This is a genomic window from Kribbella ginsengisoli (assembly GCF_039537185.1).
In the GTDB taxonomy this organism is placed as follows: domain Bacteria; phylum Actinomycetota; class Actinomycetes; order Propionibacteriales; family Kribbellaceae; genus Kribbella; species Kribbella koreensis.
The window spans coordinates 167,264-221,360 of the sequence record NZ_BAABAA010000020.1; the positions used below are offsets into that span (position 1 = coordinate 167,264).

Here is a 54,097-nt window from a genome sequence, read left to right on the forward strand (position 1 = left end):
ACAACCCGTCAGCCGAGCTGGCCGGCTCGCCGCCGAGGCCGGTTCCGCCGAGCCGTCGCCGCGCGACGCCGAACTCCACTGGCAGACCTGTCCGGCTGAGATGAAGCGCCAGGCCCGGGCCGCCATGGAGGTAAGCGGTTGCCCCACCGAGTTAGGCGTGCACCCCGCTCCGGCCGTTGCCGCCGGCAACCTCCGCGGAACCCGCGCGCCCCGGGACCTGGTCGGCGGGATCAGCCGGTACGCGATAGGCATCGCCAAACCGATCACCGGCAGGTTGACGAGGAACACCGCCCGCCAACCCAGCGCATGGACCAGCGCACCCCCGAGCAGCGGCCCAGACGGAAGCGCCAGCGCTCCAGCCCCGGCCCAGAGCCCCATTGCCCGCGCACGCGCGGCAGCATCGGCGTACAGGCTGGTGATGAGTGCCAGGGTGCCCGGGAGCAGCAGGGCAGCGCCTACTCCTTGGACCGCGCGCCAAGCGATCAGTAGCTCGATAGAGGGCGCTGTGCCGCACGCCAGCGAGGCCAGGCCGAACACACTCAAGCCGGCCAGTACGACCCTGCGATGGCCGATACGATCGCCCAGCATCCCGCAGAGCAACAGCAAGCCTGCCAGCGCGAGCATGTAGCCGTCCACGACCCACTGCTGCCCGGCAAGCCCGGTGTGCAGGTCCATCCGTACAGCAGGCAAGGCGACGTTGACGACCGTCACGTCGAGCTGGATCAGGAAGATCCCGACACAGAGCACTGCGAGCACCATGGCTCCACCTTGGTCGCGAAACACTACGACCCGGCCCGAAGTATCGCGGTGCCACCATGGATCCATGGAGCACACCGGAGACGCAGACGTGGCCAGCGCAGCCGCCCTGCTGGCCGAGCCAGCTCGTGCGAAGGTACTGATGGCGCTGGCCGACGGGCGCGCCCTGCCGGCCTCCCTGCTCGCCACCGAGGCAGGCGTAGCTCCCCAGACGATCAGCTCCCACCTACGCAAGCTCCTCGACGGCGGGCTGCTCCAAGTCGAGCAGTCAGGCCGCCACCGGTACTACCGGCTGGCTGGACCAGAAGTAGCGGCCGCCGTGGAAGCAGTAGCCAGGATCTCCAAGCCGCAGCCGGTCAAGTCCCTTCGCCAGAGCACCCGCGCCGCTGCCCTCCGCGAAGCCCGCACCTGCTACGACCACCTCGCCGGTCGACTCGGTGTCGACCTGCTAGAAGCCCTGGTACGCCGTAACGCCCTGGTCCGCACAGACGGTGGCTCCGGCGCCGAGCGACGTCCCGACGACCCACTGGCCCAGCAACTTCCCGACTGCCCCTACGCCCTCGGCCCGGCCGCCGCCGACATATTCGGTGCCCTAGGCATCGATCTCACCGACACCACCTCAACCCGCCGGCTCCTGCGCTGCTGCGTCGACTGGAGCGAGCAGAAGCACCACCTGGCCGGCCGCCTAGGCGCCGCCGTCACCAACAGCCTCCTGGCCCGAGCCTGGCTCGAACGCCGCCCCTACCCACGCGCAGTCACCCTCACCCCCACAGGCGAACAGCACCTGTCCCAACTCCTCCCACTCAGCTGAGCTGCCGCCGGGTGGGCAGCCGTCAGTTGAGCTGCCGCCGACTGCGTGGCCGTCAGTTGAGCGGTTCGTCCGAACGCGTCGCCGACTCGGAGGCGTGGTCGAGGATGTCGGCCAGGGCTGACTTGTCCTGGGGGAGGCCGGTGACAGCGATCTCCAGCATGCACAGGCCTTCGTCGTCGGCGACCCAGCGGATCATCCCGAGCTTGAGGGTGTTGTTCTCCGGGTCGGCGTAGTTGTAGGTCAGCGTCGCGTTCTTCGTCGCGGGATCGACCTCGTGGGTCAGAACCGTGACCATCTTGTCCGCCGCGAGCGCCTTGAACTGGGCGATCCGGGCCTTCATCGAGTCCTCGGGCGGCCGGGTGATCTTGAAGCCGCCCTGGATCCGGACCGCGCGCCGGCGTTCCGGCTCGTTGAACTTCATGTCCTTGGGCGGGTCCAGCAGGGTCATCTCCCAGTTGCTGGGCACCCGCACGCTGACCTGTGACCTGACCACGCTGGTCACGTAGAAGACCCGCGTCCGATAGCGGATCTCGTCCGCCTGCAACGGATCGCTGTTGTCCTGCTTGAGCTTTCGCGGCGGCGTGGACGGCGTCGTCGAGGGGGTGGTGCTGACGGAAGCGCCGGCCAGCGGCGCGGCCGCAGTACCGGCTGATGCCTGCTGTCCGGTTGTCACCAGGCCGAGCCCGTAGCCCCCTGCTCCCCCGAGCAGGGTGACTGCGAGCAGGCCGGAACCGAGCAGCGCGCGTCCGACACCCCTTCCGGCCACGCCCACCCCTCCTAACGGTCCGCCCCCGATACGTCTATGACACCGTAGACGGTCAAAAGGTTGCCGATGAATTCCTGGTGCCCGATCGGGCGCTCGAATCAGCCCGGAGCAGGCGCTGGTCAGTCCCGGACGCGGACCGACGCGGTGGCCTCGGCGAGGATCTTCTCCAGCACCTTCTGCTCCTTCGGCAGGCCGGTGACGCTCATCGAGATGGTCGCCACGTCGCCGTCGCCGGTCGCGACGAACCGGACGATCACGTACCGCGTGGTCGCCCCCGGGATGTAGGTGTAGACCAGCGTCGCCACCGGCCGCAGCTTGCCGTCGTCGTCCTTGACCTGGCCGACGCCCTGGTACAGGGGCTGGAGGTCGTTCTGGTACGGCTGGCTGGACTGGAGTTGCGTCATCAGGACCTCGAGCGAGTCCTTCACCGACTGCTCGGGCGACAGCGCCGACTGCACCCGGACCGCGCGTTCGCCCGACGGGTCGACGAACCTGACCTCGGACGGCTTGTCCTTGGTCGGGTTGAGCACCCAGCCGGCCGGCACCCGGATCGACAACCGCACCTGACCGGCCACGTCCCCGGTGACGGTGAAGTTCCGGGTCTTGAACTCCAGGTCGTCGAGGTTCAGCGCCTCGAGCGGATTCGGCTGCGGCGTCTTGCGGATCAACGGGACCGACGGCGTCGACGACGGGGTCGGTCCGGGAGTCGGCGAGGTCGCCACATCGGCCGGCAGCGGTCCGGCGTACCCAGGAGCGGTCACTTGTCCGTCCAGCCGTTGGCCGCCGAGGTATCCGCCGCCCGCGCCGATGAGCGCGAGCAGCACGATGCCGCTCACCAGGACCGGAGCCTTCATCCGTGCACCAGGTCCCAGAAGGCCAGTTCGAAGCGCAGTACCCGGTCGAAGGCCAGCGTCATGGCCGGCGTCAGCGGCTCGCGGTCGACCAGATCGGCCAGCTGGTCGACGTACGCCGCGAACTCCGGCGACGACCAGTTCGCGATGAATCCGGCGTACTGCGTATCGGGCCCGGTCGTATCGCGGACCGACGCCCAGGCGTCGTAGTACGCCTTCTCGACCGCGTAGAGCACGGTGATCCCGACCGGCCAGCCCTCGTCGACCGAGGTGAACAGGTACGCCGAGTAGCCCAGATTCACCAACGACGGCTCGACGGAAAGGTCGACCCCGCGCTCGGCCGCAGCCGCCTCGAACAGCGCGAGCTCCGGCACGAGCGCGGCCAGCCCATCCGCGAGTACCTTCCTGGCCTCGTCGTCAGGTGCCACCGCGGACAGCGCTTCGAGGTACCGCTGGAACGACCGGACGAAGAAGTAGTCCTCGGCGATCCACCGGTCGAAGGTGGCCTTGGGCAACGAACCGGCGGAGGTCCGGGAGACGAACGGGTGGTCCAGGATCCGCTGCCAGGCGGCTGCCTGCGCGGTCAGCAGGGCACGGGTGGTCTCGGGCACCTCGCCATCTTCTCAGGCAACTACCAACGCGACCCTACTGAAACCTTTCAAGAGTAGATCTCGATCCGGTCGAGGCTGATCACGGTGTTGCTGGAGGACCCGTTCCTGGTCCCGGTCACCCGCACCTTCAGCGTGTGCGGACCGTTGGGCAGCGTCGGGCTGACGTACACGAGCTGCTCGCCGACCCGGATGGAGCTGTAGTAGTCGATGCGCTGTTCGGCGCCGCCGTCGATGGAGATGCCGGCGATGCCGTTGCCGGTGTCCATCACGCTGAGGAGGGCGACCTTGGTGCCGGTGAAGCGGATCGTGGCCGATGCGTTGAGCTGGTTGCTCCAGTGGTCGTTGCCCCAGAAGCACTGGTTGCCGCAGCCCGAGCCGGACGACCAGCTGCCGGCGTATTGGACCTGGTTCTGGCCAGTGCCGACGTCGGTGTCGTTGATGACCGAAGTGGCGGCTCCGGGGTCGCCCGACGGAAGGTTCTGGGTCGCGCCGGCCGCGAGTGGGCTGCCGAGGTTCGGCGTACCGTCCGCGTTCCAGCTGATCTTCTGCACCCGGGCGGTCCGGAAGGCATACGTGTAGGTGCTGGTGTTCTTGCCGTGGTGGGCGATCCAGTCCTCGGTACCGTCCGGCGACTGGAAGAACGAGTGGTGCCCTGGTCCCCAGACGCCGGTGGAGTCGTTGCGCGAGAAGATCGGCCCCGGGTGCTGGACCCAGTTCGCCGCGACCATCGGGTCGGCGCCGTTCGCGATGCTCTTCATCCACAACTGGTAATCCGGCTTGCCGGTGTCGCAGGTCGAGTACGTGAGGAACGTCCGCCCGTTGCGATACAGCGGCGTCGGACCTTCCCGTACTTCGCTACAGCCGCCGTCCGCGGGGATCGCGACGCGGGCGCCGGTCGCCGTCCATGGGTTGCTCATCCGGACGATGTAGAGCTGCGCCGGCCCACCCTGACCGCGACCCGGGCCGGTCCAGACGAAGTACTGCTGACCGTTGTGGGTGATCGGCTCGCCATCGATCGCGTACTCGCCGAAGTCCGCGATCTTCGCCTTGAAGCTGTACGGCCCGGTCGGGTCGTCGCCGGCCGACTCCAGCACGTACATCCTGTGGTTCGCGTCGACGCCGTCGGAGGCGGTGTAGTAGATGTACCAACGGCTGCCGACATGGCGGAACGCCGGCGCCCACATCTGGGTGTTCCGGCTCGGATCGGTGTCGCGCCAGACCACCTTCTCCGGCGCGACCAGCAGTGTGGCGAGGCTCGGTGACGACCAGATGCCGATGTGGTCGCCGGTCGTGGTCGCCACGTGGTACTTGCCGCCGTAGTAGAACAGCGACGGATCGGCACCTGGGTTGACGGGGTTGCGGAAGGTTTGGGTTTGGACCGTCTTCACGGGTTTCTCCAGTACCGGCGCGGAGGTGGCCGGTAGTGCGGTCAGCAGGACGGCGGCGGCGAGCGCGGCCGAGAGCACAGCGGGGCGGATGTACCTCATGGTTGGTTTTACAACGATGGAAGTGGGTTTGTGAACCATTCACACCAGGACAAAATGGTTGGCCAGGATCCGCCGCGAGTGGAACCGTGGAGATCATGGGGACGTCCTAGACCGCATGAAGCTCAAGGTTCGCGTGGTGCACTACCACCGCGGCGACGTTGACTGCTGGTACGCCGACATCGACGACGCCGACGACCGCCAGCCCGACGACCCGTACTGGTACGTCGACGGCTGCCGCACGCAGGCCGAGGCGCTGTCCGCCGCCTGCTCCCAGCTCGCCGCCTTCGACCAGGCCGTCGCGGCCGGCGCCTACCCGGTCCGGCTGAGCGACCGCGGCCTCGCCGCCTGAGTCAGCCGCCTGGCTGCGGTCCTGCCTAGACCTCCGATGTCCTGGGCGGCGGCCGGTCGCAATGGTTGCCAACACCCCCCATCGTCTCGCTGAGTAATTGGTTGCTCACTACACGCATCACTGGCCAAGACTGGGTCGGAGCCAATAATCTTTACCAAGATTTAGGCGTGACGTCCGCGCGAGCCGTTCGTTGATCTGTCAGACAACGTGCCGATCAAGATCGGATCTCCTGGGGACTTGTCACCGAATCGACTGGGGAAAGGCTCGCCCGTGCACAGATTCAACCCACCGCCCAGCTGGCCCGAGCCGCCGACGGCTGCGTGGCGTCCGCCGGTCGGCTGGGAGCCCGACCCGGAGTGGCCGGACGCTCCCGCGGGCTGGGGATTCTGGCTCAACCGGCACGGCCGCAAAGCCAGTGGACCGATCGGCGCGTACGGCGCCGTCGACGCCGGCCGCCTCGAGCTGGCCACCGCGGACCGCTCGCTCCTACTGATGCACGGCTGAGCCGACACTGCGCGTTCCTGATCACCGCACCGTCTTGATGTGCGGAATTGTTCTTACTTGATCGGCCGATGTGTGATTGCCTTGATTCATGAGCATCAGCATCGGTGTGGTCGGAGCCGGCCAGTTCGCCCCCTCGTTCCTGCGACTGTGGTCGGCGCATCCTGACGTCAAGGACGTCCGGCTGACCGACGTGGTGCCCGAGCGGACGGCCGAGCTGGCCGCCAAGCAGGGCGTCTCGCTCACGTACCAGTCGTTCGAGGAGATGCTCGCCTCCGACGTCGACGCGGTGGCGATCTTCACCCAGCGCTGGCTGCACGGCGAGATGGCGATCCAGGCGCTGGAGGCCGGCAAGCACGTCTACTCGACGGTGCCGATGGCGATCCAGGCCGACCAGATCGCGCGGATCATCGAGCTGGTCAAGGAGACCGGCCTGACCTACATGATGGGCGAGACGAGCTTCTACTACCCGTCGTCGGTGTACTGCCGTCAGCGGCTCGCGGCCGGTGACTTCGGCCGGGTCTTCTACGCCGAGGGCGACTACGTCCACGACATGGACCTCGGGTTCTATGCGGCGTACCAGTACAGCGGTGGCGAGGACTGGAAGAAGACCGCGTCCTTCCCGCCCATGCTCTACCCGACGCATGCCGTCGGCAACGTGTTGTCGGTGACCGGCCAGCACGCTACGCATGTCTCCTGTATCGGCGTCCAGGACGACCGTGGTGATGGGGTGTTCGACAAGGAGATCAGCGACTTCGACAACGACTTCAGCAACGCGACGGCGCTGTTCAAGCTCGCCGACGGCGGCATCATGCGGACCAACGAGATGCGCCGGGTCGGGTACCCGTCGCACATCCGGGAGTCGCGGCTGCGCGTCTTCGGCACCGAGGGCAGCTTCGAGCAGCTGGCGACGACGACGCTGTGGCAGAACAAGCAGGGCGTCGAGGACATCTCGGAGCTGATGGAGACCAAGCCCAGCGGCTCCCTCGACGACGCCGATCTCGCCAACGTCGACCCGGCGCTGCGCGATGCCTTCCGCTCCGGCCTCTCGCCGGTCCACGACCGCGACCGGCTGCCGGCCGAGTTCGCCGGTCTGCACAACGGCCACGAGGGCTCGCATCACTTCCTCGCCGACGACTTCGTCCGCGCGGTCGCCGACAAGACGCTCCCGCCGGTCAACGCCTGGGTCGCCGCTCGGTACACGCTGCCCGGCATCTACGCCCACCAGTCGGCCCTTCAGGGCGGCGTACAGCTGGAGATCCCGGACCACGGTGACGCTCCGGCCTGAGGCCTACTGTTCGTAGACCTTGCGGAGGCGGACGGACATCGAGTTGTCGAGGTGCTTGGTCATCGCGGCTTCGGCGGCGGTCGGGTTGCCGTCGATGATGGCCTCGACGATCTGGCGGTGTTCGACCAGGACCTCGGGGCCGGTGTCGCGGTCGTAGTGCAGGCGGAAGATGTGCAGGTGGCAGTGGGTCCGCTGGAAGGCGAGGCGGACCTGCTCGCTACCTGACAGTCCGGTGATGAGGGTGTGGAACCGGTTGTCGTGCGCTGTAAGCGACTTGTACCCGGCGTAGTCGACTGCGGTTGGTTCGACCGCGGTCGCGAGCTCGGCCGTCAGCTGCTCGCGTCCGGCGTCGTCGATGAGCTCGGCGGCGCGGCGTGCTGCCCATGGCTCGAGGAGTAGGCGGAAGCGGTACAGGTCGTCGAACTCCGCCAGGGAGAGCAGGGGAGTGGCGCGGTAGCCCTTGAGCGGCTCTTTGTCGGCCAGGCCCTCCGACTCGAGTCGCGCGAGTGCCTCGCGGACCGGCGTGGACGAGACCTGGAAGTCGCGCGCGAGACCGTCGATCGAGATCCGCGCCCCCGGCCGGATCGCGTGGTCCATCAGCATCGTCTTGATCGCCTCGTAGACGTCGTCCGCCAGCATCTGCCGCCGGAGCAGTCGCCGATCCGGCGCCTCCGCGACGGGCTCCCTCGTCTGGGCAAGCGGCGCCGCCGTCGGTCGCACTGTCGGGTCCATCGGGCCCCCTTCTCCAGGGAGTGGTCGTGCCCTTGACCCAGGCCGCGCAGTTCGGCAGGGTGGCACTGGTAATCATGCATCATGCACGATTCCAGCCCGACCAGCCAGCCGGAGGCGGAAACGATGCTCAGGTTCGACGAGATCGGCGTACTGCCCGAGCCGGGCGACAACGTCGCCATCTCCTCGCGCCGCCTCGAGGCCGGCACCGTCATCGACTTCGCCGGTACGCCGGTGACGCTGCCGCACACCGTCCTCGAAGGCCACCGCTTCGTCGCCCGCCCGGTCGCCACCGGCGAGCCGTTGCTCTCGTGGAACACCCCGTTCGCCCGAGCCCTCCGCGACCTGGCGATCGGCGACTACGTCTGTACGCCGACCAGCCTCGCCGCCGTATCGGCCCGAGGAGTCGAAGGCCTCCCCGCCGAGCCCAGCGCCGAGAACGAGCCGCTCGATCCGTACGAACTCGACGAGTCGGCGCTCAACCTCGGCCGCCAGGTGACGTCGGTCGAGCAACCCGGCACGTTTCTCGGCTATCCCCGGGAGCAGGGGCCGGCGGGGACGCGCAATCACGTCGTACTGATGGCGACGAGTTCCCGCAGCAGCGGGTTCGTGACTGAGCTGGCTCGACGGTTCGGCGACGGATTCGTCGTACCGGTGGCTCATACCGAAGGCGGCGAGGACGGTACGCCGAACAACCTGTCCTTCCTGCTGGCCACGTTGGCCGGCTTTGCGCTGAACCCCAATGTCGGCGCGGTGCTGATCGTCGACACCGAGGGCGAACTCGTCTCCGGGCAGGCGATCAAGGACTTCATGGCCGAGCACGGGTATCCGGAGATCCGGGTGCCGCACGCCTACTTCACCAGGCGCGCCGGCTTCGAGGCGGATCTCACCGCCGCGGGTCGGTTGGTCGAGCCCTGGTTGCCGATCGTCGCCGCGCAGTCGAGGCAAGAGGTACCGCTGGCGGATCTGTGGATCGGTCTGCAGTGTGGTGGGTCCGACGCGTTCTCCGGGGTCAGCGCGAACCCGTTGTCGGGCGCGGTCGCGCGCGAGGTGATCCGGCATGGCGGCATCGCCGTACTGGCCGAGACCGACGAACTGATCGGCGCCGAAGGCTACGTCCTCAAGAACGTCAGAGACCTGCCGACGGCCAGAAGATTCCTCGAAACCGTTCAATCATTCAAGGAACGCGTCGGCTGGCACGGCCACACCGCCGAAGGCAACCCGTCCGGCGGCAACGTCTACCGCGGCCTCTACAACATCGTCCTCAAGTCCGTCGGCGCCGCCCGCAAACTCGACCGCGACGTCCGCCTCGACCACGTCATCGACTACGCCGAACGGATGCCCGGCCACGGCTTCGTCTTCATGGACAGCCCCGGCAACGACCTCGAATCCGTCGCCGGCCAGGTCGCCAGCGGCTGCAACCTGATCTTCTTCACCACCGGCAACGGCTCGATCACCAACTTCCCCTTCGTCCCCACCATCAAGTTCGTCACCACCACCACCCGGTACGACCTGCTGCACGCCGAAATGGACGTAGACGCCGGCCGCTACCTGACTGGCACGCCTATGGACGAACTGACCGACGAAACCTTCGCTCTAACCGTCCAAGTAGCCTCCGGCCAACCCTCCGCCGGCGAACGCGCAGGCCACAGCCAAGTCTCCATCTGGCGCAACTGGCGCCAAACCGCCCCCCGCCCCGGCATCTCCATCACCCCAGACGGCCGCACCACCCGACCCCTGACCGACCTCCCACCCGAAGACCGCGACGCCCCCCTCCCCGGAACTCCGCTAATGCTTGCCGCCTCCGCCGGCTCGCTCGGAGATGGGGTGGAGGCGGCGCCCGCCCCCGAAGCGCCAGCCTCCGGCGCCGCCCAGCTCGCCTCCGGCGGTTCTGCGCCGCCGGGCGCGGTTCGGTTGTTGCGGATTGATGAGCGCGTTGTGCCTGAGGCTGTTGGGTTGATTCTCCCGACCAGCTTGTGTTCGGGGCAGATTGCTTTGCGGCTTGCTGCTCAAGGGGAAGTGGAGCGGTGGGCGGGGGATGCGGTGACCCGGATGGTTGCGCTGCCGCATACGGAAGGGTGTGGGTCCAGCGGCGGGGCGTCGGAGGAGACGTTTGCGCGGACGATGCTCGGCTACCTCTTGCACCCCAACACCAGGATGGCGTTGTTGCTTGAGCATGGGTGCGAGAAGACGCATAACGACTACTTCCGGTCGCGGCTGGTGGAGGCCGGTGCGGATCCGTCGCGGTTCGGGTGGGCGAGCATCCAAGCCGATGGCGGGCTCGACGCCGTCACCGAGCGGGTGCGCGACTGGTTCGGCAGCTTCGATCTGCCCAAGCCAGAGGAAGTTCAGAGCACCCTCGGCGAACTGACCATCGCCCTCGAAGCCCGCGGCCCGCTGACCACCGAAACGGCAGAAGCACTTGCCCTCACAGGCCGCGAGATCGTCGGTGCAGGAGGCTCAGTGGTGCTGTCCTCGCGAGGCGCACTCCTCAACGACGAGCGATTCCGGTACGCCGCCTTCGGCTCCATCACCCCGATCGGTCCGACCATCGCCCACGGCCAGCGCTTCACCGCGAAGGGCTGGCACGTGATGCGGATGCCCGGCACCGACTGGATGGAGACCGTCACCGGCTTCGGCGCCGGCGGCGTACAGCAAGTACTGGCCCACGTAGCCAGCGGCACCCTGTCGGCCCAGCGCTTCGTCCCCGTCATCGAATTCAGCAGCGACCCCGAAACAGTCGCCCAGTACGGCGACGACCTCGACGCAGTCGCCTCAGGCAACGCGAGCGAACAGGCAGCCGTAGCACTCGAAACCCTGGCCGCCGTAGCCAGCAGACAGCAAGTACCGAAGGCGGTTGCCTCAGGCAACGTCGGCTTCCAGATCACCCGCGGCCTCCTCGGCACCTCGATGTGACCCACGAAAGGTGGAACCAAATGCATTTGGTCCGGTACCTGCTCCCGGGACAGCGGCCACAAGCCGGCGTCCGAACCGATGACACGGTGGCACCGGTTCAAGGGATCGCCACGATGGCGGAGCTCCTGCGCCTGAGCGCGGACGAGCTCCGCTCAGCGACGGATCACCGCGCGGACGGCGTACCGGTAGCCGATGTAACCCTGCTGCCGCCCCTCGACGGCCGCGGCGAGGTCTGGTGCGCCGGCGTCACCTACGAGCGATCCCGTGGCGCGCGGATGGAGGAGAGCACCGAGCAGTCCGTGTACGACCGCGTGTACTCCGCAGAACGCCCCGAGCTCTTCCCCAAGTCACCCGCCTGGCGCCTCGTCACCGACGGCGAGCAGATCGGCATCCGGGCCGACTCCGGTCACGACGTACCGGAGCCCGAACTCGCCGTCGTCGCGAACAGCCGCGGCGAGATCGTCGGCTTCACCATCTGCAACGACGTCTCCTCCCGCTCGATCGAGGGCGAGAACCCGCTCTACATCCCGCAGGCGAAGGTGTTCGCCGGCGGCTGCGCCCTGGCGACCGGGATCCGCCCGGCCTGGGAGGTCGTGGACCCGAAGAACCTGACCATCGACCTCGCGATCCGCCGCGACGGCGCTGACGTCTTCACCGGTACGACGTCCACGAAACAGCTGGTCCGTGAGCTGGCGGACCTGATCGGCGTACTGTTCGCCGGCAACGAGTTCCCCGACGGCGTGATCCTGGCGACCGGTACCGGGATCGTTCCGGAACTCGACTTCGCGCTGCGGGCCGGCGACGAGGTGGCCATCTCGATCAGCGAGGTCGGCACGCTGACGAATACGGTGGCAGTCGGCCGGGAACCATTCGCCTTCCTGGCGGCGCAGACTCTGGAGGAGACCCGATGACCCCCGACACCACTCCCGCTGAACTCGAGCAGGCACTCAGCGACGCGGCCGCTGCCGCCGGACCGCTGGCCGCGGCGGAGCCCGGAGTACGAGCCGGGTGGATCCGCGCGGTCGCCGACGCGCTCGACGCCGCCGCGGACGAGCTGGTACCGATCGCCATGCGCGAGTCGTCGCTGCCTGAGGCGCGGTTGCGGGGTGAGGTCGCGCGCAGTAGCGGCCAGCTGCGGATGTTCGCCGACGCGCTGGCCGAGGGGTCGCTGCTCGAGATCATCATCGATACGGCCGACCCGCAGGCCAAGCCGGTACCGCGACCTGACCTGCGGCGTGTGCTGGTACCGCTCGGGCCGGTGCTGGTGTTCGCCGCCAGCAACTTCCCCTTCGCGTTCAGTGTTTGTGGCGGCGACACCGCGTCGGCGCTTGCGGCCGGCTGCCCGGTTGTCGTCAAGGCGCACCCTGGTCATCCGGAGTTGTCGGTGCGTACGGCCTCGGTGATGATCGACGCGCTGGATGCCGCTGGTGCGCCGGCTGGGACGCTGGGGTTGATCCAGGGGTACGACGTGGGTGTGACCGCGTTGAAGGATCCGCGGATCACCGCGGCCGGGTTCACCGGGTCGGTGCCGGCGGGTAAGGCGCTGCACAAGATCGCGGTGACGCGGCCCGAGCCGATCCCGTTCTACGGAGAGCTCGGCAGCCTCAACCCGGTCTTCGTCACCCAGGCGGCAGTCGATGCCCGAGGCAACGAAATCGCCACCGGCTATGTCGGCTCGTTCACTCTTGGTGTCGGGCAGTTCTGTACGAAGCCAGGCCTGCTCTTCCTGCCGGCCGGCCACGGTCTGTCGGACAAGCTGATCGAGGCAACCGGCGGTGTCGCCGAAGCCCCCATGCTCAACGACCGCATCGCCTCCGGCTTCTCCTCCGGCCTCGACCGCCTCCGCAAGGTCGACGGCCTCCGGGTGTTGAGCGACGGCCCCGCAACCCTCCTGGGTACAACGGTCAGCGAACTGCTCGACCGCCGCGAAGAAATCCTCGAAGAATGCTTCGGTCCCGTCTCCATCGTCGTCGAGTACTCCTCCGTCGACGAGCTGACCGCCGCGGTGGAAGCCTTCGAAGGCAACCTCACCGCCACCCTCCACGCCGAAGATGCGGACACCGACCTGGCCCGCGCCCTCCTCCCACTCCTCACCGCCCGAGCGGGCCGAGTCCTCTGGAACGGCTGGCCCACCGGCGTAGCCGTCTCCTGGGCCCAACACCACGGCGGCCCCTTCCCGTCCACAGTGGGCTCCATCCACACCAGCGTCGGCGTCACCGCAGCCCGCCGCTTCCAACGCCCAGTCACCTACCAAGACACCCCCAACGCAGTCCTCCCCGAGGTACTACGCAACGCCAATCCCACTGCCATCCCCCGCCGAATCAACGGCGTCATCACCACCGCCGAAGTACCCAGCTGACCCACCTGCCGCCAACCCCTGCGCTGCAACCACCACGGAGGTTCCCGTGAGCGACCACCCGAGCGACCCCACCAACTCGACCACGCCCGGTGACGGCAACCCCACCCCGGAGAAGACCGGCCGCCCGGACGGAGCCACCCCTAGCACCACCGGGGCCTCGGCCCCGACAACCTCCGCGGGTGCCTCGCCTTCCCCCACCTCCGCCGCCGCAGGCGGTGGAACCGGACGCCGGAGCTTCGATCACTGGTTTGGGGAGAAGGATCGCAACGGGTTCATCCATCGGTCGTGGATGCGGGCGCAGGGGTTCTCCGACGAAGTGTTCGACGGGCGGCCGGTCATCGGCATCTGTAATACGTGGTCGGAGTTGACGCCGTGCAACGCGCATCTGCGGAGGCTGGCGGAGTCGGTGAAGCGGGGTGTGTGGCAGGCGGGCGGGTTCCCGCTGGAGTTTCCGGTGATGTCGTTGGGCGAGACGATGTTGCGGCCGACCGCGATGCTGTTCCGCAACCTGCTCAGCATGGACGTCGAGGAATCCCTGCGTGGCAACCCGATCGACGGCGCCGTCCTGCTGACCGGCTGCGACAAGACCACCCCCGGCTCGATCATGGGCGCGGCGTCAGTCGACCTGCCGACGCTCGTGGTGACCGGCGGCCCGATGCTGAACGGCAAGTTCCGCGGCTGCGACATCGGCTCCGGTACGGCGGTCTGGCGGTTCACCCAGGACGTCAACGCCGGCCGGATGACCCAAGAGGACTACGCCGCCGCCGAATCCGGAATGTCTCGCAGCAACGGCCACTGCATGACGATGGGCACCGCCTCGACGATGGCCTGTATGGCCGAAGCGCTCGGCCTCCAGCTCACCGGCTCGGCCGCCATCCCCGCCGTCGACTCCCGCCGGTACGCGATCGCCCAGCAGGCCGGCCAGCGGATCGTGCAGATGGTCGAGGAAGACCTCAAGCCGAGCGACATCCTCACCCGCGACGCGTTCGCGAACGCAGTACGGGCCAACGCCGCGATCGGCGGTTCGACCAACGCGGTGATCCACCTGCTCGCGATCGCCGGCCGCGTCGGCGTCGACCTGACCCTCGACGACATGGACGAGTGGGCTCGCGGCGTACCGTGGCTGGTCGATCTGCAGCCGTCCGGCAAGTACCTGATGGAGGACTTCTACTACGCCGGCGGGCTGCCCGCCGTCATGCGCGAGATCCTCCCGCTCCTGAAGGCCGACGCGATCACCGTCACCGGCAAATCCATCGGCGACAACGTCGCCAACACCGAGCGCACCGTCGACACCGAGGTCATCCGCGCCGTCGGCAACCCGCTCGGCAGTGGCGCCGGAACCGCCGTCCTCAAAGGCAATCTCGCCCCCGACGGCGCCGTCATCAAACAGTCCGCAGCCTCCGAGCGTCTGCTGCAACACCGCGGCAAGGCGCTCGTCTTCAGCAGCATCGAAGAGTACGACCTGGCCGTCGACGACCCTGACCTGGACGTCGACGCCGACACCGTCCTGGTCCTGCAAAACTCCGGTCCCCGCGGCTACCCCGGCATGCCCGAGGTAGGCAACATGACCATCCCCCGCAAACTGGCCGAGCAAGGCGTAGAAGACATGGTCCGTATCTCCGACGCCCGCATGAGCGGTACGGCGTACGGAACGGTAGTCCTCCACGTAGCCCCCGAAGCAGCAGTAGGCGGCCCGCTGGCCCTGGTCCAGACCGGCGACTGGATCGAGTTGGACGTTCCCGCCCGAACCCTCCACCTAGACGTCCCCGACGAAGAACTGGCCAAACGCCGAGCTGCCTGGCAATCCGCCCCACCGCCCACCCAACCAGCAGACCGAGGCTGGGCCCGCCTCTACGTAAACCACGTAACCCAGGCAAACCAAGGCTGCGACCTAGACTTCCTGATCGGCCGAACCGGCTCCGCCGTAGCCCGCCAGAGCCACTAATGCCAACCGATTGGGGTCCGTTCGAAGCTGTCCGGGGGTTGCGGCCTACTGGGACCTTGCCGCAGGTGACTCCTATCAGGCGGTTGTTGCATGACGTGCCGACGGAGGAGGATCCGTACGCCGCGGCGCAGCGGGCGCTTGAGCCGTTGGGGGCTGCGGTCCGGCCGGGGGACCGGGTCGCGGTGACGGCGGGGAGTCGGGGGATTCATGACCTGGTGACCGTGGTGCGGGCGGCTGTTGATTGGTTGCGGGCGAAGGGGGCGGAGCCTTTCGTAGTACCGGCTATGGGGTCGCATGGTGGTGCTACAGCTGATGGCCAGCGGGAGATGCTCGAAGGCTTGGGCGTCACCCCGGAGTCGATCGGCTGCCCGATCGAGGCGACCATGGAGACGGTTGTCCTGGGCAACTTGCCGGACGGTACGCCGGTACACCACGACGCCCTGGCCGCCAAGGCCGACGGCGTCCTGCTCGTCAACCGGGTCAAACCGCATACCGACTTCCACGGCCCGGTCGAGAGCGGCCTCGGCAAGATCCTCGCGATCGGACTCGGCAACCACCAAGGCGCCGCCGCCCTGCACGCCGGCGGCATCCCGAAACTCGGGGAATCCATCGAGCAAGCCGCCCACCTGGTCATCGCCAACGGCAAGATCCTGGGCGGTCTCGCGATCATCGAGAACGCCTACGAAAAGACTGCCTCCGTCGACCTGGTCACCCCCGACGGCATCGCCGCGGCAGCAGAGAACGCACTCCTGCAACGAGCCGGCAGCCTGATGGCAAGACTCCCCTTCGACGAACTCGACGTCCTGGTGGTCGACGAGATGGGCAAGGACAAATCAGGCACCGGCATGGACACCAACGTCCTGGGCCGTTGCTGGGTCTACGGCATCCCCGAGTTCGAGTCCCCGTCGATCGCCGCAGTCAGCGTTCACCGCCTATCGGCGGCCTCCCACGGGAACGCCTCCGGACTCGGCCTCGCCGACGTCATCCCCGCCAGGATGCTCGAACAGATCGACCTCCGAGCCAGCTACGTCAACGCACTCACCTCCGGCGCCGGCGGAGCAAGAAGATCCCGCCTCCCGATGGTGCTGGAGGACGACGCGGCCGCAATCCTCGGTGCCGTGACGATGAGCGGTCGCCGCGACTGGTCCGAGCTGCGGCTGGCGCGGATCGCCGACACCTTGAGACCGAACGAGCTGATGGTCACACCGGCCCTCCTCGCCGAGGTCGGCGAACGATTCGACCTCGAGATCACCGGCACCGCCCGGGACCTCACCGACCCGACGGGCGAGCTGACCAGCTGGGGAGAGACATGAACCTGCGCGAGGCCCGCCAGTTGCTCGCCGAGCGCGGGCTGATCACCCCTGCCCAGGACTTCACCTCCAAGGGCCGGTTCGCCGACGGAGCGCAGTACAAGATCGAGATCCCCAGCTGCGAGGGACCGGCCGTCATGCGGACCGTCCTGGACGAAGCGTCGGCGCGTGGCGTCACGGTGCATCGCGTCTCGCAAGGTAGTGGCGTCATGATGCTCACCGACGGCGAGATCGACGAAATGCTCGCCCTGGGAGCCGATCACGACGTCGAGGTCTGCCTCTTCCTCGGCCCACGCGGCGCCTGGGACACCGGCGGTCAGGCCAAGGTCTCGGCGGCAGTCGGCGGCGTTGCTAGAGGCAACGAAATGGTCGCCGCCTCGCTCTGCGACGCCTACCGCGCAGTTGAGCTAGGCGTACGAAGCCTGCTGGTCGGCGACATCGGCGTACTGGAACTCCTCGGCCTCCTCAAGAAGGAAGGCGAGCTCCCAGCGGACCTGGTCCTGAAGACCTCCGTCCTGATGCCGTTGCCCAACGCCCCAACCGCCGCCCTCTACGAACGCCTCGGCGCAACCAGCCTGAATGTCTCCACCGACCTGCCGATCACCGTGCTCGCCGAGATCCGGGCGGCCACGACCGTACCGATCGACATGTACATCGAGGTCCCCGACGACCAAGGCGGCCACGTCCGTTTCTATGACGTACCGGACGTGGTGCGCGTGGCTGCGCCCGTCTACCTGAAGATGGGCCTCCGGAACGCGCCAAACATCTACCCAGCCGGCGCCCACCTGGCCGCGACGGCCGAGGCGCTCGGCCGCGAACGGGTCCGCCGGGCCGAATTGATCCTGCGACTGCTGGCTGAACAGGATGAGGAATGAGCACTGACTTGCTGATCGGCCGACTGCGCGCCGGGCTGGGGGACAAGGGAGTCGTCACCGACCCCGACATCCTGGACAGCCATCGCAACGACCACGCGACCTTCTGCGAGGCCGGGGTTCCCGCCGTCCTGGTGCGGCCGTCGTCGACCGCCGAGGTGCAGGAGGTACTTCGGGCAGCGACCGAGTACGGCGTACCGGTGGTACCGCAAGGCGCGCGGACCGGTCTATCAGGCGCAGCCAATGCGCTCGACGGCTGCATCCTGCTGTCGACCTCCCGCCTGAACCGGATCCTGGAGATCTCGGCCGAGGACCAGATCGCCGTCGTCCAGCCGGGCGTCGTGAACGCCGAGCTCTCGCGGGCCGTACTGGCCCAGGGGCTGTTCTATCCACCCGACCCGTCGTCGTGGGAAATGTCCACGATCGGCGGCAACATCGCCACCAATGCGGGCGGGTTGTGCTGCGTGAAGTACGGCGTGACCGGTGACTTCGTGCGCGGCCTTGAGGTGGTGCTCGCGTCCGGCGAGGTGGTGCGTACCGGGCGGCGGACGGCGAAGGGCGTCGCCGGCTACGACCTGACCTCCTTGATCGTCGGCTCGGAGGGCACACTCGGCGTGGTCACCGAAGCGACGCTGGCACTCCGCCCGGAGCCAGAGGCGGCGCTGACGGCGGCCGCCACCTTCATGTCGATCGAGGCGGGTATCGCCGCGGCCGCTGCCGTGATGGCGTCGGGGTTGCGGCCCTCTCTGCTTGAATTCTTGGACGGTCCGACGGCGCGGGCGATCCAGAACTACCGTGACATGGGGTTGCCGGATGACGTCGGTTCGCTGCTGATCGCGCAGTCGGATCGGGGTCCGCGGGCGGCGGAGGACGTGGCGGCGATCGCACGGATCTGCACGGAGTACGGGGCTGTCGAGGTGGCGGAGGCCTCCGATGCGGAGGAGTCCAAGATGTTGCTGGAGGCCCGCAGATTGGTGAACCCCGCGCTGGAGCCGCTCGGTGCGACGCTGATCGACGACGTCGCCGTACCCCGCAGCAAGCTGGTCGCGCTGCTGCAGGGGATCGCGGAGATCGGCACGAAGTACGACGTACTGATTTGTTGCCCTGGGCATGTAGGCGACGGCAACATGCACCCCACCGTCGTCTTCGACCGCAACGACCCGGCCGCCGAGGCGCGCGCCCTGGAGGCCTTCGGTGCCGTCATGAACCTTGGCCTCGCCCTAGGCGGCACCATCACCGGCGAACACGGCATCGGCAAACTCAAGTCCCGCTGGCTGGCCCAAGAACTGGGCCCGGTAGGCCTCGCCCTGCAACGCCAGGTGAAGGCCGTCTTCGACCCGGCCAACCTGCTCAACCCCGACAAACTCTTCCTCTAAATGGTTGTACGCCGGTCGCTGCCGACCGGCGTACAAAGACTTACTCCTCGACCGAGACGACGCGGACCCAGTCGGCGCAGTCGGTCTCACACCACACGTGATCGCCCGCGTGAGCGATCCGATCGCGCTGCACGTGCCCGCAGGCAAGGTGCACACGCCGCAAGGCATGTCCCTGCTGGACCGGAGCACCGGTCCTACCGCCGGGAATCTTCCTCCGCTTGTTTCTGAGGTCGGCCATAGCCGGTCCTCCTCTCTGATTAGTTGTTGTTGGACGGGCCGGCCGGTTTGCCCCGGCCGGCCCTGCGGTGAGAGTGAGATTCGAACTCACGGACAGGCCGGAGCCCGTCGACGGTTTAGCAAACCGCTGCCTTTGCCATCAGGCGGACCTCACCTCGGCCCGGCCGCCGTGCCCCCACGGCGACCAGGCTCTCCGATGCCACCGGTGACTCCGGTGGCGAGGTTTCTGCGGTACTACGCTCCGCCGCCGACTCGTGCTGCGGCGGCCGTACCGGCTAGCTCTGGAGCCGGCCGATCGGGGCGACCGTGTCGCCGGACTTCGGGCACTGCCAGGACGGCGGGCCTGAGGTCAGTACCGGGGTCAGTGGATGGGATGCGGGGTGCTCGGGGCACTCCGGCCAGGTGACCGGAAGCTCGAGCCGCGCCAGCTCTTCGAAGACGAACTCCTGGACCTGATCGGCGACGTGCACCAACCGCTCGTCGTCGGTCAACCCGAGCGGCGCGAGCAAACCGGTCGACCAGCGTCGGCCGGACAGCAACAGCACCGACTCATACCCAGGATCACTCGTCGCCGGCTCGTCCGAGATCCGCAACTCGATGCCACCGGTGTTGCGAAGGTCGCGGACCACTGCGTTCAAAGCACTAGCAAGCGACATGCTCAACCTTCCAGTCGACCCGGCCGCCGTGTCCCCTGAGCACGGCGGCCGGATTCAGCCCTTGACGTTCAGCCCTTGACGCAGATGACCTGCTTGAGATGCGCGACGACCTCGACCAGATCCGTCTGGGCCGCGATCACCGACTCGATGTCCTTGTACGCCGCCGGCAGCTCGTCCAGCACCCCGGCGTCCTTGCGGGACTCCACCCCGGCCGTCTGGGCGATCAGGTCATCGACCGTGTAGCGGCGCTTCGCCTCGTTGCGGCTCATCCGCCGGCCTGCCCCGTGCGAGGCCGAGTAGAACGACTGCTCCGAGCCGAGTCCGCGGACGACGTACGACCCGGTCCCCATCGACCCCGGGATCAGACCGAGATCACCCAGCCCGGCCCGGATCGCGCCCTTCCGCGTGACGAGCAGATCGAGGTCGTCGATCGTCTCCTCCGCCACGTAGTTGTGGTGGCACGAGATCGGCTTCTCGAAGGTGATCTCCTGCTCGAACGACTCCCGCACCGCCTGCATCACCAGGGCGAGCATGACCGCGCGGTTCCGCGAGGCGTACTCCTGCGCCCAGGTGAGGTCCTGACGGTAGGCGTCCATTTCCGGCGTACCGGCCAGGAAGACCGCCAGGTCGCGATCCGGCAGATCGGCGTTGTGCGGCAGCGCCTTCGCGATCCGCATGTGCCGCTCGGCCAGCTCCTTGCCGATGTTGCGCGAACCCGAGTGCAGCATCAGCCAGACCCGGTCGTCGTCGTCCAGGCAGACCTCGATGAAGTGGTTGCCACCACCCAGCGACCCCATCTGCTGGTGCGCCTTCTTCTCCCGGTCCTGTACGCCGTCGTGCAGGCTGCTGAACGAACCCCAGAACCGGTCCCAGCCGCGATCCAGCCCGAGCTTGCGCACACTGACCGGGTTCTCGTGCGCCCGGAAACCGACCGGTACCGCCGCCTCGATCCGCGACCGGATGCCGGCCAGGTCGTCCGGCAGATCGTCCGCCGTCAGCGAAGTCAGCACACCCTCCATGCCACAGCCGATATCGACTCCGACCGCGGCCGGCGACACCGCCTGGTACATCGCGATGACCGACCCGACGGTCGCGCCCTTGCCGAGGTGCACATCCGGCATCACCCGGACGCCGTGCACCCACGGCAGCGCGGCGATGTTGCGAAGCTGCTGCAGCGCCTGCGCGCCGACCTCGTGCTCCTGCGCCCACATCAGAGTGGAGCTCTTCGCCCCACTCAGCTCAACCGGGTACTGAACGTTCATCTCCACTCCTCTACTTGTTTTTGCGCATGCGGCAGCTGCCAGAGCAGGACTCGAACCTGCGGGACCTCGGGTCAGAACCGAGGGTGGGATGCCGTCACCCACCTGGCATGGCTCTGACGCCATACCCGGTGGGTATTACGTCAGAGTGCTAACTCGGCACGCGAGGGGATCCACGGCTGCCACAGCAGCGGCATACCGGCTTCCTCGGGCGTGCGGCAGCCCTTCTTCTCGTTGCAGCGCGCGTGCGCGGCGACGGCGTTCAGCCACTCGCCGCGACCGCCACGGGACCGTGGTACGACGTGATCCATCGTGGTGGCGCCGGTTTGGCCGCAGTACGCACAGCGGTACTTGTCACGCTTCAGCACGCCGGCCCGGGTGTACTGCAGCCGGCCGGCCGCGTAGCGCCACTTGGTCACGACGTACCGGACCAGGCGCAGTACGCGGGGGAAGGGGAACGGGCCGATGCTGGCGCCGTCGTGCGCCTCCTCGACGACCGCGACCTCCCGGACGAGCATCCGGATGGCGTGCTGGACCGACACGACGTGGAGCTGCTCATATGAGGCGTTGAGCACTATGACACCGCTCATGCTTGGTTCCTCCTCTCCTCCAGTGTGCCCGACAGGTAGTTGCCGGGTCTGCTTTCTCGGTGCGGCTCCAGGGACTCGAACCCTGAACCTCCTGGTCCTGAGCCAGGCGCCTCTCCCAATTGGGCCAGAGCCGCTGAGCACGCCCGGCAGGATTCGAACCTGCAACCTCCTGCTTCGTAGGCAGGTGCTCTCTCCGGTTGAGCCACGGGCGTTCACCGGCCCTGCGCCGGAGTGTTCGGATTTCCGGCGCAGGGCGCGTGAGTGGGCGGCGGTGGCGGTTCGGAGCCTCCTCCGATCGCGGCCGACGTCCCAGGGTTCGGCGCTCGCTCGGCCGGTAGCTGAGCTTCCTGCGGGCGCCCGGTCGAGCTGGAGGGACTCGAACCCCCGATCCCCTCATTCCAAATGAGGTGGCCTGGCCGCTGGCCTACAGCTCGTGTATTGCAAATGGCTATCCAGTTGTCATTGTTCGAATTGCTGCCCGTGGGCAGCACAAAGCGCATTTCGTATTGATGTGAGATGAAAACAAAAGAGCCGCCTGGATCCGGACTCTCCCGGCTCTGGCGGCTCCCGACTGATCGTCGATGATCAGCCAGGTGGGCCGCCGTACGCCGGGCTCAGGCTCCCCGCGAGCTCGTTGCTTCCGCCGTACAGGTGCACGGATCGCAGGCAAGCAGGCATGACGAAGCGCTCTTCGCGCCACGACTTCCTCAACCCTTGCTTGCCGGTCACAGTGCTTCTCCTAGTCTGTTCGGTCCTTGCGGGCATTAGTTTCACCCACCCCGTCAACCAAAGTCAATGCATTTCCGCCCCCATCTATTCCCAACTATTTCCCCGATGCGAAGATGGCCCGATGATCGACAAGGTGGCCTGGATCGAACTATCCGACGGCCGTGTCCTGAGCACCCGCTCCAAGGGCAAGGACACGTACTACCTCCCCGGCGGCAAACGCGAGCCCGGCGAGTCCGACGTCGACACCCTGGTCCGCGAGATCTCCGAAGAACTCTCCGTCCAGATCGACCCGAAGACCGCAGCCCACCTCGGCACCTTCGAAGCCCAAGCCCACGGCCAGCCCCCCGGCGTCCTGATCCGCATGACCTGCTACACAGCCCAGTACTCCGGCACCCTCACCCCCGCCAACGAGATCGCCGAACTGATCTGGCTCTCAGCCGCCGACACCACCCAAATAGCCCCCGTAGACCACCTAGTCTTCGCCCACCTCCACGCAGCCGGCCTACTCCACCCCTAACCCCACCCAGGCCCCCGCCCCACCCCAGGCACCCACCCCAGGCCCCCGCCCCACCCGGCGCCCGCCCCGTGACTCCACCCCGGCGCCCCGCCCCGGCCCCGGCGAGCTACCCGCCCCGGCCGGCGTCCCGGTATCCGATTCGGAATCAGCCCGCGACCCCGCTACACTCTTGCATCGGCCCCCGGGCCACGCCGCCTTAGCTCAGTCGGCAGAGCGTCTCACTCGTAATGAGAAGGTCGTCGGTTCGATTCCGACAGGCGGCTCCACCCAAACCCCCAGGTCAGAGGCCACTCCCTCCGCCCGGGGGTTTCGTCGTTCCGGGGTGCTGTGATTCCCCCACGCGGCCCCATGAACCAGTGGTCTTCCATGTGGGCGAGGTGCTTCACGATTCCGCCCGGGGTCAGGTCGGTGGCTGGGAGGGGCTTCGTTCGGGCCTGGGCGTCGGTCAGCTGTTCGAGGCTTGAGAGCGCTCGGCGGCGGTACTGGTCGAGGAACTGGGTGAGCGTGGTGCGCTCGTCGGCGTCGAGCTCGGGGTATGTCTCAGTGCTCACTGTGTTCTGCGTCCCTTCGCCCCGGCCGGCAGCCCGTCGGTACTCGATGATTCGCGTGGGGGAGCGCGTCAAGAGCACTGCTTGAGAGGTGCGGGCCGCCCAGGGATTCGTCGGGGACGGTGTCGGCGTCGAGGCGCGTTGGTTGATGTTGGCATGGCGGAGGATCGGAAAGAAACCGTAAACGGGGTCCGGCAGAGTCTGAGGCAGACGGACGGGGACGGCGGCTGCGACTGGCGGTGACCGTCGGAAGGGTCCGTACCGAGCCTGAGAGGAAGACCGATGACTGAGTTGATCGCGGAACGTGCCCGGCTGGCGATCGTCGAGCACACCCGGCGGCTGGCGGAATCAGCCGTCGCGGCTGGTCCGTACGCCGCTGTGCCGACCGCCCCGGAGTGGACCGTTCGCGACTTGGTCGAGCACGTCGGGCAGACCCAGCACTGGGTCGCGGAGATCATCGAGCGACGCATCACCGACCCCACCCAGCTGCCCACGGAGATGGCGGTACCTCCCTCAGACCCCGGCGATTGGCAGACCTGGCTGGCCGAATCCGCCCAGCGGGTCGCGGACGCCTGCTCCGACGACGCCCTCGTCGACGCCCCGGTCTTCAACGCCTCCGGCGACGACCGCTCCGGTACCCAATTCTGGCTGACCAGCATGCTCAACGAAGCAGTAGTCCACGGCTACGACGCAGCAAACGCGGCCAACGCGGCCAACGCGGCCAACGCGGCCAACGCAGCGAATGCGGCGAATGCGGCCACGGCGGCGAGCGGGGGTGGCGCGGCAGGCGCGTCTGGGCTGGCCGGCGTGGTGGGGGCGGTCGGCGTGGTTCGAGCAGGCGACGCGGGTGGGCGCTCGGTCGGTACGGACGTTGATGGCGACGTCGCGGCGGCGCTCATCGCCAACCATCTCGCGATGCTGACCTCGCCCACCTGGGAGATGCGGCGAACCGAGTCCGCACACGCCATCCGCGGCACCGGCCAGACCCTGCAATGGGTAGCCACCGACACGACCGGCGACGAGGGTGCATGGTTCGTCGAACGCCGACCCGACGGCGCAACCTGGCAACCCGGTACCCACCAGGCCGACGTGACGATCACCGGCCCGGCAGGATCCCTGCTCCTGACCATGACCCGCAGGCTCTCACTCACCAACGCCACCGGCATCACCATCACCGGCGACACCGACCTCATCGACCACTGGCTCGAAAACACCGCCCACGTAGCCGGCTGACCGAGCCACCCGCGGGCGCATCCGCGAAGCGCCGGACAACGCCAACGCCCGAAGAACTCCGAGCGCACCCGGAGTTCTTCGGATGTTGTGATGATCCGTCGGGCGGTCAGCTCCACCAGTCGAAGTAGTAGCCGGTCGGGCAGCCGGCGACGGTGTCGCAGTAGTAGATGTTGCCGGCCTGCAGGCCGTAGTGCCTGAAGGTGTACTGGTCCTGGACACACTGGTTGTAGCTGGCGCACCGTGCGTACCACTCGACCGGGTGCTCGCCGGCGCGGACGTCGAGGTGGAGCTTGCTGGAGCCCGTACGCCGTCGCGGCAGCGCCGGTCACCGCGGTCATCGCCACTCCCGCAACCGCAACCATCCGTGCGATCCGTCCCATCGTCGGTCCGCCTTCCGTAGCCATCGATCGTTGCCCTGCGCAACGGAGCCGATGCTGGCCGCGGCGAACGCGACCGGACCAACCTTTCAGCCTCCAGACAAACCTTCGTCATCGACCTCGTACTGCGAGTAGCGCGGGTAGCGGAGCGGCTCACCCGCCAGCACTATCTCCAGTCCAACGGACCTGTCGGTCTGGCGGTTGCGAGGAGCAGCGTCCCCGTGCCGTAGTCGTACACGAACTCGTAGAGCAGGTCCGATTCAGCCACGAGCATGCGGAAGGGAGAGTCCCCGGCGGAGGCATTCGCAATGAGTGCGCGCGCACGTTCCAAGGACGAGCGAGCCAGTTCAGCGAGGTACGAAGACGGCGGTGCATGGCCGCGGACCGGATCCACCGGGCATGGGAATTCGATCTGGAGCCTGCGGCCGGCCGCGCGCGTGGGCGGGTCGGAGGAGAGTCTCAGCCCAGAGAGGCCGATCGCAGCCTCGCCGGATACGAGCAGCTCCAGCGCCACGGCCCACCGTGGATCGTCGACGCCTTCGACCTGGATTGCCGTTCGCGATCCGACCATGAGCCCATCCTCGCAACCGAAAGGCGCACCTGCCGTCAAGCGCTGGACGCCGCCGCCGGGCATGCAAAGCGCCCCGGTGCAGGGGCCGGGGCGCTTTGAGGCGTGAGCCGGGGATCAGCCGTGGAACTGGGCGGCTATTTTTGTGAAGGCGTAGGCGCTCTGGGAGATGCCGCTGCAGTCGGAGCCGGCGTCGCCGCCGCTGCCGCATTGGCGGTCGCGGTTGATGGCCCAGAAGGTGAAGCGGGCCAGGTGGTGCTGCTGGGCGTAGCTGAGCATCGCCTGGTAGTCCGACACCCGGACGGTCTCCCCGTCGTCGGTCTTGCCGTTCATCGACGAGATGCCCATGTGCCGGTACGCCGTGTCGTCGCTCCAGCCGTACGCCGTCTTGAGCTTGCCCTTCAGGCCTTCCATGGCCTGCTGGGTCAGCGTCGCCATGTTGCCGGACCCGGCGCCGAAGTCGAACGGCATCAGCACCCAGCCGTCCGGGGTGAAGCCGGAGTTCTTCGCCTTGGTGATCAGGCCGCTGCCCCACGAGTCCGGGCCGCTCTGCTCGGTCCCCATGGTGATGTAGATCTTCAGCCCGGCGTTGTTGGCGCGGATCGTCTTCAGCGCGTCGACGACCCGCTGCTGGACGGTGTTGTTCTGGAACTCGGTGTTCTCGATGTCGATGTCGATCGCCTTCAGCCCGAAGGCGTTGATCACCTTCTGGTACGCGCCGGCCAGCGCGGAGGCCGACGTGCACCGTACGCCGAGCTTGTCGCCGTCCCAGCCGCCGAACGACGGGATGATGTCACCGCCGGCGCCGCGAATGCTGTTGATGACCGACTGGTCGTTGCCGCCGGTCAGACTGCGGTTGCCGTCCCACTTGGGGTTACAGCTGCCGTCGGCCAGTACGAAGGCCATCGTGAACCACTGGTTGCCGGCGGCCTTCATGATGTCGGTCGCCTTCTGCGGGTTGCCCCAGCCGAGGTACAGGTACGGTGCCGCGCCGATGCTGGCGGGGTCGGCCTGTACTGCGCTGGGAGCGGCCTGCGCGGCGGCTGCCGCGCCGAGGGCCAGTGAGCCGGCCGCGAGGGCGGCGGTGGCGAGTTTGAGCATGCGGATGCGCATCTCGAACCTCAATCCTGGGGGCGTAGGAGTTGGGCCGAACTAAGATAGGAAACTTTCCTATCGATTACCTCGACGATCATGACGCGCAGTCCGCGTCCGGTCAATATGCGTGACGATCTTTCTAGAAGGTCACTCCAGGAGCCCGCTCCGGGCACACCGTCAGCGGTGCGCCCGGGGCTTCGTGATCGATCTCGTACTGACACTCGCTGCAGCCCTCGTCCGGCAGGTGCTCGCGCCAGTCATGACGGCAGGCCGGGCAGGCACCGTAGTACGCGTTGCGCAGGCGGTACGCCCGCCAGTCTCTCCATCGGGTGTCGAACCATTTGACCGGACTCACGCCAACAGCGAAGCAGCGCCCGCCGCCCAGCACAAACGGATTTAGCCCGCCGGCCCCCTCGCCCGTTACGCACGAACCCGAGCTCGTTACCGTCCGGATCGGCGATGGTGAACTTGCGGGTCCCGTACGGCGTATCGAACAGTGGCTCGACGACGACCGCCAGGTCTTTCACCGTTGCCCACAAGGCGCCCGGGTCGTCGACGGTGAAGTTGAAGCGGCCGCCACGGCCCTCGGCTTCCATCACCGCGAACGTCGCACCGGACCCCGTGACGAAGTGCGCGTAGTTCGGCGCCTCCGGCGGCCAGTAAGCCTCCACCTCGAACCCGAGCACACTCGTGTACCACTCCACAGCGGCCTTCAGATCCGCCACATTGGCCCGCACATGCTCAAGCCGAGTCCCACCCATCCCCGAAGCCTGCCACAGGATTGTCGGTGGGTGCTGCCAGGCTGCGTGTGTGGAGGAAACCGAGTCGTTGGGTGTCGAGCTGGATGCGTTCATGGCGGAGTACGGCAAGCTGACCAATGCGCATGATGTCGGTCGGTTGCGCGAGCTCATCGCGGATGATGCGAGCTATTGGTTCACCGATGGCTCGTACGAGGGGGTCGAGGCGATCGCGGATGCCGTGCAGCGGACCTTCGACGAGATCCGGGACGAGGTCTACACGATCAGCGACCTGCGATGGGTCCACGTTTCAGCCGACTTCGCCGTTGTCCGGTACAGGTTTCACTGGGCGGGGCTCGTCGACGGGCAACAGCGCGAGGGCCGCGGGCGCGGTACGAATGCGCTGGCCAGGCGTAACGGCCGCTGGCAGATGCTCCACGAACATCTAAGTACCTGACCCGCAGTGGGTCGCGGGGTGATGACGGGGTGGTGGGGCGAAAGCGGAGGGGTGAGCGCGGGAAGAGCTTTGCTGCGATTCTTGCTGAGGTGGAGGCTTCGGGGGGTCCGGGAGAGTCGGCGGTTGCGTGGAGCCAGCCGGTTTTGGACGGGGAGTTCACGGATGAGCATGGCGTCTGGTGGCAGTTGCGGGGTGGGGATGCATTGATGCCGTGGAAGCGGGTGCAGCAGTTGCTCGGAGATCCGGAGGTTCGGGTCTTGCGGGTCTATGCGAACGAGGCGCGTGATGTGCTGCCGGAGGAGCGGGAGAGCTTCGCGGCGGAGATCCGGCCGTATTTGACGGACACGGTCGTCCGTACCGCGGGCGACTACACCGACTTTCTTGCTGGAGAGTTCAAGGACGAGCACCACAACCACCTGCTCGTGGTCGAGGAGTCCTGTTAGGACGCCCGTACCGGGGTGGTTAGAGGCCGGCTTTGTCGAGGGCGGATTGTAGGGAGCGGGTGTAGCCGTCGGTGGTGACGGTGGCGCCGCTGATGGTGTCGATGGCGGCGGACTGGGTGGTGAGGGTTTCGTTGATCAGGATCGGCAGGGCGTAGGCGTTGATCTGCTGGTCGCGGCCGTTGCCATTGGGGTACTGGAGGACGGCCACGTCGGTGATCTTGCCGGCGGCAACGGTGATCTGAACCTGGACCGGGCCCCACTGGGTGTCGGCCGTGTCGCCCTGGACGGTGGTCGCGGTGGATGTCGGTGACGGGGACGCGGCAGGCGACGGCGTACTGGTCGCGGGCGGCGAATCGGACGGCGAATCGGGCGGCGAAACGGACGGCGAATCCGTCGGTGAGGTGGTGGGTGACGGCGTGCCGGCGGGGGTTGGGGCCGGGCCGGCGGAGCCGATGACTGACGGGGTCGCGGTGACTCGGCCGGAGTTCGAGGTGTGGTAGCCGAACAGGAGCACTACGACGGTGACTGTGCTCAGGAGCCAGGTGACAATACGTTTCACGGGTGATCACCAACTGAAGTTCTCGAGGTGGATGCGATCGGCGGGGACGCCGGCCGCACGGGCTGCTCGCTCCACGGACTCGGTCCATGGATCAGGACCGCAGACGTAGACGTCGCGATCGGCGATGTCCGGGATCCAGGTCCGAAGGGCGGCCACGTCGTCGAGGTGATCGGCGCCCGGTCCCAGCCACGAGCCGGGCGCGCGCCGGTGTCCGGGCAGTACGCCGACGAGGAGGCCCCGGGTATCGGCGAGCATCCTGAGTTCCCGGTCGAAGAGCGGCGTACCGGTGTAGCGCTGGAGCAGGATGGCTTCCCCCGGCCCGTACTCGAGACCTTCTGCGAGCGCACGCAGCGGGGTGATCCCGACGCCTGCGCCGATGAGTACCACCTTGCGACCAGTGCGGGCGCGGGCAGAGAGCCGTCCGTACGGACCTTCGACCAGCACCGCCGTGCCCGGCCGCAAACCGCGGAGGCTCTGACTGTTGTCGCCCAGCGCCTTCACCGAGATGCGAAGGCTCTGCCCGCTCGGGGCAGCGGACAGCGAGTACGGATTGCCTCGCGTCCACCCTGCGCGATTGAGGAACCGCCAAGTGAAGAACTGCCCTGCCTCCGCGCCGAGACGATCCAGCCGGCGCCCAGTGAGATAGACGGACACCACTCCATTGCCTTCGTCCGCAACCGAGGCCACTCGGAGCCGGTGACGCGCGCTGTGGACCAGCGGTAGGCCGACGCGCCACACCAGTACTGCGGCAGCCGTCACTCCCCAGACCGTCCACCAGTACGCCGTTGCCGCCGGCGAGCTGATGAACTCCTGGCCGGTCCAGAGCTGATGGGGGAGGGCCAGGCCGACTCCCAGATAGGCATAGAGGTGGAGCAGATGCCACGACTCGTAGCGCAACCGCCGTCGAGCTGCGCGAACGCTGGTGACCACGGTCAGCACCAGGCATGCGGTACCGGCCAGAGCCAGCAGTACGCCGGGGTAGTTGGTGGTGAGATCCCAGAAGGTGCTGGGCAACGCAGTGACCCGGCCGGCGGCGTACCCCCAGGTGATGAGCGCCAGGTGAGACAGCATGAGGTTGAGGGACGTGAAGCCGACGATGCGGTGGATGCGCAGCACACGGTCCTGGCCGAAGGCGTGCTCGATGACAGGGATGCGGGCGATCAGCAGTACCTGGGCCAAGAGCAGGTCAGAGGCGAGGAGACCAGTGAGCCGGCCCGCTGAAGTCAGCCCGCTCTCCCAGTCGTCCATCGCCTGGATACCCCGCCCCACGACCCACCAGTAGGTGACGACCAGCAGACTCAGCCACAGCGTCGATCCCGCCGCCACACGGATCGCGGCGTCTAGCCGAGCCCGTCGGCCGGGCACGTGATGCCGAGGCGCCGCTGTACCGGCGGAGGGCAGCTGCGCGGCTGCCGCGGATCGGTATGAGGCGGTAGTGCTGTCCATCGAGGCCCCCTGGCGGAGTGGTGTCTCCTCGATGGTTCACGGAGTTGCTGAGACCACGACCCGCGCAGCCTGTGAGCTTCCTGTGTGTTTCCCCGGAGCCGGTTCCGGAGCACGACCGCATAACCTTCCTGCGTGGTCATCGAGGAGCGGGGCGTAGATAACGGGGAGCTGGCCGGGCTGTTGGCGGCAGCGTTCCAAGAGCTGGTCGCGCGGTACGGCGGCGAAGGGCGATCAACCGTCCACGAAGGTGCGCGGTACCTGGTCGCGTCCGTGGATGGGCGAGGAGTCGGTTGTGGCGCGCTGCAGCCGACGAGCGATCCGTACGTCGGTGAGCTCAAGCGGATGTACGTCGAGCCGGGCTTCCGCGGTCGTGGGATCGCTTCGGCTGTCTTGGGTGGGCTGGAGGAACTCGCCGCAGGCGTCGGCTATCGGGCGATCCGGTTGGCGACGGGCGAGCGGCAGCCGGAGGCGATCGCCTTGTATGAGAAGTGCGGCTACCGGTTGAGCGAGCCGTACGGCAAGTACGTCAACGACCAGTTGGCCCGCTGCTATCGCAAGACCCTTGCCTGCTGACCTTCCAGCCGTAGAGCAGGCCGGTTGGGTCTTCGCGGGGTGCTCCGGCCAAGGCGAAGCCGCAGGTGAGGGCCAGGCGTTGCGATGGGATGTTGTCGCGCGAGGTGATCACGATCAGGCGCTTCAGATCCAGGTGGTCGGTGACGTGGCGCTGGAGGAGGCGCAGGGCTCTGGTGCCGATTCCTTGGCCACGGTTGGTGGCGGTGAACAGGTGGTAGCCGACCAGAGCTTCCTGCAGGGTGTCATCGCGGTCGTGCAGGAAGATCTGGCCGACCAGGACATCCGAGCGGAAGATGCCGAAGTAGAGCATCGAAGGGTCGGAGACCGCGCGCTCGGCCCACTCGTGGACGTCCGCGTCGCGAACTGAGGCCAGTGACACCGGCCCGTCTGCGAGCGGCGGGCCGGTGTAGAGCATTACTTGGCTACGTAGGCGGCTAGGTGTTTGCCGGTGAGGGTGGGTTGGTGGGTGATCAGGTCGGCGGGGGTGCCTTCGAAGACGATTTGGCCGCCGTCGTGGCCGGCGCCGGGGCCCAGGTCGATGATCCAGTCGGCGTGGGCCATCACTGCCTGGTGGTGCTCGATGACGATGACTGATTTGCCGTCGTCGACCAGGCGGTCGAGGAGGCCGAGGAGTTGTTCGACGTCGGCGAGGTGGAGGCCGGTGGTGGGCTCGTCCAGGACGTAGATGCCGCCCTTCTCGCCCATGTGGGTTGCCAGTTTGAGGCGTTGGCGTTCACCGCCGGACAGCGTGGTCAGCGGTTGGCCGAGGCTGAGGTAGCCGAGGCCTACATCAGCGAGGTAGGTGAGGATCTTGTGCGCGGCCGGCGTACGGGCGTCTCCTTCGGCGAAGAACTTCTCCGCCTCGGTGACCGACATCGCCAGTACTTCGCTGATGTCCCGCCCGCCGAAGCGATACTCCAGCACCTCTTCCCTGAACCGCTTCCCCTCGCACACCTCGCAAGTGGTCGCGACCCCGGCCATCATCGCCAGGTCGGTGTAGATCACCCCGGCGCCGTTGCAGTTCGGGCAGGCGCCCTCGGAGTTCGCGCTGAACAGGGCAGGCTTCACCCCGTTGGCCTTCGCGAACGCCTTGCGGATCGGCTCGAGCAGTCCCGTGTACGTCGCCGGGTTGCTGCGCCGCGACCCCTTGATCCCCGTCTGGTCGACCGACACCACGTCAGCGGACGCCGGCACGGAACCGTGGATCAGCGACGACTTCCCCGACCCCGCGACACCGGTCACCACGGTCAGCACCCCGAGCGGAACGTCGACATCGACATTCTGCAGGTTGTGCGAACTGGCGCCCCGGATCTCCAGGAACCCGGACGGCGACCGCAGCGAGGACTTCAGCGAAGCCCGGTCATCGAGGTGCCGCCCGGTCAACGTGTCGCTGGCCCGCAGCCCCTCGAGGGTGCCCTCGAAGCAGATCGTGCCGCCGCCGGTGCCGGCCCCCGGCCCGAGGTCGACGACATGGTCGGCGATCGCGATCATCTCCGGCTTGTGCTCGACGACGAGCACCGTGTTGCCCTTGTCGCGCAGCCGGAGCAGCAACTCGTTCATCCGCTGGATGTCGTGCGGGTGCAGCCCGATCGACGGTTCGTCGAAGACATACGTGACGTCGGTGAGCGAGGAGCCGAGGTGCCGGATCATCTTGACCCGTTGCGCCTCACCACCCGACAGCGTGCCGGCCGGCCGGTCGAGCGACAGATAGCCGAGACCGATCTCGACGAACGAGTCGAGCGTGTGCTCGAGCTTGTCCAGCAGCGGCGCGACGGACTTGTCGGACACGCCGCGGACCCAGTCGGCCAGGTCGCTGATCTGCATCTTGCAGCAGTCGGCGATGTTGGTCCCGTTGATCTTGGACGACCGGGCGCCCTCGTTCAGCCGGGTCCCGTCGCACTCCGGGCAGGTCTGGAAGGTGATCGCCCGCTCCACGAAGGCGCGGATGTGCGGCTGCATCGCCTCCACATCCTTGGCCAGGAAGGACTTCTGGATCTGCGGGATCAGGCCGGAGTAGGTGAGGTTGATGCCCTCGACCTTGATCTTGGTCGGCTCCTGGTAGAGCAGCGCCTGCAGTTCCTTCTTGGTGAACTTGGCGATCGGCTTGTCGACGCTGAAGAAGCCGCAGCCGCGCAGGATCCGGCCCTGCCAGCCGTCCATGCTGTAGCCGGGGATGGTCAGCGCGCCTTCGTTGATCGTCTTCGACGCGTCGTACAGCGCCGTCAGATCGAAGTCGGTGACCGAGCCGCGGCCCTCGCAGCGCGGGCACATGCCGCCGGTGATGCTGAAGCTGCGCCGCTCCTTGGTGGTCTGCCCGCCCTTCGACAGGGTGACCGCGCCCGCGCCGCTGATCGAGGCGACGTTGAAGGAGAACGCCTGGGCCGAGCCGATGTGCGGGGTGCCGAGCCGGCTGAACAGGATCCGGAGCATCGCGTTCGCGTCGGTCGCCGTGCCGACCGTGGAGTGCGGGTTGGATCCCATCCGCTCCTGGTCGACGATGATCGCCGTGGTCAGCCCCTCCAGCACGTCGACGTCCGGCCGCGCGAGCGACGGCATGAAGCCCTGGACGAAGGTGCTGTAGGTCTCGTTGATCATCCGCTGCGAGTCGGCCGCGATGGTGCCGAACACCAGCGAACTCTTGCCCGACCCCGAGACGCCGGTGAAGACCGTCAGCCGGCGCTTCGGGATCTCGATGCTGACGTCCTTCAGGTTGTTCACCCGCGCGCCCTGGACCCGGATCAGGTCGTGGCTGTCAGCAACATGTGGTTTCGTGGCCATCGTGGTCAGCGCGCTTCCTGGAGCCGGACCATGTTGCCGGACGGATCACGGAAAGCACAGTCCCGTACGCCGTAAGGCTGGTCGATCGGTTCCTGCACGATCTCCACGTCGGTGGTCTGCAGCTTGGCGAACGCCGCGTCGACGTCGGGCGTGGCGAGCAGGATGCTGGCGAACGTGCCCTTGGCCATCATCTCGGCGATCACCTTGCGCTCGTCGTCGGTGATGCCGGGGTCGGCCGCCGGCGGGTGCAGCACGATGCTGGTCCCGGGCTGGCCGGGCGGGCCGACGGTGAGCCAGCGCATGCCGTTGTAGCCGACGTCGTTGCGCAGCTCGAAGCCGAGCGCGTCGCGGTAGAACGCGAGCGCGGCATCCGGATCGTTGTGGGGGAGAAAACTCGCGCTGATCGTGATGTCCATGGCGGTCACGCTAGCCGCGACTCGGGGGCGGGCGCTTCTCGATTCCTGATCGGTCTGCTCACGTGCTTGGACAGCAGCGTCGGCATCCCGGCCAGCTCCCCGGCGGCCTGCTTGCGGTAGACGCTCGGCGGTACGCCGACGAGCTCGGTGAACCGGGTGCTGAAGGTGCCCAGAGACGAGCACCCCACCTCGAAGCACACATCCGTCACGCTCATGTCCCCCCTCCGCAACAGCGACATCGCCCGCTCGATCCGGCGCGTCATCAAATACGAATACGGTGACTCTCCGTAGGCGAGCCGGAACTGACGACTGAGATGCCCACCCGACATGTTGACCCCCCGGGCCAGTGCCTCGACATCGAGCGGCCGCGCGTACTCCCGGTCGATCCGGTCCCGCACGCGCCGCAGCAGCGCGAGATCGCGCAACCGCTGCTCGTCGTCCGTCTTGCCGCTCATGTCACAGATCGTGCCATATTCCGCAGACCGTCGGCAGGCGCGAAGGCACAGCCCTGTGGACAACCAGGTCGAGACGGCCGGCCGCGCTCCGACGTACCGGGTGAGGCCACGAAAGGGGTGCACGATGCGATCGACGGCAGATCGTCTGTTACGGACTTACCTGACGCTCATGGTGGTGTCGACGGCTGCCTCGTCGATGATCTGGGGCATCAACACGCTGTTCCTGCTGGACGCCGGGCTGAGCGTGGGCCAGGCCTTCGCGGCCAATGCGTTCTTCACGCTCGGACAGGTGCTCTTCGAGGTGCCGACGGGCGTCGTCGCGGACACGGTCGGCCGGCGGGCGTCGTACCTGCTGGGGACGGCAACGCTGGTCGGGTCGACCCTGCTCTACCTGCTGCTGTGGCAGGTGAAGGCAGGGTTTGCGCCCTGGGCGGTGGCGTCGGCATTGCTCGGGTTGGGGTTCACCTTCTTCAGCGGCGCGACCGAGGCCTGGCTGGTCGACGGGCTGGCGGCCAGTGGGTACCAGGGGTCGCTCGAGTCGGCGTTCGCCAAGGGGCAGGTCGCCAGTGGTGTCGCTATGGTCGGCGGGACGGTCGCTGGCGGCGTACTGGCTCAGTCGACCAACCTGGGTACGCCGTACCTGGTACGCGCCGTTCTGCTCGTCCTGACTTTCGTCGTCGCCTGGCGGGCGATGCATGACGTCGGGTTCGCGCCGAAGCCGCGTGTCTCGGTTGCTGCTGAGATGCGGGACATCCTGCGCTCGTCGCTCGACCACGGGCTGCGCAACCCGCCCGTGCGCTGGCTGATGCTCGCGGCTCCCTTCACCGCGGGTGTGAGCATGTACGGCTTCTACGCCGCCCAGCCGTACCTCCTGCAGCTCTACGGCCACGCAGACTCGTACGCCGTCGCAGGGGTGTCGGCTGCCATCGTCGCCCTCGCGCAGATCCTGAGTGGCGTCACCGCACCAGTTGTGAGCCGACTCTTCCGATCCCGTACTTCGGTACTGCTGCTCATCGCCGTCGTCACGGCCGTGGTGCTGGTGCTGATCGGGCTGGTCTCCAGCTTCTGGCTGGCGCTGGTGCTGCTAGCTGTCTGGGCGACTGTGTTCGCGGCCATCACGCCAGTGCGGCAAGCGTTCCTGAACAGCCTGATCCCGTCGGCGCAGCGGGCGACCGTGCTCTCGTCGGACAACCTGCTCGGATCGGCCGGTGGTGTCGTCATCCAGCCGGCTCTGGGGAGGGCTGCAGACGTGTGGAGCTATGGGCAGGCCTATGTGGTCAGCGCAGGCATCCAGCTACTAGCGGTGCCGTTCATCCTGCTGGCCCGCCGCGACGCACCGGCCGGCGACGGGCAGTCAGTCCGCGACGGTGAGTTGGATGACGACGGTGTCGCCCTCGTCGAGGGACTCGGCTGAGCGGACGGCGGTCTTGAGCGGGACGACGTACTGGCCGTCCTTCGGGAACAGCGAGGTGGTCCACTCGGTGCCGCCGATCTGCGCGGTGACCGGGATCATCCCCCAGCCGTAGCTCACGTACGCCGACGACGCCTGCAGGTCGAGGCATTCGGGCTCCGGCACCGTCACGAAGTACCAGGGCGCGGGCCCCCGCCAGAACCAGATCTCTCCGCTGAACTCGAGCTGCACGCGCCCAGAGTACGGGCCCTGCAACTTTCCGTCCGGTTCACTCATCATGCTCCAGGTAGGGGAGATTTCGGTGGGGTGGGAGACATCATGGTGAGTCGGCGGTCTGTGAGTGTGGTGGTGGGGTTCGCACTTGCGCTGGGGGCGCTTGTGCCTGGTCCGGAGATGGTGATTGCCAAGCCGGTGAAGCCCGGGATCGCGGTGCTGCCCGACTTGCCCGAGGTGGAGGTGGCGCAGTTCGAGCCGGGCGGGAGCAACGTCGTACCGCCTGTCATGCCGCCGGCGGCCGACGTAAAGAGTTTGGCAGGCATGGCGGCCGCGACTGGTACCTACACCTGCACGGGCTTCGGCACGGTCGACGACAAGACCACTGTGGCGCTGCTCAAGGCGGACAAGTTCGCGTGGGGTCCGTACCCGGCGTACAAGGTCGGCAATGGCAGGGGGAACATCAATTGGCGGCTCAATCCCTACAAGAACCGCAGCTGGTACATGTGGTTCCACTCGCTGCGCTGGCTCGGGCAAGGGATCGTCGCAGCCGGCAAGGGGGACACCACCGCGATGGCTCGGGTCGTCGCGATCAGCAAGGACTGGGTCGCCGACAATCCGTACTCCTGGAAGGCGGACGCCGGCGCCAACGAGTCGACGATGCACCGAACCAACGTGCTGATCTGCCTGCGCCAAGCCATCATGGCGGGGCTGGGCGTCACGACGTTACCGGCGGCGTACAAGTGGATCGACGTCGCGCTGGTCAACCACGCCAGGTTCCTGACCGCCAACTGGAGTGGGGCGTGGAACCACGGTACGGACGAGAGCATCGCGCTGTTCGGCGTCGGCTGCACCCTGAATCGCAACGACTACAAGGCGACCGCGCAGAACCGGCTCGCGGCCGGAATCACCACCGCGATCGACTCGCAGGGTTCGTCCAACGAGCAGTCGACGGCTTATGCCCAGTTCAACTACTACCTCTGGGGCCGTGCCGTCACCGCGCTCAAAGCCTGCGGAGCCGATCCCGGTACGACGATCACCGCGCGGCGAAAGTTGATGGCCGGCTGGCTCGCGCTCGCTACCAACTCCCTCGGCAAACTGCACCAGCTCGGCGACTCGGAAGTGGTCGCCACCGGCGCGGACCCGGGTACGCCGCTGGCTTATGCGGGGAGCCTCGGCCGTGAGGGCACTCCGCCGGGCCGGCGGATCGGTGCCTTCAGGGCGGGCTACGTATTCGGTCGCACCGGGTGGGGCGAGACGCGTCCGTTCACCCAGGAGTCGACGTACAGCATCCGGTACGGGCCGGCGCGGGCCATGCACGGTCACGGCGACCACACGGCCATCACCTACACGTCGCATGGCCGGGACATCTTGATCGACGGCGGTCACTCCGGCTACCAGAGAGACGTCTGGCGTGCTTGGGTGGTCAGTCCGTTCGCGGCCAGTGCCATGACGACTCCGTCGGCCGCGGATACTCGCCCGGTCACCAAGTTGACCCGGTCGGTTATCAACCCGACTTCCGAGTTCTACGAGTTCGCCGATGTGCCGGGAGCGGGGATCAGCAGGCATCGCGGGGTGCTGGTGCTCAAGAATCCGGATCTGATCGTCGCTCTGGACTGGGCGAGCAGCACGAAGGCGCAGCAGTTCCAGACGCTGTGGCATCTGCCGTCCGACCAGAAGGCGACGGTCTACTCACGGACGACGGCGATCGCGATGAAGCCTGGTGACGCGACCCGGACCATCGTGGTCCAGGTGCCTTACCGGCAGCCGCTGCCGCGCGGGGCGATCCTGGTCAAGCAGGGCCAGACCAAACCGATCCAGGGCTGGCACTACCCGAACATCTTCACCCGGAAATCCGCGCCGACGCTGATGTTCGCGCGTGCGGGGACGCGGGCCTCGATCCTGTCCGTCATCGCCCCGGTGCGGGCCACCGGATCCGTGCAGTACAAGGGCCGCTGGTCAGGTACGACGTACGTCGTCGATCTGGTCGTCGGGGGTGTCAAGGCGTCCTTCGGCGTTACTCCGGCGGGATCGCTCTACCGCGTTCGGTGAGCGCCGGGGTCGAGAGGTCGAAAAGTGTCCTGGGGTGGGTCTAGTGTGCGATTCGTCAGGGGAACAAGGGGACAGGAGCAACTGATGGCATCTCGACTCAACCCGTATGTGAGCTACAACGGGAACGCGCGGCAGGCCTTCGAGTTCTACCAAGGGGTGTTCGGGGGCGAGTTGGCGATCAACACGTTCGGGGAGTTCGGCGCGTCCGAGGCCGCGGACGCCGACAAGATCATGCACGCGATGCTGGAGACCCCGCAGGGGTACACGCTGATGGGGTCGGACACGCCGAGCTACCTGGAGTTCAAGGCCGGCAACACGATGTCGGTCAGCCTGAGCGGCGACGACAGTGCGGAGCTGCACGGGTTCTTCGAGAAGCTCTCCGAAGGCGGCACGGTGACGACGCCGCTGGAGAAGCAGATGTGGGGCGACGAGTTCGGCATGGTCACCGATCAGTTCGGGGTCGACTGGATGGTCAACATCTCCCAACCGCAGGGCTGAGCTGACGACGGAGCTGCTGCGTCTGCCGGACGGACGGCAGGCGCAGTACTGGAGCGGCGGCGACCCGGGTGGGCCGGTCGTCTTCTTCCTGCACGGGTGCCCGGATACCAGGCACGCGGCGTACTGCGGGGACGTGGCGGCCCGGCGTACCGGGGTGCGGTTGGTTGCGGTCAACCGGCCGGGGTACGGGTTGTCGACCGAGGCTGCGTCGAGCCACTTGTCGGTGGCGGATGACATCGCGGCGGTCGCCGATCTGCTGGGCGTCGGGCGGTACGGCGTACTGGGGATGTCCATCGGTGGGCCGTATGCGTTGGCGTGCGCGGCGACGCATCCCGAGCGGGTGACTGCGGTGGGGGTGGTAGCGAGTCCGGCTGAGGTGCCGGCGCTTGATCCGCCGTACCACCGTGATGATCTCGGGGAGGAGCAGAAGGGGTTGTTCCGGGCCCTGGCGCGGACGAAGCCCAGGGATGCGGTGGAGCTGATCCGGCCGGAGTTCGAGGAGTACGTGGCGAAGCTCGCGCCCGGGGATCCGGACGATGAGGCCTTGGCTGAGCGGTTCTGCGCTGGGTTGGGGGCGCTCGATGCCGAGGTGGTCGGGCGGCAGACGGCAGCCGAGATCGCCGCGGCCACTCGTGAGGCGCTGGTGAACACTGCCGGCTATCTGCGTGATGCCGCGATCTCCTTCAGACGTTGGGAGTTCCGCCCTGAGGTGATCAGTTGTCCGGCGACGCTCTGGTACGGCGAACTCGACGCCAACGCGTCCGTCCGCAACGGCGAGTGGCTGGCCGAGCGGATTTCGGGCGCCGAACTGATCGTTCGTCCCGGGGAGGGGCATCTCGGTAGTCTGCACAACCACTGGGACGAAGTGCTCGGCAGACTGGGGTGACCGCGAACGAGGTGCTCTTCGACGCGGTCCGGCACGGCGCGGGCATCTTCGTCGCCCAGTCCCTCAATCTGGGACCTGCCGACCGAATGGTTCTCAGGGCAGGTGTGCCAGCACCTCGTCGTGCGGCCAGATCTCGACGATGACCCTGCTCAGCCGCGGATCGGGCGACGAGGTGCAGTACGGCGTCTCGTCCGCGTTGACGACGGTCGCGACGACGGGCGCGCCGAGCAGGTCCCAGGGCGCGATCCGGTTGGCGAGGACTCCCTCGAGCCGCAGGTCGGCGTAACCGGGATTGTCACCCCACCACACGGCGAACGCCTCCTGAAGCTGCGCCGGGCGGACACCGATCCAGACGCCGTAGGTCAGCGTGTGGCCACCCTCCAACAGGATGGGCAGCAAGGCACGGATGAACGCGCCGTACCCGTCGGCTTGAAGCATCACCGACTCGGTCGGCGTCGCGTGGCTCATCCACAGCCCGGGCAGCTGCTCCCAGTCGGGCACCTCGAAGAGCGGCGTCGGCAACTGGAACCGGACGTGCCGATCGTGTACGTCGGTAGGTCGGCCGCAAGTCAGGCAGGTGTCGGTGTCCACCGGGTGAGTATGCGGGTCTAGGCCTCGAACGCCTTGACCAGGGCTCGTGGTGCTTGGATGCGCCAGGCTTCAGTGAGGAGTTCGGCCAGCTCTTCGGGGTTGATGGCGGAGAGGCGGACCAGGATGGCGGGGAAGCCGTTGTAATGGGGCTCGGTGAAGAACTTGGTGGGGTCGGCGGCCAGGAGGGCTTGTTTCTCGGCCTCGCCGTTGACCCGGATCGCGAGCACGTCGGGCTCGGGGATGCGTGGGGTCTTCGGGGCCTCGCGGCGCATCCAGATCCAGGCGAGCCCCTTGTCCTTGCCCTTGTTGGGCACGCTGAAGGCGAAGGTGTCGTCGCTCTCGTGGACCTCTGGGAGTGCCAGCGCGATCCGGCGAACGTCGTCCTGGTCAGCCATTCAACTTTCGTACCAGGTCGGCGGATTCCTGCACAGGGGTCAGCGGTACGCCGTTGTCGAACCAGCTGCGCAGGTTGTCGACCACTAGCTGGCCCATGGCGTTGCGGGTGGGGATGGTGGCGGAGCCTACGTGGGGGAGTAGGACTGCGTTGGGGAGGTCGAGCAAGGCCGGGTGGACTTGGGGTTCGTGTTCGAAGACGTCCAGGCCGGCGCTGAGGATGGTGTTGGTGGCCAGGGCTTCGGCGAGGGCCGCTTCGTCGACGACGGTGCCTCGGGCGATGTTGATGAGGATGCCGTCGGGGCCCAGGGCTTTGAGGACTTCGGCGTTGACCAGGTGGCGGGTTTCTTCGCCACCCGGGATGACGATCATCAGGATGTCCACGGCTGTGGCCAGCTCGAGGAGCGTGGTGTAGTAGGTGTAGGCGACGTTCTTGGGGTGGCGGTTGTGGTAGGCGATGTCGATGCCGAACGCCTGGGCGCGGTGGGCGATCGCCTCGCCGATCCGGCCGAGGCCGAGGATGCCCATCGTGCGGCCGTTCAACGTTGCCTTGGTCAACGGGTAGGCGCCGTCGGGCCAGGAGCCGGCGCGTAGGTAGCGTTCGGCGCGGGAGAGTTCGCGAGCCGTCATCAGCAGCAGGCCGAGGGCGGTGTCGGCGACCTCGTCGTCCAGTACGCCGGGAGTGTTGGTGACGACCACCCCGCGCTCCGCGGCCGCTACCGCGTCGATCTTGTCGTAGCCGACGCCGAAGCTGGCGACGATCCGCAACGCGGGCAAGCGGTCCAGGAACGCACCGTCGATCGCAGTACCACCGGTCGCGACGGCGGTGATGTCCTTGGCCCGCTCGGCCAGTACCGCGTCCGGGTCGTCGGCCTCCCACAGGCGGATCACGTCGAAGTGCTCGGCGGTCCCGGTCAGTACCGTCTCGTTCATCGGGCCGGGCATCAGCACTGTGGGACGTGACATCGGAACTCCCGCGGGGTCGAGGACTTGCGGCCAACCCTATTTCGCCACCTCCGCCGTGAGACGGAGGGCCCATCCCCCGGACGGCAGAGAAGAGCCGCCGGAAGGTCGTTCTGCGGCGCGATGCGTGCGTCCGCCCAGGTTCCTAGGTTCTCGGGTATGCCAGCGCAAACCACCAGGGCACGCCGCCGTCCGGCCAACGGCACCACCAGGAACACCGTCAGCACGAAGGAGCTCCACTCACTCCCAGCGATCACCTCGAAGAGCAAGCAACCGCCCAGCAACAATCCCGCCGAGGCCGCGGCGACAGCTAATTCATGCGAGCGCACCCAGGATTCCACCCGCTCGCCAAGCACGTCCATCACTGTAGATCCCCTCCGTCCGAGCTCTGAGCCAAAGGCAGCCGGGGGTACCGCGGGCGTAGTACCGGCGAGCACCATCGGAGGAGACAGTGAGGAGCTGAGCATGATCATCGACTGCGCTTACTACCGGGACGGCCGTCGGCAGCACGTCGGGGCGATGTCGGTGGAGGATGCCGCGTCGCACTGCCGGCTGGGTGGGTTCGTCTGGCTCGGGCTGTTCGATCCGACCGCGGAGGAGCTGGCGCAGGTCAGCAAGAACTTCGGGCTGCACGAGCTGGCCGTCGAGGACGCCCAGACGTTCCATCTGCGGCCGAAGGTCGAGCCGTACGAGGGGGACATCCGGCTCGTCATCCTGCGCACCGCCCGGTACGACGACGAGCGCGAGGAAGTCGACTTCGGTGAAGTCAGCGTGTTCGTCGGCCCGTCGTTCGTGATCACCGTCCGGCAGGGCGTCGCCAGCGAGCTGCACGGTGCCCGGACCCGGCTCGAGCAACGCCCCGAGCTGCTGGAGAACGGGACGAACTCGGTGCTCTGGGCAATCCTCGACCAGGTCGTCGACACGTATGGACCGGTGGTCGCCGAGCTCGAGCGCGACATCGAGGAGGTCGAGCGGACTGTCTTCGCCGGTACGGTCGCGCCAACCGAGCGGATCTACTTCCTCCGGCGTGAGGTGACCGACTTCTACCGTGCGGTACACCCGCTGCTCGCAGTACTGGCGACGCTCGAACGCGGGGCGCGGAGTACCGGGTTGTTGCCGTACTTCCGCGACGTCCACGACCACCTGGTGCTGGTCAACGAGGAGGTCGCCGCGCAACGCGACCTGCTCGCGACCGTGCTGGAGGCGAACATGGCGGTGATCTCGGTGGAGCAGACGAAGGTGAGCGTCCAGCAGAACGCGACCATCGAGCAGCTCACCATCCTCGCCACCGTCTTCCTGCCGCTGACCTTCGTGACTGGCTTCTTCGGCCAGAACTTCGGCTGGCTGGTCGACCACGTCGGCGCCTTCTGGGACTTCGCCGTCCTCGGCCTCGGCGGCCTCCTCGTTCCCTGCGTCATCCTCTTCATCTGGATCCGCCGCCAACGCGCCCTCCGAGATCAGTAGTGCTTGCAGATCCCGGTCTTGAACTCCTCGACGGAGCCAGTCGCGTAGGTGTCGGCCTCGTCGAAGTTGGAGTACCGGATCTGGCCGGGCCGCAGCCTGGCGATCTCGTCCAGGGTGACCGGCAGGTGCAAAGCCATCCACCTGTTGTCCTCGGTCCAGCCGTAGATCACGTACTTCACCTGCGCGGCCAACGGCTTGAGCGACCCCTCCAGCTTCCAGCCGTTACCACCGTCGGCCAGGCTGAACTGCGAGAACCCGGTGACCCGCGGCTCGACTGTCCACCTGCCGTTGTGGTCGTCGTCACCGGGGTTCTCGACGTCCTCGTACAGCGTGGCGCCGTCGAGGTAGCCCTTGCACATCTGGACCACGATCACCGGCTTCCCGGCCGCGTCCACGGTGAGGCCCAACGCCCCGCCGTCCTCGACGGTGCATCCGGTCAGCCCGAGCGACAGCATCACGCAGGCCGCGGCCACCGCCCCGAATCGTCTCCTCCGCCCCATCCGGTCAGGCTATGGGTCCGAAGTGGCATCGGTTGCGTCTACTCGGTAACGGTTCGAACCAGGAGGGCGATCTAGCGGGTATGGGATTCGATGAGCCGATGATGCGGGACCCACTGTTCTGGGTGGGGCTTGTGGTGGGGTTGGTCGGCAGCGTGATCGGTGTCGTCGTGCGGGACGAGAGCTTCGGCAACTCCGTCTGGGCGGTGTTCTGCGCGACGATCAGCTTCACCTGGCTCGGTGCGGGTGGCATCGGTGTGCTGATTCGCGGCTACTTCCGGCGGCGCCGCGACCGGTCGGCGGATCTCCGGCTGATCCTGAGCGACGTACCGGTCAAAGAAGCCGAGTAGAACGCCTTGCGTTGCTGGGTTTGTTGAGTATGCAAAGGGAGTTTCAAGGACTGGGCGACGGGCTGTGCGTTACGGACCGAGACGAGTAAGTTACTCCGCATGCCCGCCACCAGTCCGCTGTATGCCTTGTACGTCCGCCGCCTCCGTTCCCAGCTCGCCGGCCGGGAGTTGCCGGCCCACATCGGTGTGGTGACGGATGGGAATCGTCGCTGGGCACGCGGCAAAGGGCACAGCAATCCGAGCGTCGGCCATCGGCGCGGTGCGGAGCACATCGAGAACCTGCTCGGCTGGTGCGAGACCGCCGGCGTACCGCACGTCACCGTCTTCCTCTGCTCCACCGAGAACCTCGCCAAGCGCGACGACGCCGAGGTCGCCTACCTGATGGAGGTCGTCGAGGAGATCGTCGCCGGCCGCCTGGCGCAACCCGGCGGCCGCTGGCAGGTCCACATCGCCGGCCTCCTCGACCTGCTGCCCGACAGCACGGCACACGCGCTGAAGAACGCCGTCGACGCGACGAAGGACGTCGCTACCGGCAACCACATCACCCTCGCGATCGGGTACGGCGGCCGCCAGGAAGTGGTGGAGGCGGTCCGCTCGCTGCTCGAGTCCGAAGCGGATTCCGGCAACGATCTCAACGGCCTGGCCGAGACGCTCAACGCCGACGACATCACCAAGCACCTCTACAACGTCGGCCAGCCCGACCCCGACCTGATCATCCGTACCAGCGGCGAGCAGCGGATGTCGAACTTCCTGCTCTGGCAGAGCGCCTACTCCGAGCTCTACTTCTGCGAGGCGTACTGGCCGGCCTTCCGCGAGGTCGACTTCCTCCGCGCCCTCCGCTCCTACGCCGACCGCCACCGCCGCCGCGGCGCGTAGTACCGGCCGGCGCTACGAGCAGTCGTCCGGGGTGAAGTCTCCGAGCGGGGTCACGATGTACCAGTCCTGACCGTCTGCCGAGAACGTGCGCCCGATCGGCGAGCCACCGGCGCTGGGGCTATTGGTCAGTGGGCGGTAGCGGACCACTCCAGGCTTCAGACCTTTGAGGTCGGCCACCGTGAAGCGCGCTTCCAGGGCCGCCCAGTCGTGGTCGTCGCCCCAGATCTTGATGGCGTACCGACCGGCCGCCTGCAAAGCCGGCGCCGGACCGGATGGCTTCCACCCGTCGCCACCCGCCAGCGGGATCGTGACGACGGCCTTCTGCGGATCCGGGTTGGTGTATTCGACCACCGGAGTGCTTCCGACTGTCGGGTTCGACGGCGCGACGGACAAGTCGTAGAACTCGATCTCGTCGATGACCCCTTGGCAGTCCTGCAGCACCATCACCGGCTGGCCGGCGTCGTCCACCGACAGCCCCATCACCGCCGCTGACCGCCGCGGCCCGCAGCCCGTCGAACCGCCCAGCAGGCAACAGCCGATGATCCCGATCCCGATCAGCTTCCCCCAGTTCATGCGGCAGCGTACGTCGTGGCGAGGGGCAGCGCTAAAGGGTGCCGAGGTCTTCGAAGATCAGGGCTGTGCGGGTGCCCAGGACTTCGGGGATGGCCTGGAGTTTTTCCAGTACGACCCGGCGGAGGCCTTCGTTGTCGGCGGCTCGGACGAGGAGGATGGCGTCGAAGTCGCCGCCGACCAGGGCCATGTGCTTGACCTCGGGGATCGCCTGGAGCTGTTCGCGCAGCGCCCGCCAGGAGGACTGGCGGAGACTGAGGGTGACGTACGCCGAAGTGGCCAGCCCCAGCTTGAGCGGGTCGACGGTCGCGGTGAACCCGGTGATCACGCCGGTCGTCGTGAGGCGTTCGACCCGGGCGTACGCGTTGGCGCGGGAGATGTGCACCTGGTCGGCCAGGGCCCGGATCGAGAGCCGGCCGTCACGGCTCAGGGCCGCCACGATCTGCCGGTCGATCTCGTCCAGCGCCGGGGCGACGACCATCTGTCCAGGTTCGGCCGGGCGGACCGTCACGTCATCGGACATTCTGCTCCTCCATATGGGGCCACGGGACCGAACGTCTGAGGATTCTCCCAGCTATGGATCCGAATGGCCAGAAGTATGACGATGAACCATCCGTACGTCTCCCTGCGCAGGAGGGTTCATGACTACCGTCGAGGAGCGTTTGCTCCCCTCCGATCACCCCGTTCAGCTCGTCGACGAGCACGGCAAGCGGCACGACAACCCGCAGTACGGGATGCCGCCTGCCGAAGCCCTGGTCGACGGTTACGCACAGTTGGTCGTGGGCCGCAGGATCAACGACCAGGCCAGCGCGCTCGTCCGCCAGGGCCGGCTCGCGGTCTATCCGTCGTCGCACGGCCAGGAAGCCTGCCAGATCGCCGCCACCATGGTGCTCGGCGAGCAGGACTGGCTGTTCCCGACGTACCGCGACACCGTCTCCATCGTCAGCCGCGGCGTCGACCCGATCGAGACGCTGACACTGCTGCGCGGCGACTGGCACTCCGGCTACGACCCGTACGACCGCAAGGTGGCGCCGCAGTCGACGCCGCTCGCGACGCAGCTGATCCACGCCGTCGGGGTCGCGCATGCCGCACGGCTCAAGGGCGAGGACACCGTCGTGATGGCGCTCTGCGGTGACGGCGCGACCAGCGAGGGCGACTTCCACGAGGCGCTGAACTTCGCGGCCGTGTTCAAGGCGCCGGTGGTGTTCTTCATCCAGAACAACGAGTACGCGATCTCCGTTCCGCTCGCGCGGCAGACAGTCGCGCCATCCCTTGCGCACAAGGGGATCGGGTACGGCGTACCGGGCGAGCGGGCCGACGGCAACGACCTTGCCGGGCTGCTGTCCGTGCTGGGGTCCGCTGTCGCGAAGGCGCGGGCCGGTGAAGGGCCGCAGCTCGTCGAGGCGCACACCTATCGGGTGCAGGCGCATACGAATGCCGATGACGCGACCCGGTACCGCAACGAGGCCGAGGTTCAGCCTTGGCTGGAGCGGGATCCGTTGAAGCGGCTGGATGCGTATCTGTCGAGCGAGGGACTGCTGGACGACGCCAAGCGGGCCGAGGCGGCCGCGGCTGCCGACAAGGTCGCGGAGGAGCTGCGGGTCGGGTTGATGCAGGAGGTGTCGCCGGATCCGGCGGAGTTGTTCGCTCATCTGTATGCGACGCCGACGCCCCAGCTCGTCGAACAGGCCGCTTTCCTGCAGGACGAGTTGTCGCGAGAGGAGGCCTGATCATGGCGCACGAGAAGCTCTCCATGGCGCAGGCGCTGAACCAGGCGCTGCGCGACGCGATGCGGGCCGACGAGACCGTGCTGATGTTCGGCGAGGACGTCGGTGCGCTGGGTGGCGTCTTCCGGATCACCGACGGGCTGACCGCGGAGTTCGGTGAGGACCGTTGCTTCGATACTCCGCTGGCTGAGTCGGGGATCGTCGGGATGGCGGTCGGGCTGGCGATGAACGGGATGCGGCCGGTCGTCGAGATGCAGTTCGACGCGTTCGGCTACCCGGCGTTCGAGCAGGTGGTCAGCCATGTCGCGAAGATGCGCAACCGCACGCGCGGCAAGGTCTCGCTGCCGATCGTGATCCGGATGCCGTACGCCGGTGGCATCGGCGGCGTCGAGCACCACTGCGACTCGTCGGAGTCGTACTACGCGCACACGCCGGGTCTGACCGTCGTCGCGCCATCCACCGTTGCGGACGCGTACACGTTGTTGCGCCGGGCAATTGAGTTCCCCGACCCGGTGATCTTCATGGAGCCCAAGAAGCTGTACTGGGCCAAGGAAGAGGTCGACCTCGGGGTCTCGGAGCCGGGGATCGGGACGGCTGTGGTGCGGCGCGAGGGGACGGACGCGACGCTGATCGCGTACGGGCCGTCGGTGCCGATCGCGCTGGAGGCGGCCGCGGCTGCTGCTGCGGAAGGGCGGTCGCTGCAGGTTGTCGATGTACGGTCTTTGGTGCCGTTCGACGACGAGACGGTCTGTGCGGCTGTTCGGAGTACGGGCCGGGCTGTGGTTGTCGCCGAGGCGAGTGGGTTTGCGAGTGTGTCGTCGGAGATCGTTGCTCGGGTGACCGAGAGGTGCTTCCACTCGCTGGCGGCGCCGATCCGGCGGGTGACCGGGTTCGACATCCCGTACCCGCCGCCGAAGCTGGAGCGGCACCAGCTGCCCGGCGTCGACCGGATCCTCGACGCGGTGGATTCGCTGCAGTGGGAGGACTCATGAGCTCCGCCCAGACCTTCCTCCTCCCCGACCTGGGCGAAGGCCTGACCGAAGGCGAGATCGTCCGCTGGCTGGTCGAGGTCGGTGACGTCGTCGCCGTCGACGCGCCCGTCGCCGAAGTCGAGACCGCCAAGTCGATCGTCGAGGTCCCCACCCCGTACGCCGGCGTCGTCGCCGAACTCCACGGCACCGCCGGCGACACCATCGACGTCGGCAAACCCCTGATCACCATCGGCGTCCTCGCCCCCGCCGCCGAAACCTACCGCGAGGAGGAGAAGGCCGGCTCCGGCAACGTCCTGATCGGCTACGGCACCCCGGAATCAGCAACCTCCGGCCGCCGCCGTAAAGCCCGCGGTACTGCGACCGTGGCAGTCAGGCCAACGACAACCAGCGAGGTTCCTTTGGTGATTTCGCCGTTGGTACGAAAGATGGCGAAGGACGCTGAGGTTGATCTGCGCCAGGTAGCCGGGTCGGGTGCGGGTGGGTTGATCGTGCGGCGAGATGTCGAGGCTGCTATTTCCGCGAAGGCCGAGAAGCCTGTGGTGGTTGCGGAAACGGCTGACTCGCGGACTGGTTTGGCCGAGCTTCGGCGTACTCCGGTGAGTGGGTTCCGGAAGGCTGTTTCGGCGACTCTCAGTCGTAGCCGGCGGGAGATTCCGGAGGCGACTACCTGGGTTGACGTGGATGCGACGGAGTTGCTCGCGCTCAGGGAGTCGTTGCGGACGGCAACGGATGCTGGGCCTGGGTTGCTGGCGTTGATGGCTCGGTTTGTTGTCGCGGGGTTGAAGAAGTACCCGGAGTTGAACGGGTTCGTTGATACTGAGCGGGAAGAGCTCGTGCAGTTTGACGGGGTCAACTTGGGGCTGGCTGCGCAGACCGAGCGTGGGCTGGTGGTGCCGGCTGTGGTTGATGCGCATTTGTTGACGGCTCGTGGGCTGGATGCGGAGATCCGCCGGTTGACCGCCTCGGCGCGGGACGGGAAGTTGACGCAGCGGGAGCTGACCGCGGGGTCGTTCACGTTGAACAACTACGGCAGCTTCGGGGTCGACGGTAGTGCGGCGATCATCAACCACCCGCAGGTGGCGATTCTGGGGGTCGGCCGGATCATCGACCGGCCGTGGGTGGTCGACGGGCAGCTCGCAGTACGGAAGCTGACCCAGCTCTCGCTCGTTTTCGACCACCGGGTCTGCGACGGCGGTACCGCGGCCGGCTTCCTCCGCTTCGTTGCCGACGCGTTCGAGTCGCCGGCCTCGATCCTCGCCGACCTCTAGATCAGTTGCCGGGGTCGCAGCCCGATCAGAATGGCGCGAAGGCCGGTCTGGAAGCGTGCTTCCGGGCCGGCTGAATCGTCGCGGTTGAGGTACGCGGCCAGCGTGCCGGCGCCGATTCCGAGCTGGTCGCCGGCGGCTGAGGCCCAGTCGGCTTCTGTGAGACGGCTCCTGCGGACGGTCGCGCTCCAGGCCGCGTCGGTGACGGCGGCTCCGACGACGTAGTGGAAGACAGCAGAAACGGCCGCGTCCAGATAGACGCCCTTGAAGCCTGCCGAGCGCAGGATCGACAGCAATCGATCGGCGTACGCCTGGTAGTTCGGCCCGAGACCCGCATGGCTCGCCATCAGCTGCGACGCCCACGGATGTTCGGCCAGTACGTCGTACGCCGCCCCCGCAAGCACCGTCAACCGGTCGCGCCAGTCGCCCTCGTCGGCCGGTACCAGGGCATCGGCGAGCACGGTGTCGACCGTCAGCTCGAGCAGATCGTCCTTGTTCGCCACTCGCCAATAGAGCGCCGACGTCGCCGCAGTACCGAGTGAGGCGGCGAGCCGGCGCATCGACAGCTTCTCCAGCCCGTCCCGGTCGAGCATCTCGATCGTCGCCCGGACGATGTCGTCGCGGCTCAGCGGCGCCCGCGTCTCGTCCGGCTCGGGCCGCAGCCAGACCGAGCCGAGCACAGTCTTCTCATCCGCCTCGCGTGCCATCCCCCGATCCTAACTGAAACGTCGTCCCAGGATACAAACCGCCGTTTTAGCACGAGGCAAAAGCGAATGGCCGGTCCCCGTGGGGCCGGCCATTCGCGAGGGTGGAGCTAGTTGTTGATCTGGGTGGTCAGGGCCGAGGCGTACGACGCGACCTCGGCGTAGACGCCGGGGTTGCCTGCGTCGGCGCAGCCGAGACCCCAGGAGACGACGCCGAAGAGCCGGCCGTTCAGGACCAGCGGGCCGCCGGAGTCACCCTGGCAGGAGTCCTTGCCGCCGGCCTTGTACCCGGCGCAGATCTCGCCGTTCGACACGTAGCCCTCGCCGGCGTAGACGTCGTTGCAGTACGCGTCGCCGAGCACCGGGACGAGCACCTTCTGCAGGCGGTTCGCCGGGCCGGTGCCCTCGGTCTCGCCGTACCCGTAGGTGACGGACTGGGCGCCGACGGCATCGGCCGCGCGGCTGGTCTCCAGCGGGAGGGTGGCGACGCCGGTGAACGGGGTGGTGAGGGTCAGGACGGCGACGTCGTGGCCGTTGACCTGGCCGTACTGCGGGTCCTTCCAGATCTTGGAGATCTTCGAGGTGCGGCCGCCGGTGCCCGTGTTGAGGTTGTCGCGGCCCTGGATCGCGGTGTAGGTGCTCCGCGGCTGGGTGACGCAGTGCGCCGCGGTGACGATCTTGTTCGCCTTGACCAGGGTGGCGCCGCAGTACTGGCCGACCGGGGACGACGAGTTGCTGTTGTTCAGCGCGATCATCCACGGGACGTTGGCGGTGGTCTCGGTGCTGCCGCCGACGATGTTGGTCACCGGTGGCGTCCGGGCCTCGGCGGTACCGATCGCGCCGGCCGACGCGAGGGCGACGACGGCTACGGCGAGCACTGCACGGAACTTGAGCTTTCCGGTCATGCCTCACACTCCAGAGTTGTCTCGGGCCGCTGAATGGGCGGATGCGGCCGGATACAGAGAACAATCAAGCGTTCACTGTGGGTAGCGCAAGGAATTCCCTGGGCACATCGGTGACGGCGCAGTCCAGTGCCACGACTTAAGTCACTGCACGAGCAACCGAGGACCGATGAATCCCGCGTGATGACGCTGAAAACTCAACCCATGAAGGAAAACCTGCATCTCACCAGAGCACAGTTCTTAGTCCGAGCGGCCGCACTTGGCTTGCTGGTCACCGCAACCGCGCCCGCCGCCGCTAGCGCGGCGCCGGGCGCGGGAGGTGGCGCGGAGGCCGCGCCAAGCGGTGGTGGAGGAGGCCTGGGCGGTGGCGCTCCGGGCTCTGCCGCCGGCCGGGGATCTGCTCGGTCCGCGGCCGGTGGGCGGGGGCTGGCGTTCAAGGGGGTTGCGTACGACGTCGGGACCGGGTTTCTGGGGGACGACAGTCGGGTGCGGTGGAGCCGGGGGCTGATGCGGGGGGAGGTGCGGGCGATCAAGGAGCGGTTGAATGCCAATTGGGTGAGCGTCTATGGGAGCGATGTTCAACGGTTGGGGGAGACCGCGGAGGAGGCGCTCAGGGCTGGGTTGAAGGTTTCCGTACAGCCTCGGGCGTTTGATCAGCCTCAGGAAGAGGCGTTGGAGCAGTTGCGGGAGACGGCTCGGGTGGTGGAGCGGCTGCGGGGGAAGTACCGGCAGGAGGTGATCTTGGTGGTCGGGTGTGAGTTCATGTTGTTCACGCCGGGGATCGTGCCGGGGGCGGACTTCTTCGAGCGGGTCGAGTACCTGACAAAGGGGGAGTTCGACATGGCCGAGCTGCAGCGGAAGCTCGGGGTGTACGTGGCCAAGGCGGTGAAGGTTGCCAGGAGCAACTTCAAGGGGCGGATCACGTACGGCGCCGCGTCGGATCTGGAGGAGATCGACTGGAGCCTGTTCGACATCGTCGGGCTGGACTACTACTCCTATCACGCGGACCGCACCGGGCACACGAAGGAGCTCGCGCCGTTCAAACGCTGGCAGAAGCCGATCATGATCCTCGAGTTCGGCTGCTGCACCTTCACCGGCGCCCCGCAGCTGGGCGGGATGGGCTGGGACATCGTCGACTTCACCGTCGACCCGGTCCAGATCAAGCCCGGCTACTACCGCGACGAGCAGGAGCAGGCCGACCATCTGCGGCACATGCTCGAGGTGTTCACCGAGGAGGGCTTCCTCGGCGCCGCGATGTACACGTTCATCTCACCCGACGCGCCACACCGGAAAGAACGCAAGTACGACGAGGACATCGCCGCGTTCAGTCTCTGCAAGGTGATCCGGCAGACCTCCTCGGACCCAGCGTCGAAGTACCGCTGGGAACCGAAGAAGTCCTTCCATGCCGTCAGTGACTTCTACGCGACCTGCTGACCAGCCTCAGACGACGTTGAAAGTGTCCGGGTCCGGCCCGGTCCGCTCGCCGCGGTCGAGCCCGGCCAGCGAGTCCAGGTCCGCATCCGTCAGGGCGAAGTCGAAGACCGCGAAGTTCTCCCGGACCCGCGCCGGGGTGACCGACTTCGGGATCACGATGTTGCCGAGCTGCAGGTGCCAGCGCAGTACGACCTGGGCGGCGGTCCGGTCGTACTTCGCGGCCAGCGCCGTCACGATCGGCTCGGTCAGCAGCGAGCCGCCCTTGGCCAGCGGGCTCCACGCCTCGGTAGCGATCCCGTGCTCGTTGTCATAGGCCCGTACTTCGGCCTGCTGCAGGTAGGGGTGCAACTCGACCTGGTTGACGGCCGGCACAACCGACGAGCTCGACGCGAGCTGCTCGAGGTGCGCCGGCTGGAAGTTGGAGACACCGATCGCGCGGACGACTCCATCGGCGGCCAGCTTCTCCAGCGCGCGCCAGCTGTCGGCGTACTTGCCGAGCTCGGGGGCCGGCCAGTGGATCAGGTACAGGTCCAGGTAGTCGAGCCCGAGGAGCTTGCGGCTGCGCTCGAAGGCGCTGAGCGTCTGCTCGTAGCCCTGGTCGGCGTTCCACAGCTTGGTGGTGATGAAGAGCTCCTCGCGGGCGATGCCGGAGACGGCGAGCGCCTTCCCGACGGCCGCCTCGTTCCGGTAGGCCGTCGCGGTGTCGATGCTGCGGTAGCCGGCCTCCAGCGCGGTGGTGACGGCGGCCGTGGTCTCGTCGTCCGGCACCTGGAAGACGCCGAATCCGAGCTGCGGCATCTCGACGCCGTTGTTGAGCTTCACGGTGGGGATCATCAGATATCTACCTTCAGAAGTGGTGTTCAGACAGTGGTGAGAGCAGGTTCCGCAGTGGTTGCGGTACGCCGCCGCCGGTCCAGCAGGCCGGAGGTGAGGGCGACCGTGAGGCCGGCGGCAGCCAGCGCGGCGCCTACCCAGTTGGGTGCCGTGTAGCCGAGGCCGTGCTCGATGGTGAGGCCGCCGAGGTAGGCGCCGACAGCGTTTCCGAGGTTGAAGGCCGCGATGTTCGCGGCAGAGGCGAGCGCCGGTGCGCCGGCCGCCTTGTCCATCACCCGCTTCTGCAACGGCGCCACGGTCGCGAAGCCGGCCGCGCCGAACAGCGCGATCGTCACCGCTGCCGGTACCCGTCCATGAGCCGTGAAAACAAAGGCCACCAGTACTACGGCCAGCACCGCAAGGATCGCGTACAGGCTCGGCATCAACGACCGGTCGGCCAGCTTGCCGCCGAGCAGGTTGCCGACCACGAGCCCGCCGCCGAACAGGACGAGCAGCCAGGTGACCGCGCCGGACGAGAAGCCGGCCACCTCGGTCATCATCGGCGCGATGTAGGTGAAGGACGCGAACACCCCGGCGAACCCGAGCGCCGTCATCGCCAGCGCGAGCCACACCTGCAGACTGCGGAACACGGCCAGCTCGCTCCGCAGTCCCGGCCCCTCGCTGACGCCTTGCCGAGGTACCAGGAAGACGATGCCGAGCAGCCCGATCACGCCGAGCACGGTGACGGCCCAGAACGTCGACCGCCAGCCGAACGCCTGCCCGAGCGCAGTCCCACCCGGTACGCCGAACACGTTGGCGACCGTCAATCCGGTGAACATCAACGCGATCGCGCTCGCCTGCTTGGCCTTCGGCACCAGCGACGCGGCGACCACCGA

Annotated in this window: 60 protein-coding genes and 6 tRNA genes (2 of these 66 cut by a window edge); 28 read left to right on the plus strand and 38 right to left on the minus strand. The window is 67.6% G+C overall.

Features of this window, described 5'->3' with window-relative positions; all coding sequences use genetic code 11:
* Positions 1–759: the 5' portion of an MFS transporter gene (locus ABD768_RS40325; RefSeq protein WP_344849841.1), read on the minus strand. Its footprint begins 60 nt before the window's first position; only the first 759 of its 819 coding nucleotides appear in the window; the start codon lies at positions 757–759; the stop codon falls past the left edge of the window.
* 64 nt (positions 760–823) lie between these two features.
* Between ABD768_RS40325 and ABD768_RS40330 the strand changes: the two genes are divergently transcribed.
* The gene (locus ABD768_RS40330) at positions 824–1,567 is read left to right on the plus strand and encodes an ArsR/SmtB family transcription factor (RefSeq protein ID WP_344849843.1); all 744 of its coding nucleotides are present in this window, start codon (positions 824–826) and stop codon (positions 1,565–1,567) included.
* A 52-nt stretch (positions 1,568–1,619) separates the two neighbouring features.
* Here the strand turns inward: ABD768_RS40330 and ABD768_RS40335 are convergent, their stop codons facing one another.
* The 4 genes from ABD768_RS40335 to ABD768_RS40350 form a co-directional block, all read right to left on the minus strand.
* Positions 1,620–2,333: a hypothetical protein gene (locus tag ABD768_RS40335; RefSeq protein WP_344849845.1), complete on the minus strand. Its 714-nt coding sequence runs from the start codon at positions 2,331–2,333 to the stop codon at positions 1,620–1,622.
* A gap of 119 nt (positions 2,334–2,452) precedes the next feature.
* The gene (locus tag ABD768_RS40340) at positions 2,453–3,187 is read right to left on the minus strand and encodes a hypothetical protein (protein WP_344849849.1); all 735 of its coding nucleotides are present in this window, start codon (positions 3,185–3,187) and stop codon (positions 2,453–2,455) included.
* Positions 3,184–3,795 (minus strand): TenA family protein, encoded by a 612-nt coding sequence (locus ABD768_RS40345; protein WP_344849857.1) that lies wholly within the window; start codon positions 3,793–3,795, stop codon positions 3,184–3,186. The genes ABD768_RS40340 and ABD768_RS40345 overlap by 4 nt, the downstream gene beginning before the upstream one ends.
* 47 nt (positions 3,796–3,842) lie before the next feature.
* Positions 3,843–5,282: a family 43 glycosylhydrolase gene (locus tag ABD768_RS40350; RefSeq protein ID WP_344849863.1), complete on the minus strand. Its 1,440-nt coding sequence runs from the start codon at positions 5,280–5,282 to the stop codon at positions 3,843–3,845.
* Between the two features lie 115 nt (positions 5,283–5,397).
* On the opposite strand from ABD768_RS40350, the gene ABD768_RS40355 reads away from it, so the two are divergent.
* The 3 genes from ABD768_RS40355 (at position 5,398) to ABD768_RS40365 (ending at position 7,420) form a co-directional block, all read left to right on the plus strand.
* The gene (locus ABD768_RS40355) at positions 5,398–5,631 is read left to right on the plus strand and encodes a hypothetical protein (protein WP_344849865.1); all 234 of its coding nucleotides are present in this window, start codon (positions 5,398–5,400) and stop codon (positions 5,629–5,631) included.
* Between the two features lie 270 nt (positions 5,632–5,901).
* Positions 5,902–6,135 (plus strand): hypothetical protein, encoded by a 234-nt coding sequence (locus ABD768_RS40360; RefSeq protein WP_343974893.1) that lies wholly within the window; start codon positions 5,902–5,904, stop codon positions 6,133–6,135.
* Positions 6,136–6,223: 88 nt separating this feature from the next.
* A complete protein-coding gene (locus ABD768_RS40365; protein ID WP_343974896.1) occupies positions 6,224–7,420 on the plus strand; it encodes a Gfo/Idh/MocA family protein in 1,197 nt (398 codons plus the stop codon).
* 3 nt (positions 7,421–7,423) lie between these two features.
* On the opposite strand, the gene ABD768_RS40370 is transcribed toward ABD768_RS40365, so the two are convergent.
* Positions 7,424–8,152 carry a GntR family transcriptional regulator gene (locus ABD768_RS40370; protein ID WP_343974899.1) on the minus strand — a complete coding sequence of 243 codons (729 nt, stop codon included), beginning with the start codon at positions 8,150–8,152 and terminating at the stop codon, positions 7,424–7,426.
* 81 nt (positions 8,153–8,233) lie between these two features.
* Here ABD768_RS40370 and ABD768_RS40375 point away from each other — a divergent pair, with 81 nt between their 5' ends.
* From ABD768_RS40375 to ABD768_RS40405, 7 genes are all read left to right on the plus strand, one after another.
* Complete coding sequence (locus ABD768_RS40375) at positions 8,234–11,065, plus strand: UxaA family hydrolase (RefSeq protein ID WP_344849872.1); 2,832 nt, start codon at positions 8,234–8,236, stop codon at positions 11,063–11,065.
* 113 nt (positions 11,066–11,178) lie between these two features.
* Positions 11,179–11,976 (plus strand): fumarylacetoacetate hydrolase family protein, encoded by a 798-nt coding sequence (locus tag ABD768_RS40380; protein ID WP_344849874.1) that lies wholly within the window; start codon positions 11,179–11,181, stop codon positions 11,974–11,976.
* Entirely contained in the window at positions 11,973–13,424 is a 1,452-nt protein-coding gene (locus ABD768_RS40385) for an aldehyde dehydrogenase (NADP(+)) (RefSeq protein ID WP_344849876.1), read from the plus strand. Before ABD768_RS40380 ends, ABD768_RS40385 begins: the two co-directional genes overlap by 4 nt.
* A 46-nt stretch (positions 13,425–13,470) precedes the next feature.
* Positions 13,471–15,369, plus strand: coding sequence for an IlvD/Edd family dehydratase (locus tag ABD768_RS40390; RefSeq protein ID WP_344849881.1), 1,899 nt, complete (start codon positions 13,471–13,473; stop codon positions 15,367–15,369).
* 65 nt (positions 15,370–15,434) lie between these two features.
* Positions 15,435–16,682 carry a nickel pincer cofactor-dependent isomerase, group 22 gene (locus tag ABD768_RS40395; RefSeq protein WP_344849887.1) on the plus strand — a complete coding sequence of 416 codons (1,248 nt, stop codon included), beginning with the start codon at positions 15,435–15,437 and terminating at the stop codon, positions 16,680–16,682.
* A complete protein-coding gene (locus ABD768_RS40400; protein ID WP_344849891.1) occupies positions 16,679–17,554 on the plus strand; it encodes a U32 family peptidase in 876 nt (291 codons plus the stop codon). Before ABD768_RS40395 ends, ABD768_RS40400 begins: the two co-directional genes overlap by 4 nt.
* A complete protein-coding gene (locus ABD768_RS40405; RefSeq protein WP_343974920.1) occupies positions 17,551–18,927 on the plus strand; it encodes an FAD-binding oxidoreductase in 1,377 nt (458 codons plus the stop codon). The genes ABD768_RS40400 and ABD768_RS40405 overlap by 4 nt, the downstream gene beginning before the upstream one ends.
* Before the next feature lie 40 nt (positions 18,928–18,967).
* Here ABD768_RS40405 and ABD768_RS40410 read toward each other — a convergent pair whose 3' ends face one another.
* The 10 genes from ABD768_RS40410 to ABD768_RS40455 form a co-directional block, all read right to left on the minus strand.
* A complete protein-coding gene (locus tag ABD768_RS40410) occupies positions 18,968–19,165 on the minus strand; it encodes a hypothetical protein (protein WP_344849893.1) in 198 nt (65 codons plus the stop codon).
* 65 nt (positions 19,166–19,230) lie between these two features.
* A tRNA-Ser gene (locus ABD768_RS40415) sits at positions 19,231–19,319 on the minus strand.
* A gap of 120 nt (positions 19,320–19,439) precedes the next feature.
* Positions 19,440–19,820, minus strand: coding sequence for a hypothetical protein (locus tag ABD768_RS40420; protein WP_344849895.1), 381 nt, complete (start codon positions 19,818–19,820; stop codon positions 19,440–19,442).
* A gap of 68 nt (positions 19,821–19,888) precedes the next feature.
* Positions 19,889–21,082, minus strand: coding sequence for an RtcB family protein (locus ABD768_RS40425; protein WP_425558475.1), 1,194 nt, complete (start codon positions 21,080–21,082; stop codon positions 19,889–19,891).
* Between the two features lie 35 nt (positions 21,083–21,117).
* A tRNA-Gln gene (locus ABD768_RS40430) sits at positions 21,118–21,190 on the minus strand.
* 32 nt (positions 21,191–21,222) lie between these two features.
* The gene (locus ABD768_RS40435) at positions 21,223–21,669 is read right to left on the minus strand and encodes an HNH endonuclease (RefSeq protein ID WP_344849897.1); all 447 of its coding nucleotides are present in this window, start codon (positions 21,667–21,669) and stop codon (positions 21,223–21,225) included.
* A gap of 60 nt (positions 21,670–21,729) precedes the next feature.
* A tRNA-Leu gene (locus tag ABD768_RS40440) sits at positions 21,730–21,803 on the minus strand.
* 4 nt (positions 21,804–21,807) lie between these two features.
* A tRNA-Arg gene (locus ABD768_RS40445) sits at positions 21,808–21,881 on the minus strand.
* A 149-nt stretch (positions 21,882–22,030) separates the two neighbouring features.
* Positions 22,031–22,103: transfer RNA gene (locus tag ABD768_RS40450), tRNA-Pro, on the minus strand.
* A gap of 151 nt (positions 22,104–22,254) precedes the next feature.
* The gene (locus ABD768_RS40455; RefSeq protein ID WP_343974929.1) at positions 22,255–22,398 is read right to left on the minus strand and encodes a hypothetical protein; all 144 of its coding nucleotides are present in this window, start codon (positions 22,396–22,398) and stop codon (positions 22,255–22,257) included.
* Positions 22,399–22,519: 121 nt separating this feature from the next.
* On the opposite strand from ABD768_RS40455, the gene ABD768_RS40460 reads away from it, so the two are divergent.
* Both ABD768_RS40460 and ABD768_RS40465 read left to right on the plus strand, forming a co-directional pair.
* The gene (locus ABD768_RS40460; protein WP_344849899.1) at positions 22,520–22,915 is read left to right on the plus strand and encodes an NUDIX hydrolase; all 396 of its coding nucleotides are present in this window, start codon (positions 22,520–22,522) and stop codon (positions 22,913–22,915) included.
* 190 nt (positions 22,916–23,105) lie between these two features.
* A tRNA-Thr gene (locus tag ABD768_RS40465) sits at positions 23,106–23,181 on the plus strand.
* Here the strand turns inward: ABD768_RS40465 and ABD768_RS43205 are convergent.
* A complete protein-coding gene (locus tag ABD768_RS43205; protein ID WP_425558477.1) occupies positions 23,134–23,793 on the minus strand; it encodes a mycothiol transferase in 660 nt (219 codons plus the stop codon). The genes ABD768_RS40465 and ABD768_RS43205 overlap by 48 nt on opposite strands.
* Here ABD768_RS43205 and ABD768_RS40470 point away from each other — a divergent pair.
* Positions 23,746–24,696: a maleylpyruvate isomerase N-terminal domain-containing protein gene (locus tag ABD768_RS40470; RefSeq protein ID WP_344849901.1), complete on the plus strand. Its 951-nt coding sequence runs from the start codon at positions 23,746–23,748 to the stop codon at positions 24,694–24,696. The two genes, ABD768_RS43205 and ABD768_RS40470, sit on opposite strands and share 48 nt — an antisense overlap.
* A gap of 543 nt (positions 24,697–25,239) precedes the next feature.
* Here the strand turns inward: ABD768_RS40470 and ABD768_RS40475 are convergent.
* The 3 genes from ABD768_RS40475 to ABD768_RS40485 form a co-directional block, all read right to left on the minus strand.
* Positions 25,240–25,644 carry a hypothetical protein gene (locus ABD768_RS40475; RefSeq protein WP_344849903.1) on the minus strand — a complete coding sequence of 135 codons (405 nt, stop codon included), beginning with the start codon at positions 25,642–25,644 and terminating at the stop codon, positions 25,240–25,242.
* Positions 25,645–25,758: 114 nt separating this feature from the next.
* Positions 25,759–26,754: a chitinase gene (locus tag ABD768_RS40480; RefSeq protein ID WP_343974980.1), complete on the minus strand. Its 996-nt coding sequence runs from the start codon at positions 26,752–26,754 to the stop codon at positions 25,759–25,761.
* Between the two features lie 239 nt (positions 26,755–26,993).
* Positions 26,994–27,497, minus strand: coding sequence for a VOC family protein (locus ABD768_RS40485; RefSeq protein WP_344849908.1), 504 nt, complete (start codon positions 27,495–27,497; stop codon positions 26,994–26,996).
* A gap of 49 nt (positions 27,498–27,546) precedes the next feature.
* Here ABD768_RS40485 and ABD768_RS40490 point away from each other — a divergent pair, with 49 nt between their 5' ends.
* Complete coding sequence (locus ABD768_RS40490; protein WP_344849910.1) at positions 27,547–27,930, plus strand: YybH family protein; 384 nt, start codon at positions 27,547–27,549, stop codon at positions 27,928–27,930.
* Positions 27,931–28,073: 143 nt separating this feature from the next.
* Positions 28,074–28,373 carry a hypothetical protein gene (locus ABD768_RS40495; protein WP_343974991.1) on the plus strand — a complete coding sequence of 100 codons (300 nt, stop codon included), beginning with the start codon at positions 28,074–28,076 and terminating at the stop codon, positions 28,371–28,373.
* Positions 28,374–28,392: 19 nt separating this feature from the next.
* On the opposite strand, the gene ABD768_RS40500 is transcribed toward ABD768_RS40495, so the two are convergent.
* Both ABD768_RS40500 and ABD768_RS40505 read right to left on the minus strand, forming a co-directional pair.
* Complete coding sequence (locus ABD768_RS40500) at positions 28,393–28,932, minus strand: FMN-binding protein (RefSeq protein ID WP_344849912.1); 540 nt, start codon at positions 28,930–28,932, stop codon at positions 28,393–28,395.
* Positions 28,933–28,938: 6 nt separating this feature from the next.
* Positions 28,939–30,378: a ferredoxin reductase family protein gene (locus ABD768_RS40505; RefSeq protein WP_344849914.1), complete on the minus strand. Its 1,440-nt coding sequence runs from the start codon at positions 30,376–30,378 to the stop codon at positions 28,939–28,941.
* Positions 30,379–30,510: 132 nt separating this feature from the next.
* On the opposite strand from ABD768_RS40505, the gene ABD768_RS40510 reads away from it, so the two are divergent.
* The gene (locus tag ABD768_RS40510) at positions 30,511–30,951 is read left to right on the plus strand and encodes a GNAT family N-acetyltransferase (protein ID WP_343974999.1); all 441 of its coding nucleotides are present in this window, start codon (positions 30,511–30,513) and stop codon (positions 30,949–30,951) included.
* Here ABD768_RS40510 and ABD768_RS40515 read toward each other — a convergent pair.
* The 4 genes from ABD768_RS40515 to ABD768_RS40530 are packed head-to-tail and all read right to left on the minus strand — an operon-like array spanning position 30,905 to position 34,600.
* Positions 30,905–31,366 carry a GNAT family N-acetyltransferase gene (locus ABD768_RS40515; protein ID WP_344849916.1) on the minus strand — a complete coding sequence of 154 codons (462 nt, stop codon included), beginning with the start codon at positions 31,364–31,366 and terminating at the stop codon, positions 30,905–30,907. The genes ABD768_RS40510 and ABD768_RS40515 overlap by 47 nt on opposite strands.
* Positions 31,366–33,729 carry an ATP-binding cassette domain-containing protein gene (locus ABD768_RS40520; RefSeq protein ID WP_343975005.1) on the minus strand — a complete coding sequence of 788 codons (2,364 nt, stop codon included), beginning with the start codon at positions 33,727–33,729 and terminating at the stop codon, positions 31,366–31,368. The genes ABD768_RS40515 and ABD768_RS40520 overlap by 1 nt, the downstream gene beginning before the upstream one ends.
* Before the next feature lie 5 nt (positions 33,730–33,734).
* Positions 33,735–34,145 (minus strand): VOC family protein, encoded by a 411-nt coding sequence (locus ABD768_RS40525; protein ID WP_343975008.1) that lies wholly within the window; start codon positions 34,143–34,145, stop codon positions 33,735–33,737.
* 5 nt (positions 34,146–34,150) lie between these two features.
* Entirely contained in the window at positions 34,151–34,600 is a 450-nt protein-coding gene (locus tag ABD768_RS40530; protein WP_343975011.1) for a helix-turn-helix transcriptional regulator, read from the minus strand.
* A 124-nt stretch (positions 34,601–34,724) separates the two neighbouring features.
* Here ABD768_RS40530 and ABD768_RS40535 point away from each other — a divergent pair, with 124 nt between their 5' ends.
* Positions 34,725–36,014, plus strand: a complete 1,290-nt coding sequence (locus ABD768_RS40535; protein ID WP_344849922.1) for an MFS transporter — start codon at positions 34,725–34,727, stop codon at positions 36,012–36,014.
* Here ABD768_RS40535 and ABD768_RS40540 read toward each other — a convergent pair.
* Positions 35,955–36,242 (minus strand): DUF1905 domain-containing protein, encoded by a 288-nt coding sequence (locus ABD768_RS40540; RefSeq protein WP_343975016.1) that lies wholly within the window; start codon positions 36,240–36,242, stop codon positions 35,955–35,957. The genes ABD768_RS40535 and ABD768_RS40540 overlap by 60 nt on opposite strands.
* Before the next feature lie 87 nt (positions 36,243–36,329).
* Between ABD768_RS40540 and ABD768_RS40545 the strand changes: the two genes are divergently transcribed.
* The 3 genes from ABD768_RS40545 (at position 36,330) to ABD768_RS40555 (ending at position 39,660) form a co-directional block, all read left to right on the plus strand.
* On the plus strand, positions 36,330–38,276 hold the full coding sequence (locus tag ABD768_RS40545; RefSeq protein ID WP_344849925.1) for a heparinase II/III domain-containing protein: 1,947 nt from the start codon (positions 36,330–36,332) through the stop codon (positions 38,274–38,276).
* A gap of 84 nt (positions 38,277–38,360) precedes the next feature.
* Entirely contained in the window at positions 38,361–38,774 is a 414-nt protein-coding gene (locus ABD768_RS40550) for a VOC family protein (RefSeq protein ID WP_344849927.1), read from the plus strand.
* 22 nt (positions 38,775–38,796) lie between these two features.
* The gene (locus ABD768_RS40555; RefSeq protein ID WP_344849988.1) at positions 38,797–39,660 is read left to right on the plus strand and encodes an alpha/beta fold hydrolase; all 864 of its coding nucleotides are present in this window, start codon (positions 38,797–38,799) and stop codon (positions 39,658–39,660) included.
* A 93-nt stretch (positions 39,661–39,753) separates the two neighbouring features.
* Here ABD768_RS40555 and ABD768_RS40560 read toward each other — a convergent pair whose 3' ends face one another.
* From ABD768_RS40560 to ABD768_RS43210, 4 genes are read right to left on the minus strand one after another with little or no spacing between them, the layout of a single operon-like run.
* A complete protein-coding gene (locus tag ABD768_RS40560) occupies positions 39,754–40,251 on the minus strand; it encodes a hypothetical protein (protein ID WP_344849929.1) in 498 nt (165 codons plus the stop codon).
* Between the two features lie 17 nt (positions 40,252–40,268).
* Positions 40,269–40,646: an MmcQ/YjbR family DNA-binding protein gene (locus ABD768_RS40565; RefSeq protein WP_344849931.1), complete on the minus strand. Its 378-nt coding sequence runs from the start codon at positions 40,644–40,646 to the stop codon at positions 40,269–40,271.
* Positions 40,639–41,610 carry a 2-hydroxyacid dehydrogenase gene (locus tag ABD768_RS40570; RefSeq protein WP_344849933.1) on the minus strand — a complete coding sequence of 324 codons (972 nt, stop codon included), beginning with the start codon at positions 41,608–41,610 and terminating at the stop codon, positions 40,639–40,641. The genes ABD768_RS40565 and ABD768_RS40570 overlap by 8 nt, the downstream gene beginning before the upstream one ends.
* A complete protein-coding gene (locus tag ABD768_RS43210; protein ID WP_425558476.1) occupies positions 41,589–42,080 on the minus strand; it encodes a DUF7134 domain-containing protein in 492 nt (163 codons plus the stop codon). Before ABD768_RS43210 ends, ABD768_RS40570 begins: the two co-directional genes overlap by 22 nt.
* On the opposite strand from ABD768_RS43210, the gene ABD768_RS40575 reads away from it, so the two are divergent.
* Positions 42,073–43,071 (plus strand): magnesium and cobalt transport protein CorA, encoded by a 999-nt coding sequence (locus ABD768_RS40575; RefSeq protein WP_344849938.1) that lies wholly within the window; start codon positions 42,073–42,075, stop codon positions 43,069–43,071. The two genes, ABD768_RS43210 and ABD768_RS40575, sit on opposite strands and share 8 nt — an antisense overlap.
* Here ABD768_RS40575 and ABD768_RS40580 read toward each other — a convergent pair.
* Positions 43,065–43,571: a hypothetical protein gene (locus ABD768_RS40580; protein ID WP_343975037.1), complete on the minus strand. Its 507-nt coding sequence runs from the start codon at positions 43,569–43,571 to the stop codon at positions 43,065–43,067. The genes ABD768_RS40575 and ABD768_RS40580 overlap by 7 nt on opposite strands.
* Before the next feature lie 98 nt (positions 43,572–43,669).
* Between ABD768_RS40580 and ABD768_RS40585 the strand changes: the two genes are divergently transcribed.
* Both ABD768_RS40585 and uppS read left to right on the plus strand, forming a co-directional pair.
* Positions 43,670–43,918 (plus strand): hypothetical protein, encoded by a 249-nt coding sequence (locus ABD768_RS40585; protein ID WP_344849941.1) that lies wholly within the window; start codon positions 43,670–43,672, stop codon positions 43,916–43,918.
* Positions 43,919–44,017: 99 nt separating this feature from the next.
* Complete coding sequence (gene uppS / locus ABD768_RS40590) at positions 44,018–44,794, plus strand: polyprenyl diphosphate synthase (RefSeq protein WP_270135805.1); 777 nt, start codon at positions 44,018–44,020, stop codon at positions 44,792–44,794.
* Between the two features lie 12 nt (positions 44,795–44,806).
* On the opposite strand, the gene ABD768_RS40595 is transcribed toward uppS, so the two are convergent.
* A complete protein-coding gene (locus tag ABD768_RS40595; RefSeq protein WP_344849943.1) occupies positions 44,807–45,367 on the minus strand; it encodes a hypothetical protein in 561 nt (186 codons plus the stop codon).
* 31 nt (positions 45,368–45,398) lie between these two features.
* Positions 45,399–45,887 carry an Lrp/AsnC family transcriptional regulator gene (locus ABD768_RS40600; RefSeq protein ID WP_343975049.1) on the minus strand — a complete coding sequence of 163 codons (489 nt, stop codon included), beginning with the start codon at positions 45,885–45,887 and terminating at the stop codon, positions 45,399–45,401.
* Positions 45,888–46,005: 118 nt separating this feature from the next.
* Here ABD768_RS40600 and ABD768_RS40605 point away from each other — a divergent pair, with 118 nt between their 5' ends.
* Genes ABD768_RS40605 through ABD768_RS40615 form a run of 3 tightly spaced genes read left to right on the plus strand, consistent with a single transcriptional unit; the run spans position 46,006 to position 49,351 of the window.
* Positions 46,006–47,094, plus strand: a complete 1,089-nt coding sequence (locus ABD768_RS40605; RefSeq protein ID WP_343975052.1) for a thiamine pyrophosphate-dependent enzyme — start codon at positions 46,006–46,008, stop codon at positions 47,092–47,094.
* A 2-nt stretch (positions 47,095–47,096) separates the two neighbouring features.
* Complete coding sequence (locus tag ABD768_RS40610; RefSeq protein WP_344849946.1) at positions 47,097–48,083, plus strand: alpha-ketoacid dehydrogenase subunit beta; 987 nt, start codon at positions 47,097–47,099, stop codon at positions 48,081–48,083.
* Positions 48,080–49,351, plus strand: coding sequence for a dihydrolipoamide acetyltransferase family protein (locus ABD768_RS40615; RefSeq protein ID WP_343975058.1), 1,272 nt, complete (start codon positions 48,080–48,082; stop codon positions 49,349–49,351). Before ABD768_RS40610 ends, ABD768_RS40615 begins: the two co-directional genes overlap by 4 nt.
* On the opposite strand, the gene ABD768_RS40620 is transcribed toward ABD768_RS40615, so the two are convergent.
* Both ABD768_RS40620 and ABD768_RS40625 read right to left on the minus strand, forming a co-directional pair.
* Positions 49,348–50,055 (minus strand): TetR/AcrR family transcriptional regulator, encoded by a 708-nt coding sequence (locus tag ABD768_RS40620; protein ID WP_343975060.1) that lies wholly within the window; start codon positions 50,053–50,055, stop codon positions 49,348–49,350. The two genes, ABD768_RS40615 and ABD768_RS40620, sit on opposite strands and share 4 nt — an antisense overlap.
* A 107-nt stretch (positions 50,056–50,162) precedes the next feature.
* Positions 50,163–50,957, minus strand: a complete 795-nt coding sequence (locus ABD768_RS40625) for a S1 family peptidase (protein ID WP_343975063.1) — start codon at positions 50,955–50,957, stop codon at positions 50,163–50,165.
* A 504-nt stretch (positions 50,958–51,461) separates the two neighbouring features.
* Here ABD768_RS40625 and ABD768_RS40630 point away from each other — a divergent pair.
* Positions 51,462–52,388, plus strand: coding sequence for a glycoside hydrolase family 113 protein (locus tag ABD768_RS40630; RefSeq protein ID WP_344849949.1), 927 nt, complete (start codon positions 51,462–51,464; stop codon positions 52,386–52,388).
* A 6-nt stretch (positions 52,389–52,394) separates the two neighbouring features.
* Here ABD768_RS40630 and ABD768_RS40635 read toward each other — a convergent pair whose 3' ends face one another.
* Together ABD768_RS40635 and ABD768_RS40640 are read right to left on the minus strand one after the other, a co-directional pair.
* Positions 52,395–53,222, minus strand: coding sequence for an aldo/keto reductase (locus tag ABD768_RS40635; protein ID WP_344849951.1), 828 nt, complete (start codon positions 53,220–53,222; stop codon positions 52,395–52,397).
* Positions 53,223–53,248: 26 nt separating this feature from the next.
* Positions 53,249–54,097, minus strand: partial view of an MFS transporter gene (locus ABD768_RS40640; protein WP_344849953.1) — the 3' portion only. The gene runs 336 nt beyond the window's last position; the window shows 849 of its 1,185 coding nt (coding positions 337–1,185); its start codon lies off the right edge, out of view; the stop codon is at positions 53,249–53,251.

Coding starts and splice junctions, on each gene's coding strand:
- ABD768_RS40330 (WP_344849843.1), top strand. CDS start 824: ATGGAGCACACCGGAGACGCAGACGTGGCCAGCGCAGCCGCCCTGCTG.
- ABD768_RS40340 (WP_344849849.1), bottom strand. CDS start 3,187: ATGAAGGCTCCGGTCCTGGTGAGCGGCATCGTGCTGCTCGCGCTCATC.
- ABD768_RS40350 (WP_344849863.1), bottom strand. CDS start 5,282: ATGAGGTACATCCGCCCCGCTGTGCTCTCGGCCGCGCTCGCCGCCGCC.
- ABD768_RS40355 (WP_344849865.1), top strand. CDS start 5,398: ATGAAGCTCAAGGTTCGCGTGGTGCACTACCACCGCGGCGACGTTGAC.
- ABD768_RS40365 (WP_343974896.1), top strand. CDS start 6,224: ATGAGCATCAGCATCGGTGTGGTCGGAGCCGGCCAGTTCGCCCCCTCG.
- ABD768_RS40370 (WP_343974899.1), bottom strand. CDS start 8,152: ATGGACCCGACAGTGCGACCGACGGCGGCGCCGCTTGCCCAGACGAGG.
- ABD768_RS40375 (WP_344849872.1), top strand. CDS start 8,234: ATGCACGATTCCAGCCCGACCAGCCAGCCGGAGGCGGAAACGATGCTC.
- ABD768_RS40380 (WP_344849874.1), top strand. CDS start 11,179: ATGGCGGAGCTCCTGCGCCTGAGCGCGGACGAGCTCCGCTCAGCGACG.
- ABD768_RS40385 (WP_344849876.1), top strand. CDS start 11,973: ATGACCCCCGACACCACTCCCGCTGAACTCGAGCAGGCACTCAGCGAC.
- ABD768_RS40400 (WP_344849891.1), top strand. CDS start 16,679: ATGAACCTGCGCGAGGCCCGCCAGTTGCTCGCCGAGCGCGGGCTGATC.
- ABD768_RS40405 (WP_343974920.1), top strand. CDS start 17,551: ATGAGCACTGACTTGCTGATCGGCCGACTGCGCGCCGGGCTGGGGGAC.
- ABD768_RS40410 (WP_344849893.1), bottom strand. CDS start 19,165: ATGGCCGACCTCAGAAACAAGCGGAGGAAGATTCCCGGCGGTAGGACC.
- ABD768_RS40420 (WP_344849895.1), bottom strand. CDS start 19,820: ATGTCGCTTGCTAGTGCTTTGAACGCAGTGGTCCGCGACCTTCGCAAC.
- ABD768_RS40425 (WP_425558475.1), bottom strand. CDS start 21,082: ATGAACGTTCAGTACCCGGTTGAGCTGAGTGGGGCGAAGAGCTCCACT.
- ABD768_RS40435 (WP_344849897.1), bottom strand. CDS start 21,669: ATGAGCGGTGTCATAGTGCTCAACGCCTCATATGAGCAGCTCCACGTC.
- ABD768_RS40460 (WP_344849899.1), top strand. CDS start 22,520: ATGATCGACAAGGTGGCCTGGATCGAACTATCCGACGGCCGTGTCCTG.
- ABD768_RS40470 (WP_344849901.1), top strand. CDS start 23,746: ATGACTGAGTTGATCGCGGAACGTGCCCGGCTGGCGATCGTCGAGCAC.
- ABD768_RS40475 (WP_344849903.1), bottom strand. CDS start 25,644: ATGGTCGGATCGCGAACGGCAATCCAGGTCGAAGGCGTCGACGATCCA.
- ABD768_RS40480 (WP_343974980.1), bottom strand. CDS start 26,754: ATGCGCATCCGCATGCTCAAACTCGCCACCGCCGCCCTCGCGGCCGGC.
- ABD768_RS40485 (WP_344849908.1), bottom strand. CDS start 27,497: ATGGGTGGGACTCGGCTTGAGCATGTGCGGGCCAATGTGGCGGATCTG.
- ABD768_RS40505 (WP_344849914.1), bottom strand. CDS start 30,378: ATGGACAGCACTACCGCCTCATACCGATCCGCGGCAGCCGCGCAGCTG.
- ABD768_RS40515 (WP_344849916.1), bottom strand. CDS start 31,366: ATGCTCTACACCGGCCCGCCGCTCGCAGACGGGCCGGTGTCACTGGCC.
- ABD768_RS40520 (WP_343975005.1), bottom strand. CDS start 33,729: ATGGCCACGAAACCACATGTTGCTGACAGCCACGACCTGATCCGGGTC.
- ABD768_RS40525 (WP_343975008.1), bottom strand. CDS start 34,145: ATGGACATCACGATCAGCGCGAGTTTTCTCCCCCACAACGATCCGGAT.
- ABD768_RS40530 (WP_343975011.1), bottom strand. CDS start 34,600: ATGAGCGGCAAGACGGACGACGAGCAGCGGTTGCGCGATCTCGCGCTG.
- ABD768_RS40535 (WP_344849922.1), top strand. CDS start 34,725: ATGCGATCGACGGCAGATCGTCTGTTACGGACTTACCTGACGCTCATG.
- ABD768_RS40545 (WP_344849925.1), top strand. CDS start 36,330: ATGGTGAGTCGGCGGTCTGTGAGTGTGGTGGTGGGGTTCGCACTTGCG.
- ABD768_RS40550 (WP_344849927.1), top strand. CDS start 38,361: ATGGCATCTCGACTCAACCCGTATGTGAGCTACAACGGGAACGCGCGG.
- ABD768_RS40565 (WP_344849931.1), bottom strand. CDS start 40,646: ATGGCTGACCAGGACGACGTTCGCCGGATCGCGCTGGCACTCCCAGAG.
- ABD768_RS40570 (WP_344849933.1), bottom strand. CDS start 41,610: ATGTCACGTCCCACAGTGCTGATGCCCGGCCCGATGAACGAGACGGTA.
- ABD768_RS40575 (WP_344849938.1), top strand. CDS start 42,073: ATGATCATCGACTGCGCTTACTACCGGGACGGCCGTCGGCAGCACGTC.
- ABD768_RS43210 (WP_425558476.1), bottom strand. CDS start 42,080: ATGATCATGCTCAGCTCCTCACTGTCTCCTCCGATGGTGCTCGCCGGT.
- ABD768_RS40580 (WP_343975037.1), bottom strand. CDS start 43,571: ATGGGGCGGAGGAGACGATTCGGGGCGGTGGCCGCGGCCTGCGTGATG.
- ABD768_RS40585 (WP_344849941.1), top strand. CDS start 43,670: ATGATGCGGGACCCACTGTTCTGGGTGGGGCTTGTGGTGGGGTTGGTC.
- uppS (WP_270135805.1), top strand. CDS start 44,018: ATGCCCGCCACCAGTCCGCTGTATGCCTTGTACGTCCGCCGCCTCCGT.
- ABD768_RS40595 (WP_344849943.1), bottom strand. CDS start 45,367: ATGAACTGGGGGAAGCTGATCGGGATCGGGATCATCGGCTGTTGCCTG.
- ABD768_RS40600 (WP_343975049.1), bottom strand. CDS start 45,887: ATGTCCGATGACGTGACGGTCCGCCCGGCCGAACCTGGACAGATGGTC.
- ABD768_RS40605 (WP_343975052.1), top strand. CDS start 46,006: ATGACTACCGTCGAGGAGCGTTTGCTCCCCTCCGATCACCCCGTTCAG.
- ABD768_RS40610 (WP_344849946.1), top strand. CDS start 47,097: ATGGCGCACGAGAAGCTCTCCATGGCGCAGGCGCTGAACCAGGCGCTG.
- ABD768_RS40615 (WP_343975058.1), top strand. CDS start 48,080: ATGAGCTCCGCCCAGACCTTCCTCCTCCCCGACCTGGGCGAAGGCCTG.
- ABD768_RS40620 (WP_343975060.1), bottom strand. CDS start 50,055: ATGGCACGCGAGGCGGATGAGAAGACTGTGCTCGGCTCGGTCTGGCTG.
- ABD768_RS40625 (WP_343975063.1), bottom strand. CDS start 50,957: ATGACCGGAAAGCTCAAGTTCCGTGCAGTGCTCGCCGTAGCCGTCGTC.
- ABD768_RS40630 (WP_344849949.1), top strand. CDS start 51,462: ATGCGGGGGGAGGTGCGGGCGATCAAGGAGCGGTTGAATGCCAATTGG.
- ABD768_RS40635 (WP_344849951.1), bottom strand. CDS start 53,222: ATGATCCCCACCGTGAAGCTCAACAACGGCGTCGAGATGCCGCAGCTC.